Annotated in this window: 52 protein-coding genes; 29 read left to right on the top strand and 23 right to left on the bottom strand. The window is 54.6% G+C overall.

Going from position 1 to position 57,671, the window contains the following annotated elements:
* Positions 1-98 precede the first annotated feature (98 nt).
* The 13 genes from QT231_RS17195 to QT231_RS17135 all read left to right on the top strand — a co-directional run bounded on the left by QT231_RS17195 (position 99) and on the right by QT231_RS17135 (position 11,715).
* Positions 99-725: a LysE family translocator gene (locus QT231_RS17195; RefSeq protein WP_308338063.1), complete on the top strand. Its 627-nt coding sequence runs from the start codon at positions 99-101 to the stop codon at positions 723-725.
* Positions 726-777: 52 nt separating this feature from the next.
* Complete coding sequence (locus QT231_RS17190; protein ID WP_308338062.1) at positions 778-1,365, top strand: O-methyltransferase; 588 nt, start codon at positions 778-780, stop codon at positions 1,363-1,365.
* A 73-nt stretch (positions 1,366-1,438) separates the two neighbouring features.
* Positions 1,439-1,930 carry an arsinothricin resistance N-acetyltransferase ArsN1 family B gene (locus QT231_RS17185; RefSeq protein WP_308338061.1) on the top strand — a complete coding sequence of 164 codons (492 nt, stop codon included), beginning with the start codon at positions 1,439-1,441 and terminating at the stop codon, positions 1,928-1,930.
* A gap of 397 nt (positions 1,931-2,327) precedes the next feature.
* A complete protein-coding gene (locus QT231_RS17180; RefSeq protein ID WP_308338060.1) occupies positions 2,328-4,019 on the top strand; it encodes a methyl-accepting chemotaxis protein in 1,692 nt (563 codons plus the stop codon).
* A 316-nt stretch (positions 4,020-4,335) separates the two neighbouring features.
* Positions 4,336-5,004, top strand: coding sequence for a hypothetical protein (locus tag QT231_RS17175; protein ID WP_308338059.1), 669 nt, complete (start codon positions 4,336-4,338; stop codon positions 5,002-5,004).
* A 198-nt stretch (positions 5,005-5,202) separates the two neighbouring features.
* On the top strand, positions 5,203-6,240 hold the full coding sequence (locus QT231_RS17170) for a hypothetical protein (RefSeq protein WP_308338058.1): 1,038 nt from the start codon (positions 5,203-5,205) through the stop codon (positions 6,238-6,240).
* Positions 6,241-6,258: 18 nt separating this feature from the next.
* On the top strand, positions 6,259-7,056 hold the full coding sequence (locus QT231_RS17165) for a M48 family metallopeptidase (protein WP_308338057.1): 798 nt from the start codon (positions 6,259-6,261) through the stop codon (positions 7,054-7,056).
* A gap of 66 nt (positions 7,057-7,122) precedes the next feature.
* The gene (locus QT231_RS17160) at positions 7,123-8,328 is read left to right on the top strand and encodes a GGDEF domain-containing protein (protein WP_308338056.1); all 1,206 of its coding nucleotides are present in this window, start codon (positions 7,123-7,125) and stop codon (positions 8,326-8,328) included.
* Between the two features lie 70 nt (positions 8,329-8,398).
* Positions 8,399-8,800 (top strand): DUF2784 domain-containing protein, encoded by a 402-nt coding sequence (locus tag QT231_RS17155; RefSeq protein ID WP_308338055.1) that lies wholly within the window; start codon positions 8,399-8,401, stop codon positions 8,798-8,800.
* 168 nt (positions 8,801-8,968) lie between these two features.
* Positions 8,969-9,175: a ParD-like family protein gene (locus tag QT231_RS17150; RefSeq protein WP_308338054.1), complete on the top strand. Its 207-nt coding sequence runs from the start codon at positions 8,969-8,971 to the stop codon at positions 9,173-9,175.
* Positions 9,168-9,974, top strand: a complete 807-nt coding sequence (map, locus tag QT231_RS17145; protein ID WP_308338053.1) for a type I methionyl aminopeptidase — start codon at positions 9,168-9,170, stop codon at positions 9,972-9,974. Before QT231_RS17150 ends, map begins: the two co-directional genes overlap by 8 nt.
* A 65-nt stretch (positions 9,975-10,039) precedes the next feature.
* Positions 10,040-11,404, top strand: a complete 1,365-nt coding sequence (locus QT231_RS17140; protein WP_308338052.1) for a S8 family serine peptidase — start codon at positions 10,040-10,042, stop codon at positions 11,402-11,404.
* A gap of 71 nt (positions 11,405-11,475) precedes the next feature.
* On the top strand, positions 11,476-11,715 hold the full coding sequence (locus tag QT231_RS17135; protein WP_308338051.1) for a hypothetical protein: 240 nt from the start codon (positions 11,476-11,478) through the stop codon (positions 11,713-11,715).
* Between the two features lie 155 nt (positions 11,716-11,870).
* Here the strand turns inward: QT231_RS17135 and QT231_RS17130 are convergent, their stop codons facing one another.
* Entirely contained in the window at positions 11,871-12,008 is a 138-nt protein-coding gene (locus QT231_RS17130) for a hypothetical protein (RefSeq protein ID WP_308338050.1), read from the bottom strand.
* Positions 12,009-12,018: 10 nt separating this feature from the next.
* A complete protein-coding gene (locus tag QT231_RS17125; protein ID WP_308338049.1) occupies positions 12,019-12,699 on the bottom strand; it encodes an aminotransferase class V-fold PLP-dependent enzyme in 681 nt (226 codons plus the stop codon).
* A 295-nt stretch (positions 12,700-12,994) separates the two neighbouring features.
* Between QT231_RS17125 and QT231_RS17120 the strand changes: the two genes are divergently transcribed.
* Genes QT231_RS17120 through QT231_RS17105 form a run of 4 tightly spaced genes read left to right on the top strand, consistent with a single transcriptional unit; the run spans position 12,995 to position 16,754 of the window.
* Positions 12,995-13,591 (top strand): LemA family protein, encoded by a 597-nt coding sequence (locus QT231_RS17120; protein WP_308338048.1) that lies wholly within the window; start codon positions 12,995-12,997, stop codon positions 13,589-13,591.
* 18 nt (positions 13,592-13,609) lie between these two features.
* Complete coding sequence (locus QT231_RS17115; RefSeq protein WP_308338047.1) at positions 13,610-15,571, top strand: M48 family metallopeptidase; 1,962 nt, start codon at positions 13,610-13,612, stop codon at positions 15,569-15,571.
* Positions 15,572-15,573: 2 nt separating this feature from the next.
* On the top strand, positions 15,574-16,107 hold the full coding sequence (locus tag QT231_RS17110) for a GrpB family protein (protein WP_308338046.1): 534 nt from the start codon (positions 15,574-15,576) through the stop codon (positions 16,105-16,107).
* Positions 16,108-16,118: 11 nt separating this feature from the next.
* Entirely contained in the window at positions 16,119-16,754 is a 636-nt protein-coding gene (locus QT231_RS17105) for a LysE family translocator (RefSeq protein WP_308338045.1), read from the top strand.
* 68 nt (positions 16,755-16,822) lie between these two features.
* Here QT231_RS17105 and QT231_RS17100 read toward each other — a convergent pair whose 3' ends face one another.
* A complete protein-coding gene (locus QT231_RS17100; protein ID WP_308338044.1) occupies positions 16,823-17,524 on the bottom strand; it encodes an NAD(P)H-dependent oxidoreductase in 702 nt (233 codons plus the stop codon).
* Positions 17,525-17,643: 119 nt separating this feature from the next.
* On the opposite strand from QT231_RS17100, the gene QT231_RS17095 reads away from it, so the two are divergent.
* Both QT231_RS17095 and QT231_RS17090 read left to right on the top strand, forming a co-directional pair.
* Positions 17,644-18,549 (top strand): LysR substrate-binding domain-containing protein, encoded by a 906-nt coding sequence (locus QT231_RS17095; RefSeq protein ID WP_308338043.1) that lies wholly within the window; start codon positions 17,644-17,646, stop codon positions 18,547-18,549.
* Positions 18,550-18,726: 177 nt separating this feature from the next.
* Complete coding sequence (locus QT231_RS17090; protein WP_308338042.1) at positions 18,727-19,242, top strand: MgtC/SapB family protein; 516 nt, start codon at positions 18,727-18,729, stop codon at positions 19,240-19,242.
* A gap of 108 nt (positions 19,243-19,350) precedes the next feature.
* On the opposite strand, the gene QT231_RS17085 is transcribed toward QT231_RS17090, so the two are convergent.
* Positions 19,351-21,273, bottom strand: a complete 1,923-nt coding sequence (locus QT231_RS17085) for a DNA topoisomerase III (RefSeq protein WP_308338041.1) — start codon at positions 21,271-21,273, stop codon at positions 19,351-19,353.
* A gap of 191 nt (positions 21,274-21,464) precedes the next feature.
* Here QT231_RS17085 and QT231_RS17080 point away from each other — a divergent pair, with 191 nt between their 5' ends.
* Entirely contained in the window at positions 21,465-22,703 is a 1,239-nt protein-coding gene (locus QT231_RS17080) for an AarF/ABC1/UbiB kinase family protein (RefSeq protein WP_308338040.1), read from the top strand.
* 21 nt (positions 22,704-22,724) lie between these two features.
* Here QT231_RS17080 and QT231_RS17075 read toward each other — a convergent pair whose 3' ends face one another.
* On the bottom strand, positions 22,725-23,318 hold the full coding sequence (locus QT231_RS17075) for a GNAT family N-acetyltransferase (RefSeq protein WP_308338039.1): 594 nt from the start codon (positions 23,316-23,318) through the stop codon (positions 22,725-22,727).
* Between the two features lie 144 nt (positions 23,319-23,462).
* Between QT231_RS17075 and QT231_RS17070 the strand changes: the two genes are divergently transcribed.
* Positions 23,463-25,280, top strand: coding sequence for an SEC-C domain-containing protein (locus QT231_RS17070; RefSeq protein WP_308338038.1), 1,818 nt, complete (start codon positions 23,463-23,465; stop codon positions 25,278-25,280).
* 19 nt (positions 25,281-25,299) lie between these two features.
* Here QT231_RS17070 and QT231_RS17065 read toward each other — a convergent pair whose 3' ends face one another.
* The gene (locus QT231_RS17065) at positions 25,300-26,661 is read right to left on the bottom strand and encodes an MFS transporter (protein ID WP_308338037.1); all 1,362 of its coding nucleotides are present in this window, start codon (positions 26,659-26,661) and stop codon (positions 25,300-25,302) included.
* A gap of 123 nt (positions 26,662-26,784) precedes the next feature.
* On the opposite strand from QT231_RS17065, the gene QT231_RS17060 reads away from it, so the two are divergent.
* From QT231_RS17060 to QT231_RS17050, 3 genes are all read left to right on the top strand, one after another.
* A complete protein-coding gene (locus QT231_RS17060) occupies positions 26,785-27,303 on the top strand; it encodes a peptidylprolyl isomerase (protein WP_308338036.1) in 519 nt (172 codons plus the stop codon).
* A 142-nt stretch (positions 27,304-27,445) separates the two neighbouring features.
* Positions 27,446-27,601 (top strand): cytochrome c oxidase subunit CcoM, encoded by a 156-nt coding sequence (ccoM, locus tag QT231_RS17055; protein WP_308338035.1) that lies wholly within the window; start codon positions 27,446-27,448, stop codon positions 27,599-27,601.
* A gap of 292 nt (positions 27,602-27,893) precedes the next feature.
* On the top strand, positions 27,894-28,400 hold the full coding sequence (locus QT231_RS17050; protein WP_308338034.1) for a hypothetical protein: 507 nt from the start codon (positions 27,894-27,896) through the stop codon (positions 28,398-28,400).
* 88 nt (positions 28,401-28,488) lie between these two features.
* On the opposite strand, the gene QT231_RS17045 is transcribed toward QT231_RS17050, so the two are convergent.
* The 5 genes from QT231_RS17045 to QT231_RS17025 form a co-directional block, all read right to left on the bottom strand.
* Positions 28,489-28,965: a group 1 truncated hemoglobin gene (locus QT231_RS17045; RefSeq protein WP_308338033.1), complete on the bottom strand. Its 477-nt coding sequence runs from the start codon at positions 28,963-28,965 to the stop codon at positions 28,489-28,491.
* Positions 28,966-28,975: 10 nt separating this feature from the next.
* Positions 28,976-29,719, bottom strand: a complete 744-nt coding sequence (locus tag QT231_RS17040; protein WP_308338032.1) for a DUF3034 family protein — start codon at positions 29,717-29,719, stop codon at positions 28,976-28,978.
* Positions 29,720-29,862: 143 nt separating this feature from the next.
* On the bottom strand, positions 29,863-32,229 hold the full coding sequence (locus tag QT231_RS17035) for an EAL domain-containing protein (RefSeq protein ID WP_308338031.1): 2,367 nt from the start codon (positions 32,227-32,229) through the stop codon (positions 29,863-29,865).
* A gap of 50 nt (positions 32,230-32,279) precedes the next feature.
* Complete coding sequence (locus tag QT231_RS17030; RefSeq protein ID WP_308338030.1) at positions 32,280-32,963, bottom strand: Cupredoxin; 684 nt, start codon at positions 32,961-32,963, stop codon at positions 32,280-32,282.
* A gap of 217 nt (positions 32,964-33,180) precedes the next feature.
* Complete coding sequence (locus QT231_RS17025) at positions 33,181-34,899, bottom strand: proline--tRNA ligase (RefSeq protein WP_308338029.1); 1,719 nt, start codon at positions 34,897-34,899, stop codon at positions 33,181-33,183.
* 242 nt (positions 34,900-35,141) lie between these two features.
* Here QT231_RS17025 and QT231_RS17020 point away from each other — a divergent pair, with 242 nt between their 5' ends.
* Complete coding sequence (locus QT231_RS17020; RefSeq protein ID WP_308338028.1) at positions 35,142-35,576, top strand: hypothetical protein; 435 nt, start codon at positions 35,142-35,144, stop codon at positions 35,574-35,576.
* A gap of 69 nt (positions 35,577-35,645) precedes the next feature.
* Here QT231_RS17020 and QT231_RS17015 read toward each other — a convergent pair whose 3' ends face one another.
* From QT231_RS17015 to QT231_RS17005, 3 genes are all read right to left on the bottom strand, one after another.
* Entirely contained in the window at positions 35,646-37,061 is a 1,416-nt protein-coding gene (locus tag QT231_RS17015) for an amidase (RefSeq protein ID WP_308338027.1), read from the bottom strand.
* A gap of 104 nt (positions 37,062-37,165) precedes the next feature.
* Entirely contained in the window at positions 37,166-38,014 is an 849-nt protein-coding gene (gene nfo, locus QT231_RS17010; RefSeq protein WP_308338026.1) for a deoxyribonuclease IV, read from the bottom strand.
* A 46-nt stretch (positions 38,015-38,060) separates the two neighbouring features.
* A complete protein-coding gene (locus QT231_RS17005; RefSeq protein WP_308338025.1) occupies positions 38,061-38,816 on the bottom strand; it encodes a glycerophosphodiester phosphodiesterase family protein in 756 nt (251 codons plus the stop codon).
* Positions 38,817-39,030: 214 nt separating this feature from the next.
* Here QT231_RS17005 and QT231_RS17000 point away from each other — a divergent pair, with 214 nt between their 5' ends.
* The 4 genes from QT231_RS17000 (at position 39,031) to glpK (ending at position 44,814) form a co-directional block, all read left to right on the top strand.
* Positions 39,031-40,008: an NADPH:quinone reductase gene (locus tag QT231_RS17000; RefSeq protein ID WP_308338024.1), complete on the top strand. Its 978-nt coding sequence runs from the start codon at positions 39,031-39,033 to the stop codon at positions 40,006-40,008.
* 315 nt (positions 40,009-40,323) lie between these two features.
* On the top strand, positions 40,324-42,309 hold the full coding sequence (locus QT231_RS16995) for an SLC13 family permease (RefSeq protein WP_308338023.1): 1,986 nt from the start codon (positions 40,324-40,326) through the stop codon (positions 42,307-42,309).
* A 125-nt stretch (positions 42,310-42,434) separates the two neighbouring features.
* Complete coding sequence (locus QT231_RS16990) at positions 42,435-43,193, top strand: DeoR/GlpR family transcriptional regulator (protein ID WP_308338022.1); 759 nt, start codon at positions 42,435-42,437, stop codon at positions 43,191-43,193.
* A gap of 136 nt (positions 43,194-43,329) precedes the next feature.
* Positions 43,330-44,814, top strand: coding sequence for a glycerol kinase GlpK (gene glpK / locus QT231_RS16985; RefSeq protein ID WP_308338021.1), 1,485 nt, complete (start codon positions 43,330-43,332; stop codon positions 44,812-44,814).
* A gap of 147 nt (positions 44,815-44,961) precedes the next feature.
* Here glpK and QT231_RS16980 read toward each other — a convergent pair whose 3' ends face one another.
* From QT231_RS16980 to betA, 9 genes are all read right to left on the bottom strand, one after another.
* On the bottom strand, positions 44,962-46,602 hold the full coding sequence (locus QT231_RS16980; protein WP_308338020.1) for an FAD-dependent oxidoreductase: 1,641 nt from the start codon (positions 46,600-46,602) through the stop codon (positions 44,962-44,964).
* A gap of 127 nt (positions 46,603-46,729) precedes the next feature.
* Positions 46,730-48,493: an ABC transporter substrate-binding protein gene (locus tag QT231_RS16975; RefSeq protein ID WP_308338019.1), complete on the bottom strand. Its 1,764-nt coding sequence runs from the start codon at positions 48,491-48,493 to the stop codon at positions 46,730-46,732.
* 95 nt (positions 48,494-48,588) lie between these two features.
* Positions 48,589-48,861: a DUF2160 domain-containing protein gene (locus QT231_RS16970; RefSeq protein ID WP_035578838.1), complete on the bottom strand. Its 273-nt coding sequence runs from the start codon at positions 48,859-48,861 to the stop codon at positions 48,589-48,591.
* A 12-nt stretch (positions 48,862-48,873) separates the two neighbouring features.
* Positions 48,874-49,770, bottom strand: a complete 897-nt coding sequence (locus QT231_RS16965) for a carbohydrate ABC transporter permease (RefSeq protein WP_308338018.1) — start codon at positions 49,768-49,770, stop codon at positions 48,874-48,876.
* A gap of 1 nt (position 49,771) precedes the next feature.
* Positions 49,772-50,659, bottom strand: a complete 888-nt coding sequence (locus QT231_RS16960) for a carbohydrate ABC transporter permease (RefSeq protein WP_064233048.1) — start codon at positions 50,657-50,659, stop codon at positions 49,772-49,774.
* Complete coding sequence (locus QT231_RS16955; RefSeq protein ID WP_308338017.1) at positions 50,652-51,752, bottom strand: ABC transporter ATP-binding protein; 1,101 nt, start codon at positions 51,750-51,752, stop codon at positions 50,652-50,654. Before QT231_RS16955 ends, QT231_RS16960 begins: the two co-directional genes overlap by 8 nt.
* Positions 51,745-52,842, bottom strand: a complete 1,098-nt coding sequence (locus QT231_RS16950; protein ID WP_308338016.1) for an ABC transporter ATP-binding protein — start codon at positions 52,840-52,842, stop codon at positions 51,745-51,747. The genes QT231_RS16955 and QT231_RS16950 overlap by 8 nt, the downstream gene beginning before the upstream one ends.
* A 252-nt stretch (positions 52,843-53,094) precedes the next feature.
* Complete coding sequence (locus QT231_RS16945) at positions 53,095-55,590, bottom strand: acyl-CoA dehydrogenase (RefSeq protein WP_308338015.1); 2,496 nt, start codon at positions 55,588-55,590, stop codon at positions 53,095-53,097.
* Positions 55,591-55,813: 223 nt separating this feature from the next.
* Complete coding sequence (gene betA, locus QT231_RS16940; protein ID WP_308338014.1) at positions 55,814-57,487, bottom strand: choline dehydrogenase; 1,674 nt, start codon at positions 57,485-57,487, stop codon at positions 55,814-55,816.
* Between the last annotated feature and the right edge of the window lie 184 nt (positions 57,488-57,671).

Raw genomic sequence — 57,671 nt, 5'->3', positions numbered from 1 at the left:
TAAGCGTTTTAAAATGACGCAATAAAGCCTCACAGAGCATTCCAACCTTCGTTGAGCTTATGCTAACTTAGCATTAACAACCTGCGAGGTAGCTTTCCATGTCGATTGAAATCTGGTTTGCCTTTGCTCTTGCCTCAGTGGCTCTGCTCGCCATCCCGGGGCCAACGATTTTGACTGTGGTCAGCTACTCTATCGCTCAAGGCAGGCGCGCTAATATTCCGCTTGTCGCTGCGGTGGCGTTGGGGGATTCAACGGCGCTGCTCTTTTCACTACTGGGTCTGGGGGCGGTGTTAGCCACCTCGGCCTTTTGGTTCACCGTGATCAAATGGATCGGTGGTTTATACCTGCTCTATATGGGCATAAAGCTGCTGCGTGCCGGTATATTGTCTGTGCAGCCAGTAACACCGGCGGTATCAGGTTCGCGCTGGAAGCTGTTTACCAACACCTATCTCGTTACTGCGCTTAACCCGAAGGGCATTATCTTCTTCGTCGCCTTCTTACCGCAATTCGTTAACCCGAATGCTGATGCCGGGCAGCAGCTGTGGGTTCTAGCGACCACCTTCGTGGCGTTGGCAACGCTCAATGCCACCCTTTACGCCGTATTCGCGTCGTCGGTACGCAAAATGCTTACCTCGCGCCGTGCCCAGCGTCGCTTTAACCTCGTTGGCGGAACGTTACTCTCTTCGGCGGGTATTTGGGCGCTGCTGGCTAAGCGGCCCGCTTAAGCAGAGGCCAGTAACTTGATGACGGCAACGCTGTTCCTATCAGGAGACAAACGTGAATGAAACCTTTCAAAAGCTGCTAACGGAACTTGAGCACTTTGGTCAGCAAAACGATGCTGCCATTTCTGAGCGCCCGCGACGAATGTTGAATATCACCCGTGATACGGGGGAGTTTCTCTCCGTGCTTGTTCAAGCAACCAACGCGCAACGAGTGCTGGAAATTGGCACTTCAAATGGGTACTCCACCTTATGGCTGGCTCAGGCGACACAGAGAATTGGCGGGCATGTTGTCACGGTTGAACTTTGCGAATTAAAGCTTGAGATGGCCGCGAGAAATTTTGAGCGCGCAGGCGTTGCTGATGTCATCACCCAGCATCGTGAGGAGGCGGGTACTCTGCTAGAGAGCCTGGACGATGCCTGTTTCGATCTGCTTTTTTTAGACTCAGAACGCCCTGATTACGCGCAGTGGTGGCCGAATATCCAGCGGGTGCTTCGCAAGGGCGGACTGCTTGTGGTGGATAACGCCACTTCCCACGCCGAGGAAATGGCTGATTTTATAGCGCAGGTATCGGCAGACACCAATTTCACCACCTGCACCGTACCCGTTGGCAAAGGCGAGTTTCTGGCAACAAAGGCACTCTAGCTGACCACTAAATCGGAGAGTGAATTTTGCTGCTCGATAAACTGAAACTGTCAGAATATAAACGGAATAAACCATGATCAGAGATGCCGTAGAGGGCGATTCGGACTCAATAGCGCACATTTATAATTTCTACATTGAAAATACCGCTATTTCATTTGAAGAAAAGCCCGTGTCTGGTTCAGTCATCCAGACCAGGGTTGAGAGTGTTCAGGGGCTCGGTTTACCTTGGTTGGTGGCAGTGGAAGATGATGCGGTGGTGGGCTACGCCTATGCGACTAAATGGAAGGAAAGAAGCGCCTATCGCTTTTCAGTCGAGGTCAGCGTCTACCTTTCCAACCAGGTGCGAGGCAGGGGCTTGGGAGCAAAACTGTATGACGCTATTTTTTCCAAGCTCAAAGAGAACGGCATTCATGCGGTGATCGGCGGTATCACGCTTCCCAACCCTGCAAGCGTTGCGTTGCATGAAAAAATGGGCATGAAAAAAGTGGCCCATTTTGAAAAGGTAGGGTTTAAGTTCGATCAATGGCACGACGTTGGTTATTGGCAGCTAAACTTGGATGCCTGATGGTCACTCAACACACTAAAGACAGCTTCGAAGATAAATTTCGGCAAAGTAATTGCTTTGGTTTTTCTTTGCAAGATTTGTCTTTGTTGTTATTTATATTAATACTTTAGTTTAATGGTCTATTGCTTGTTATCCTGGCTTAGCGCACCACTAGCTCGTTAAGTAATTGATTAGTTTAAAACCGAAACCCTCGGTACCAACTGAAAATTATATTAATAAATTAACATATATTAAAAATTAAAATTAATTTTTGTGACACCTAAATATCGGAATACTGCTGCCGATAATTTATAGCACTTACCTATAACACGTTCTTTGCTTGCTTGTTATGGAGTAAAACCTCCCTCATGGCTGGGTTCATTCGGTACCGATTGATCCTCTATAGTAAGAGTAGAAAATGCATAACCTATTGAAAAACCTAACCGTAAAGGCAAGCTTAACGGCTGTTCTAGGCTTGTTTACAGCCCTGATCCTTCTTGTCGCGGCATTGGGCTACAAATCCAGCACCCTGGGGGCGAGTTCGATAGATGAACTTAACCGTATTAACGTTGAGCAACTGGGTGCGCTTAACCGTGCGCAAGTCAATATCGCTGACACTCAGCTGTTTTTTCTTAATCATCTCGACGCATTGAATGAAGGGGAGCAGGCGCTGGCAGAAGCCTATCTCGAAAAAGCAGGCCAAATGCTGCAGAGAGCCCAGCAGCGTTTAGAAGCATTTGCAGCGATACCGAAGTCTGAGCAAGGAAAACCTTTTGCAGATGCGGTAGAAGCGGCTTTTACTCAACTTGTGGCCCGCGGTTTACAACCACAATATGAGGCATTATTGCGTAATAATGAAAGTGCATTTCGCGCGGCCAAGCGTGAAGGTGACCAGCTTAATCTAGCCTATATCCAGGCTAATGAAGACTTCTCCGACTATGCCAGCACACGTGGCCAAACTCTCATGGCCGATTACCATTCCATCATGACAACATCGGGTTATTTAGGAGTGGCTGCATTGCTTCTGGTTTTCCTTTGTGTCGTCTTCGTTCGAATGGGCATGATGCGGATTGTTATTCGTCCCATCGCGGAAGCCGTGCATCATTTTGAGCGCATTGCCCAAGGTGACTTATCGCATAAAATCGCAGAGCGGGGGCGAAACGAAATTGGCCAACTGTTCGCGGCTATGCGATATATGCAGGCAGGGCTTTCACAAACCGTCTCATCCGTGCGAGATAGCAGCGGTTCCATCCATATCGGTGCGAGAGAAATTTCCGGCGGCAACGCCGATCTTTCCTCGCGTACAGAGCAGCAGGCCGCTTCACTACAAGAGACGGCTGCCAGCATGGAACAGCTCACTGCAACCGTGAAGCAAAACTCAGACAATGCGCGCCAGGGCAGCACCCTAGCGAGTGATGCGTCTACAACGGCAGCGCGCGGTGGTGAAGCCGTCGGTCAAGTGGTTGCGACAATGCATGGCATCGCGGAGAGTTCTAAAAAGATTAGCGACATCATTGGTGTCATCGACTCAATTGCCTTTCAAACCAATATTCTGGCACTTAATGCGTCTGTTGAGGCTGCCCGTGCGGGCGAGCAAGGGCGAGGTTTTGCCGTCGTGGCGACTGAAGTGCGCAATTTGGCAAGTCGCAGTGCCGATGCGTCTAAGGAGATTAGAACATTAATTGAAACATCGGCGGGACAGGTGAAGCAGGGCTCTAACCTTGTGGAAGGGGCTGGCCGAACAATGGAAGAGATAATGGCTTCCGTGAAGCGTGTTGCCGATATTATGGATGAAATCTCCGCTGCCTCTTCGGAGCAAAGTGATGGTATCGAACAGGTCAATCAAGCCGTCTCGCAGATGGATGAGGTGACGCAGCAGAACGCAGCCCTGGTACAAGAAGCGGCTACAGCAGCCGCTTCACTCGAAGAGCAAGCAGCCCATCTTGAATCGGCTGTGGCGACCTTCAAATTGGCTGATGGCGAGAATCGTGTTGCTCTGCCAATCGCTAATTCTGCACCCAAGGCAGTTCCTTCTATAAAGCAGGCTAGGCCTGCAAGTGGCAGATCTCCCAGCGCCAAAGTAGCAGAGCTGGAGTGGGAGGAGTTTTGAATAGGCGTTTATTTTAGTAATAGGTTATTGTCTAATCGCGGTGTAAACCCGGCCAAAATGGCCGGGTTTTTGCTTTCTAAACATATTAGTCTCCCAAAGGAGGGTGTTCATGGCTTGGCCAGAAAGGTTATGTAAAACAAACGTGTTGTAACGCCAATTTTTTATGAATGAACCACTCCTACTTGAATTAAAAACTTTCCTCCATATTAACAACAGGTCAGACTACAGTCCGCTGAAGTTAATGCGTTATCTACTAAATTAGCGATATCAATGAAGCGAGAGGGTTGCACCAATGACAGGGACTAATAAACCATCAATGACAGCATTGCTGAGTGATAACCGCGTAAAGGTGATCTTGATTATCGCCGTTATTGCCGTGGTCTGGGCCGTTGTGGCGCACACCATTGCAGGGTCACGGCAAGACAGTATAGAAGCATTTGAAGCGCAGCTGGCAGAAACCGAGCGTGAGCATCAGCAGATTCAGGCGCAGATGTCTGAGGTAGAAGCCGCGGAGCTGGACTTGGCGACACTGCAGCAACAGAGGAGCAACCTGGAAGTGGAGCAAGCCGAAGCGGAAGCCGCACTTGCCTCAACGCGAGCCGACATTGCAAATGCTAAAGAAGATTTGACCGCTTTACGTGGCGAGCGTGAAACCCGCGAAGAAGAAGTGAGCACCCTCAACGAACAAATAGAAGACCGGGAGAGCACCCTGGAGGAGCTGAATAAGACATACGCCGAGGTAGAAAAAGACAAACAAGAGGCCGAAGCTGCCCGCAATGCCGCTCAACAGTCTCTGCAGGAAGCAGAAGATGCACGCAGGCAAGTTGAAGCAGACCTGGAAGCGTTAAACGCAGAGATTGAAGAGGCTAATAACCAGCTTGCCGCTGTTGATGAACAGGTAAATGAGTTAGAAGAGACGCGTGATGCGCTCAACATTGAAATCACCTCGCTCAGAGTGATGCGCGACGAAGCGCAAACGCCTTAACGATTTGCACACCTTAACGAACCCCATCTCGCAGCGAGCAATCTAGATGTATCTCCCCGCAACGGAGAGATTGTTGGCGATATCTATCGCTGCGCCAACAGATGACGACCGAATAAATGGTTCTGCATATGTTCGACGCCTTCCCTAAAGCTCTAGTAAGCTGCTCTTTACTTTCAGCAGTCGGGAGGATCGACCACCATGACGCACGCGACCATTCTGCAGCAAGGCACTATCCACTGTTTTCCCGCTGGGCTGCGCGATGAGTGCGGCAAGCTGGTAAATGCCGAAGTATCTGCCGTGCTTTTCGACGGCCAGCGGCTCATTTTGGCCAGCGATAAACCGGTGCCGGGGGAAGAGCATTCGGCAATGTTTGCCATGCCGATGACTGAACAAGGCCCGGATGACAGCCAGTTGGAGTACTTCACCACGCCGCTAATTAAACAGGCGGTTAAGTACGAAGATCTCTCCCTTACGGCGGATGGCCGCCACGTGCTGGCTACTACCGGCTTCGACCGTATCGACAACGAAAGCCATGACCTGAACGATTACAACCACCTATTGATTTGGCCGCTGGGTCACCCAGAACAGGTGCAAGTGGTCGACCCCGACCCTCGGGATGGCGTGGAAGGATCGCTAGAGCTTCGCACCAAGCTGGATCAAGCGATTGGTTTCCCGTACTACAAAATCGAAGGACTGGCCGCCATTCCTGGTGAGCGCGGCGATGGACTGCTGCTGTTTGGCATTCGTGAGCAGGGGCAGTCCCATGCTGATTTCAGCTATGTCAGCAGGATCGTCGGCGCGCATTACAAGATCAGCGAAAGTGGCAACCTGGTGTTTATCGACGAAATGCGTGAGCACTTTGCCTTCGACCCTTGTAGCCACTCAGCGGTGCGTTACGACTGTGGCCTATCGAGCCTGGAGTACGACCCCTACCATGGCCGTCTGTACTTGCTGAACAGCTTTGAAGTAGAAGAAGCCGGTGAAGAGCGCATTGGCGGGTATCTGTGGGAAGTGAGCTTGGGCGGTTTTCGGGAAGGGCGCGAGCCAACGCTGGTGACCACGCCTGCAGGCTTGCCGCTGGAGTTTGAACACAAAGCCGAAGGGCTCGCCGTGCTGGATCATGACCGCCTGTTCGTCGCCTACGATAACGATCGCCACCTTGGGTTGGGAAGCGTTGATGAACGCGACGAGCGTCACGCCTGCGAAGCGCCTTACACTCTACTGCACGTTTCTTAATCCAGGCGATACCATCCGATGCATCGGCGATCTCTGTTACCTCTTTTCCTCTTGGGGCTGCTGGCCTCTCTGACTGGCTGTGGGGAAACGCCCACCGGGCGCTCCCAATTGGCGTTAGTGCCGAACTCGTTAATGGCAGATATGGGGGAAGACGCCTTTAACCAGTTACGCGATAGCCAGCCGATTAACCTTGATGCGCAGGCGAATCAACTGGTGCAGTGTGTGGCTGAGAAAGTGGTGGCTGGCGCTGAGGCAAGCTACCCAGGGCTCGCTTTCCCCGAGCGCTGGGAAGTGGTGGTGTTTGAGGATGCTTCCCCCAATGCGTTTGCGCTGCCGGGTGGGCGCATTGGTGTGCATAGCGGCCTGCTGCGGGTGGCTGAAACCCCCGCCCAGCTAGCGGCGGTGATTGGGCACGAGGTTGGCCATGTGCTGGCGGATCATGGCAATGAGCGGCTTACCCAGCAGCTGGGTATTAAAGCCGTGTTCTTGGTGGTGGGGTTATTAGGGGAAGAGGAGTTTGGCAACCAGCAGTTAATGCAGGCCTTGGGTATCGGAGCCCAGTTGGGTATTAGCCTGCCTTTCAGCCGCACCCACGAAGAGGAGGCAGATTTGATGGGCCTTGAGATTATGGCCCGTGCGGGATTTGACCCGCAGCAAAGCGTGGCCCTGTGGCGCAACATGGCGGCTGTTGGCGGCGACCAGCCTCCAGAGTTTCTTTCTACCCACCCCGCTCATGAATCCCGCATCCGGGCATTACAGCAAGGGTTGGAAGAGACGACGGCCATTTATCGCACGGTTACCCCGGCAGAATGTTGAGGTGAGTGGTATTGCGTTGTTGATAAAATAACAAAAACGGCTTCGTGACGTCGGGAGTGTGGGGTTGTGCCATTACAGAAAAAACAGTATCAGGTGCATGGATTAACAGGGCAATTTTGCGACGCTAGCAGTGAGTTGATGTATCGGCGGAGTATCCAGGAAAGCGTGAGGCTTGAGTTCAACCTTGCCGTGAGCGTTGCGGCCTGTGTCTTTGGCATGTTCGCGATTTCGGATTACTACCTGCTGGGCCTTACCCGAGAGTTCTATCTGCTGCTTGCCATGCGAATAGTGGTGGTGAGTGTATGCCTACTGGTGGCGTTCGTGGTGCGGCACTGGGGTGGCAACGATTACCGAGCTTGGTTGCACGCTTTGCCACTCTGGGTATTTGCCACGGGCATTATATTGATTGTCCCCCTACGACCCGACAGCCTCCCCACTCAAATCACCGCGGTGGTGGTCGCTACCATGGCGTTTTATCTTCTTATTCCCAATCTGTTAGTAGTAGTGACAGCTGCCAGCCTCTATTTAAATATTGGCTTTTTAGTGGCTGCGGTGCTGTTCGCTGGGCTTGCCCCGATAGCGACACTGCTGGTCGCACTTTTGCTGATTATGGGCAACGTTGTAGGTTTTTTTTCCCTGCTGCGCCTGGAAAGCCTGCAGCGCAAGCAGTATGCAATGCTTCATGAAGAGCGTGAGCATAACCACCAATTATACAAAGAAATCGCACATCGAAAGTCACTGGAGGAGCAATTGAGGGTGGCCGCTGAGCGCGATGCGCTGACCAGCCTGAATAATCGCGGCCACTTCATAAAACTGGCTAAAGACCTGCTGCAGCGCTCGCAAACCCACAAGGAACCGTTCAGCCTGTTTATGATCGATGTGGATCACTTCAAGCAAATTAACGACACCTGGGGGCATAGCCATGGGGATTGGGTGCTGACCAAGATTGCCGAAGTCTGCGCAGAATCTCTGCGCCCAACGGATGTGATCGGACGTTTCGGTGGTGAAGAGTTTGTCGTCGCGCTGCCAGACACCAGCCCAAGCGATGCGCAGCTGGTCGCAGAGCGTTTGAAAAAGAAGGTGGCTGAGCTTTCGTTAGCAGAGGTGATGGGCAAGCTCCGCCCAAGCGTCACTGTTGGTGTGGTGGCCACAAATTCAGATGAGACCGATCTGGAGTCTTTGATTAAACGAGCGGATGAGATGCTTTATGTTGGCAAGCGTGGGGGAAGGAACCAAGTCGTCGTTTGCCGCGATGGAGTCGAAGAGGGATAACGCGAAAGAATCGGAGTGGTTATTTTGCTGTCATAGCCCTACCAAGCTTCGACAGTAGGTGCGCTCTGCTATGCCTTCCACGCTATTACTCCTCCTTGCCGACGTTATTCTCATTCTCCACGTGCTGTTTGTGGCCTTTGTGGTACTCGGCTTATTCGCAGTGTACGCAGGCTATTTCCTGAACTGGCAGTGGGTGCGTAATCGGGTTTTTCGTATCGTGCACCTATGCGCCATTGGCTATGTGGTTATTCAAGCTTGGTTAGGCGCGGTGTGCCCGTTAACCATCTGGGAAATGGCGCTAAGGGCAGAGGCGGGCGCCGCCACCTATTCAGGCTCGTTTATTCAGCACTGGCTGCATAGCCTGCTCTATTTCACTCTGCCGGAGTGGGTGTTTGTGGTGGTTTACACGCTATTCGGTAGTTTGGTGTTGGCCAGTTGGTTTGCTGTACGGCCAAATGCTCGTTTTCGTTAGTGTTTTTCAGACCCCGGTTTTTCAGACCTCGGTTTTTTCGAACTCGGCTAGCCAAGGCTCTGCATAGGTGGGGTGCCCTGCGCTAGTGACAGGTAAGCTTGTCGCTCCATTTTTGGCGGTATATGATTCGTATGCGGTTTATATGCATTCCATATATTAGGTGGTGTGATGGGTATCGTTAAGATCAATGACCAACTGCACGAGGATATTCGCAAGGCAAGCACTGTCATGGTGCGCTCAATCAATGCCCAGGCAGAGTACTGGATCAAGGTGGGTATGCTTGCCGAGGCCAATCCAGGCATGACCTTCTCTGACATTATGCGTGAGCAAATGAAGCAAGCCGACGTGGATGTCAGGAAGGTTGCCAGTGCCTAACGTTATCCTGAAAAGTGAAGAGGAACTGAGCGTGATGCGTGAGGCCGGGCGATTACTCGCCTTGGTTTTCAGTTATCTCGATAAGCGAATAGTGCCCGGCGTATCCACTATGGATATCAATAATTGGGCCGAGCGCTATATCGTTGATGACTTGCAGGCACGCCCGGCCAGTAAGGGGCAATACGATTACCAGTACGTGTTGAATGCATCAGTTAATCACGTGGTGTGTCACGGGGTTCCATCTGAAACGCGAACGCTTAAATCAGGCGATATTGTTAATGTCGATATTACCCTGGAAAAAGACGGCTTTATTGCTGACTCCAGCAAGATGTACCTGATCGGCGATGTCACGCCCTATGCAAAGCGGCTGGTGGATAAAACCTACGAGGCCCTATGGCAAGGAATATACGCGGTCAAACCCGGTGCCACGTTGGGGGATGTGGGTTATGCCATCCAGCAACATGCTGAAAAGCATGGTTACTCTGTTGTGCGGGAGTATTGCGGCCATGGAATAGGCCGGGAAATGCATGAAGAGCCCCAGGTACTGCATTACGGAAAGAAAGGCAGAGGCTTGGTTTTACAAGAAGGAATGGTGTTTACCATCGAGCCCATGATTAATCAGGGCAAAGCCAAAATTAAAACCAAACGAGATGGTTGGACGGTGGTAACCAGCGACAAGAAATTGTCTGCTCAGTGGGAGCATACGGTTGCGGTCACATCCAGCGGTTTTGAAGTGCTCACACTTAGGGATGAAGAGCTTAGTTACTCTGGATTGAATCAATCTGGCGAAGATCATTAGGTGCGTTAAGCTGAAAGCAGCAGTATTTCAATATTTCTGTCCAGCCAAACGAAAAGGGATCTACGATGGCTAAAACACCTAAAGGTAATGGCAGCGGTAGCAAGTCGCCTGGCCTGAGCGGTTCACTTAACTCGGTTTCCTGCAGCACCGAGAAACTCCTGCTGGCAGCGCTGGAGCGTGGCGGTAGCTGCCTTGAAACGGGGCGCTTTCTTATCAGCTACCGTGAGGGAAGAGTAGAAGAGGGCATCCAGGCGCTAAAGGCTCAGAACTTTCGGGTGGCCGATGCCCGAGACTTCACCGATCAGGCCGTCAGCCTGGAAGACACTGGGGATGCTGAGGCGTTGGTGTTCCCGGAGCTGGGTGTCGCGCTGGTTGGCGGTGACGCCTTAGAGCAGCACGGGATGAGTGTTTTTGACAAGATTTCAGCGGAAAGCCCGATAGAAATTATTGAGCCCGAGTATTTTGCGTTTTCTGAAAGCTCTGATTTTAAAAATCCTGATGCTAAAAACTCTGATTCTAGAAATGCCGACTACCTGCGGGGCTTTTTGCGCGCAGCGAGTACTATCGCACGCGACCTCGGTGTTGAACTTGATAGTGACGAGCGCGAAGAATCGCGTGAGACGGAAGCGCCTGAGGTGACTTGGGGGCTGGCTCAGTGCAAGGTGCCGCAAAGCCGTTGGAGTGGCGCTGGCATTAAAGTTGCCGTGCTGGATACCGGGATGGATCTTGGTCATCCGGATTTCGCTGGCAGGGAGTTTGTTACCCGCTCCTTCGTCGAGGAGCCGGTTCAGGATATCAACGGGCACGGCACGCACTGTATCGGCACGGCCTGTGGGCCCCAAACCCCCGGCGGCAACACGCCCCGATACGGGGTCGCGTACGAAGCTCAGGTCTTCGTCGGCAAGGTACTGACCAACTCGGGCAGCAGTACCGGGGCGGGTGTGCTCGCTGGCCTGAACTGGGCCATCGCCAACCGGTGCGAAGTGATCTCTATGTCCCTTGGCAGCCAGAGCCCCGTGCAGGCCGCTTACACCCATGCAGGTGAAGCCGCTCTGCGGAATGGGTGCCTCGTTATCGCTGCGTCGGGCAATGCAGCAACCATTACAGGGGCACCTGCCAACTCGCCTACTGTGATGTCGGTGGCGTCCCTAGACCCGAACCTGAAGCCCTCCAACTTTTCCAATCATGGCAAGATTGAGATTGCCGCGCCTGGGCGCGATATCTTTTCTTCCTGGCCCCGGCCCACTCGCCATAAAACGATCAGTGGCACCAGCATGGCGGCGCCACACGTGGCAGGCTGCGCGGCTCTGTGGGCACAATCAGATGCTTCATTGCGTGGAGTGAAGCTGTGGGAGCAGTTGGTGGCTTCGGTGCAAGAGCTGCCATCACCGGAATCCGGCGTGGGAGCAGGGTTGGTGCAAGCCCCCTGAGGTTGGACGACGCGCGCTGGGCAGGCGCTCCTTTCAGGCCGCCCAGTGCACTTACTATGGAGACATGCCAGATGCCAACGGTAGCGCTATGGTTGATCACTATTTCCAGCGACCAACCGATAAACGAAATGGCCACGCGCCTAAGCGCTGAAGGATTAACCATCCAGGAGGTGTTGGAGGAGATCGGCTGTATTACCGGCTCGGCAGACGATGCCACGGCGGAACGGCTGAGAAAGGTCAAAGGCGTAGTGGATATAGCGCCTGATATGCAGATCGATATGGGGCCACCGGGCGCGGATGAGACTTGGTAAGCTCATTAAGCATTTAGCTTGGCATGATGCGAATGATGCTCTCAGTGGATACGTAACAAGACAACCTTACCAATCCCGCCCTGCCATCGGTAAGCGCGCATTCGAAGCGAGCTGGCCAGTGGGGTATTTACTACGGCTACTTATCTCTTCCATGTTTATAAAGCATCTAGCACATCAAAGTGATCGCAGTTAGACATATCCACTAGTTCGACTTGGACATTGTTAGCCTTCAATGCAGCGATGAAATCGTGGGCCTGCTGGCGATAGGAGAGCTTCAGTGGTGTTTCAGTCATAACGTACCCTTTAGGTAACCGCGTCACACACGTGAAACTGTGGATCTTGGTACTCGCCGCTTTCCATTACCTCGCGGAAGTGCTGGGCTGCCAGCCAAACATCTTCAAAGCTAAGATACAGCGGGGTAAAACCAAAGCGCATTAGGCCGGGCTCTCGGTAGTCGCCGATTACGCCACGGGCAATCAACGCCTGAACGATAGCGTAGCCGTTTTGGCTGTCCACAAGTGATACCTGGCTGCCGCGTTCGCTGGCTGCTGGGGTTATATCGTCAATATTATGAGCAGTGAAAATATCGCTCAAACACTCTCGGAACAGGTTGCTCATTGCCAGGCTTTTTTCTCGCAGCGCTTGCATATCCACTTCGCTCCATAGGGCGAGCGAGGCTTCCAAGGCGGTGTAGGCTAATGCCGAATGTGTGCCAGTACGAAAGCGGGAAATATCGCCCGCTGGGGTGTAATCAGCTTCAAAAGCGAAGGGCGATGCATGGCCGTGCCAGCCAGAGAGCGGTTGCCATCCCTTGTTTTGGTAATTGCTATGCACGTATAAGAAAGCTGGCGCGCCGGGGCCGCCGTTTAGGTATTTGTAAGTACAGCCCACCGCATAGCGAGCGCCGCAGCCGTTAAGGTCGATAGGCAGTGAACCTGCAGAATGGGCCAAATCCCAAATGACTTCCGCGCCGTGTTCGTGCACCAGTTATTGACGTGTGGGCTGGTTTCTTTAAAGCTTTATCTAATAGACTGTTTTGTCCGTTAAAGCTGTTCTGGTTCTAGTCTGCTATGCCAACGCCGTTTTTTTCAAGGAGTGGAAGCGAAAGCACTTTTTTTGTAAAGCTAACGTCATTAGTGGTTGGCAGTAAGCTTGCAAAGTGACGTATTAACGTCCGATATTGAACTTGTTGGCTACTTTTTCACTGGCTAGCTTCTCGCCATCTAGCTTGCCATAAACCGGCTTTTTTACTGACGAATGCCTGCTATAAGGAAGAACCATGCTGCTCACTCTTATCATCATCGTGGCGATCATCGCCGTTGTTGTCTTTTACGTCATCGGTGTCTACAACCGTCTTGTATCGTTGAAAAATCGCTTTGAGAACGCCTTTGCCCAGATTGAAGTGCAACTTAAACGGCGGCATGACCTGATTCCTAACCTTGTCGAAACTGCTAAAGGCTATCTCAGTCATGAGCGGGAGACGCTGCAGTTGGTAATTGAGGCGCGTAATACCGCCGCCGCTGGGCTAAAAGCGGCCGCGGCAAACCCCGGCAGTGCCAAAGCGATGGCAGACCTGGGTGGCGCAGAGGGTGCGCTGACACAGGCGATGGGGCGGCTTAACGTGGTCATGGAAGCCTACCCAGATTTAAAAGCCTCGCAAAATATGCAGCAATTGTCAGAAGAGCTAACCAGCACTGAAAACAAGGTGGCCTTTGCGCGGCAGTCATATAATGATGCGGTGATGCAATACAACACCTATCGGCAGAGCTTCCCCCCGGTAGCAGTGGCTGGCATGTTCGGCCACGGTCAGGATGCTTCTTTGTTAGAGTTTGAAGACAGCGCCCAGATTCAAGTGGCGCCGAAGGTGTCGTTCTAAGCTCAGGGAAAACGCGACATGGATTTTTTTACCGCGCAGGATAACGCTCGGCGTAAAACCGGGCGTCTGGTTGTCTTGATGGTACTGGCAGTACTCGCCCTGATTGTTGTTACGACGCTGGCGATTGCCATAGCCCTTCATCTGATGGGGGAGCAATCCGCGACACAAACCAACCTTCCTACTCCGGGGTTGTGGTCGGCTCTCTCGATTGAACTGGTCATTGGCGTTGCGATTGCGGTGCTGGCTGTCGTGGTGTTGGGTGGACTATTCAAACGCAGTCAACTAAAGCGTGGTGGCCGGGTAGTGGCAGAAGCCCTGGGTGGCCGCGAAATTAATCTTAATACCCGCGATGCTGATGAGCGGCGCATTCTCAATGTGGTTGAAGAGATGGCGATTGCCTCTGGAACGCCAGTGCCCTCCGTTTATGTGCTGGAGGAGGAGAGCATCAATGCCTTCGCAGCCGGTTATCAAACCAATGATGCCGTGATCGGGATTACCCGTGGCACGATCCGTCACCTGACGCGGGATGAGCTGCAGGGCGTTGTAGCCCACGAGTTTAGCCATATTCTGCATGGCGACATGCGGCTGAATATGCGCCTGATCAGCATACTGCATGGCATCCTCATCATTGGATTATTGGGCGGTACATTGCTACGCAGTATGCGCTTTCGGCGGGTCGGCGGTGGAAAGCGCGACAACTCAGGCGCTGTTGTTTTAGCGCTGGGGGCGGTACTCATGCTGATCGGCTACGCGGGTACCTTTTTTGGCAATTTGATCAAATCGGCAGTCAGCCGGCAGCGTGAATACTTGGCGGATGCCTCTGCGGTGCAATTTACCCGCAACCCTCAGGGGATTGGCAACGCGTTGGTTAAAATCGGCTCGCACTCCCAGGGCTCTTACCTGCAAGCGACACAGGCAGCGGAATTTAGCCACCTGTTCTTCGGTCAAGGCGTGCGGCTGGGGTTTAGCCAAATGATGGCCACCCATCCACCAATTAAAGACCGTATCAAGCGGGTCATGCCCGATTGGGATGGCCGTTTCGACGCCACTTTGCCCACTCAGCAAGCCGAGAGTGACGCACCAGAACCAGAGTACGACGATGTGCGGCCAGGAACTGAACCGGGAGCAATGGCGGCTGTGTTAACCGGAGTCTCTGCACAAACGGCCATTAACACCATGGGCCAGCCGGATCAGCGCCATCTTGCCCAAGCTAGAGCGACGCTAGATGCGCTGCCTGAGCGGATAAAAACTGCCGCCCATGAGCCCTATGCCGCCCGTGCTTTGGTCTATTCGCTACTGCTCAGCCAGGATAAGACAATGCGTAAGCAACAGCTCAAGGCGTTGCAGCAAGTTGCATTGCCAGATGTTTATCGTGCGCTGATGGAGTATGGCCCTGAAATGCTGCGGCTAGATGTACAGTTACGCTTGCCACTGATTGATTTGGTGCTGCCGGCGTTACGGTCGCTCTCGATGGAGCAGGCCCAGCACTTTCGCCTCTGTATGGAACGGCTGATCGAGGCGGATGGCCAGGTCACTCTGTTTGAGTGGACGCTATATCAGCTGTTGTTGAGTAACTTAGGCCAGCATGGCAGTGGGCCCGCTAACCTTAAGTTAAACGATCTGCAGCGGGAGTGTCAGCTGCTACTGACGGTGCTGGCCACTGCGGGGCAGGATGACTCAGTTGAGGTAGGCGCCGCGCTTAACGCAGCTGAGCGTGGGCTGCCGTTCTCATTAACGGCCACTGACGATATAAGTGATATGCGTGCGCTTAGTCTGGCAGTTGAGCGTTTGCGGCGCTTAAAGCCTTTGCATAAGCCTGCCCTGTTGCAGGCAATGGCGCGCTGTATTGAGCATAGCGGACGCATTCTGCCTGCCGAAGCCGAGCTGTTTCGCGCGATGGCAGATATTCTCGATTGCCCCATGCCGCCACTGTTATCAGATGAGGCATCGGCAACAATTTGCGATACAGTAAAGCCTTAGCCATGGATGAAACGGAATCCTTAAGTCGAGCGATCCATGAAGAGGTCGCGCTATTTCCATATGATCCGGCTTGGCCAATGCTATTTGAGCAGGAGCGAGGGAGGCTGTTAGATTTATTTCCTGGTGAGTTTTTAGCCATTGAACATATCGGAAGTACCGCTGTTCCTGGTCTATCGGCCAAGCCGATCATCGATATCCTGGCCGGCGTTGACTCAATATCCCGGGCCGATGAGTTATTGGAGCCGTTGTGCCGGGCTAAATATGCCACATCCATGGAGTACAACGCTTCTTTGGTGGGGCGGCGCTGGTTAATGCGATGGGCAGAGGGGCGTAGGACGCATCATCTGCATCTTATGGTGTATGGCAGCGAGGAGTGGCACCGTAGGCTGACTTTTCGCAATAAACTGCGTGTTGATACTAAACTGGCGCAACGGTATGAGAGAAAGAAGCATCTGTGGGCAAAAGAGTTTCCGTCAGACCGAGAAGCCTACACGGCTGCGAAGGGGGATTTTATTAACGAGGCACTAAGTAATTAAGGAAAACAACAGTGTTTGACTACTCGCTATTACATTGGATGACATTTCTTTCCGCGGCGGTGCTTCTGAATCTTTCGCCAGGGCCGGATATTGCCTACATCCTGGGGCAAACATTACGTAGTGGGCGTCGGCAAGGGTTTGCCGCTATGTTTGGGATTTGGACAGGAGCGGCGCTGCATGTAGCGATGGCCGCGGTTGGTCTTTCGGCTATTCTGGCTACCTCCGCATTGGCATTTTCGATTGTTAAATGGGTAGGGGCGGCCTATCTGATATGGCTGGGCGTTAAAATGCTGCTCTCACGGGGCGATCAATTTATTGCAGCAGAAAAGCAGAGCCCCAAGCGGCTATCCTCGGTTTATTGGCAGGGCATGCTGGTGTCCGCGCTAAACCCCAAAGTGGCCGTATTCTTCCTGGCATTTTTGCCACAATTTATCGTGGAAGGCGCAGGCCCTGCCGAAGCTCAACTTTTATTGCATGGCAGCTTGATTATCGCGGTTGCCGCGGTGATAGAGCCCCCTTTGGTACTGGCTGGAGCTAAGCTGGGTGCTTTTCTGAAGAGCAAGCCCCGCGTTGGTTTATGGATGGATAGAAGCCTAGGCGCTCTGTTTGTGGCTTTAGGTGCGCGACTGGCGACTAGCGCTAAATAGTTGTGAAAGGTACGGATATCCTTCATTAGCGATCTCCGTACTTGTGGTGCTGGTTGTTCACTTAGCGTTTAGGCTGGCTCAGATATTGGAGCCTCCTGGAATGCCACCTGCAGTTCATCAATCAGAGCTTTAACTTGACTGACCGCCTCGACAACGGATGCGGCCAGTAGCTCACCACCTACTTCCTGGCCTTCGATAGCAATGTAGTGAAGGCGGGTAATACCCATAAATCCTAGTGCTGTGGCCAAGTGTGGTTCCAGATGGTTCATATGGGCCATTTCTTCGCCAGGCGACATATTTACGCCGCCTCTGGCTGCGAGCACAACGGCATGCCTTTCTCGGTCTATGAGCTTGGGTACGTAAGGGTCTATCGGGTTGGAGTCATCGAACTCCACTGTTCTGCCGGCCCGAACCACTTGATCAATCCATGCTTTAAGGGCGGCTGGCATGCCAAAGTTATATAGTGGCGTGCCGATCACCACAATATCAGCGGCAATTAACTCATCAACCAATTGATCGCTTTCTGCTAGCGCCTCCTTCATCCAGGGTTCAAGCCGTTCTTCGGGGGTAAAGGCAGACGCAATCCAGTCGTGGTTGATGATCGATGGCGGGTTTTGCCCTATGTCGCGATAGGTGACCGTATCTTGCGGGCGGCCTGATTGCCACTGACTGACAAACTGATAGGTTAGATGGCGGCTATGTGAGCCGTGGTTATCTGTTCCAGCAATGCCGGGTCGGGCACTAGCGTCTATATGCAGAATATGTGTCATGGTAGCCTCCTAATCTGAGTTGAACTCATCTATGATTAACAACAGGCTTAGCTTAGTCCGAGCCTTTCAGCCTAAACAAACGATCTTTTCTTGCAGCAATAGATGAGTAAATCTCATTCATGAACCATCGCCGATTACCCTCTCTTTCATCGCTTCGCGCTTTTGAAGCGGCTGCCCGGCATGAGAGCGCCAAGCAGGCTGCACAGGAGCTGTCGGTGACTGCCACGGCCATTAGTCACCAAATCCGAGGACTCGAAGAGGCGCTGGGCGTTTCGCTGTTTTTGCGTAAACCTCGTCAACTGGAGCTGACACCTCAAGGCCGCGAGCTGCAGCAGGTGTTGGAAACTGCCTTTGATAGCATCAGCAGTGTCGTCGAGCGACTGAGCGCTGTGCCTACTCGCCAAACCGTCACGCTTTCTACAACGCCGGCTGTCGCGGTGCGCTGGCTGCTGCCCTGGGTGTGTATGCTGCGCGATTCCCATCCCGATATTGATCTGCGTATTCATGCTTCGCATGAGTCGGTTCCGCTGGATGGGGTAACGGCAGACATCGCCATTCGTTATGGCGATGGCCGGTGGCCCGGGTTGGTAGCGGAGAAACTCTTTGATAACACCTTTATCCCGACCTGTAGCCCACACCTTGGTTTGCGTGAGGTAACGCAGCTACCATCGCATTCATTGATTCACTTCAGCAGTCAGGGGGCCATATCATCACCAATGGATTGGGCTACGTGGCAGAAAAAGGCCGAGGTGCCTGGGCTGGACGTAAGGGCCGGGCTGGTATTTTCCGACGAAACCCACGCTATTTCTGCCGCCGTAGGCGAACAGGGCGTAGCGCTGATGAGTCGTCAGTTGATTATGGATGAGTTGGAGGAGGGGCGCTTGGTGCAACCTTTCGGCCCGGAGCTTGAAGGTAAGCCGTTCTTTCTTGTTTATCCTGAACGCCGACAGTATGAAACGACGATCCAGGCTATCCGTGATTGGGTGTTGGCGGTGCCGGGAGGGCTATGTACGTTGACGAGTTGAAAACTGGGATTTTTATACCGTTATCTTGCGAACTTTAATAACGAGCTACTCTCTTGCTGACCTGGTTAACGGGGCCTCTGCTGCATGACTGGTGTTCGCCTTACTGCAAGAGAGTAATGCTGTTTCTCGACTCATGGTATTTAAGGGCTGTCGGTTTGGCAGTCATAGGAACGAACGATGGAAGTTATTATTAATACTGTAATATCCGAATTTTCGGATTTTAATGATCTGAGTGAATTCGTCATTGTGGTGGTTCGGTTGCTGTTGGCGGCTGTTCTGGGCGGTCTATTGGGGCTCGAGCGAGAGCAGAGGGGCAAGGCCGCTGGAATACGCACCCATATGCTGGTTTGCATGGGGTCTGCTGTCTTTATATTTATCCCTCAGCAAACGGGTATTTCTGATTCAGAGATGAGCCGGGTCATCCAAGGCGTTATTGCTGGCATCGGTTTTCTGTGTGCCGGCACTATCATCACCCGTAAAGATGAAAAAGGTACGTCAGGGCTTACCACGGCGGCAGGGGTTTGGTTGACGGCGGGGATTGGCATAGCCGTAGGCCTAGGACGCGAGCAGACGGCAGTTCTGTGTACGCTGCTGGCCTGGATGGTGCTTTATGTGGTGCCTTTCTTTTCCGATTCAATCAGCAAGAAAAAGTCCTCGTATTTGAGCGATGACGAAGATAATACTGATATTTGAAGAGAGCCGAATGCAAAACCTAGAGGGCATGAATGAACAGAGAGTTAAGGCCTCTGGCAGGGCCCCGCCTTTTTTTAGTCTGGCAACTACATCCAGACGGTATAATTATTATTTGTTGGAAGCCTTCTTTCTTCCACTGGGGCTTTTCCTTCTCGCATAGCTCTTTCTCGGCTTACCCGTGCGTTTCGGCGGGCTACCGGCCTCTCCCTGGGCGCTCTGCAGGCTCTGCCTGAGCTTTCCTGCATCGCTGTGGGTGAGTAATCCGCGCAGATCATCCAGCAGCGCCTGCTGAAAGGCGCCGGGGTCGTCCTGCTGTTCGGCAATCGCCCGCAGGCGCTGTTCCCATAGCGCGGTGCGTTCAGGCGTGCTCACGGCGCTGGGCAGGGCGGCGATCAGGGCGCTTCCCAGTTTGGTGGCGCGCAGGGCTTTTTGCTGGCGCACTAGATAGCCGCGCTGAACCAGGGTTTCGATAATGCCTGCGCGGGTGGCTTCGGTGCCCAGCCCATCGGTGTCGCGCAGGGTGCGGCGTACCTCTGGGTCGTCCACGTAGCGGCCGATGTTCATCATCGCCTTGATCAGGCTGGCGTCAGTGAAGGGTTCCGGCGGTCGGGTCTCTTTCTCTTCCACGCCTGCGCTTAACGCTTGGCAGGCTTCGCCTTGGGTAAGTGGCGGCAGCGGTGGGGTTTCATCGCGGGTAGTAAAAAGCGGTTTCCAGCCGGGGTCGAGAATGCTCTGGCCACGGGCGCGGAAGGCTTCATTAAGCAGGGTAAACTCGGCTTTTACCTCAAAAGTGCGCAGTGGGCGATAGAACTGCGCCATTACGTTGCGCACGATCAGCCGAAATACGTGGCCCTCGGTGTCGGAAAGCTGACCAAAATCGGCAGGTTTGCCGGTGGGCGCAATGGCGTGGTGGGCACCGACCTGCTTATCGTTCCACGCCTTGGAGCGCAGGGTAAAGTCTGCGCCATTGAGCCACTGTTGTAGCGTCTTATCGTTTTGACAGGCTCCGGTGAGGCTACGCTGGGCAAGCTGTAGATGCTCTTCGGGCAGGTAACGGCAGTCGGAACGCGGGTAGGTAATCAGCTTGTGCCGCTCGTAAAGCCGTTGGCAAATATCCAGCACCATCTGCGCCGAAAGCCCGTGGCGGCGGGCGGCGTCTACCTGAAGTGCAGAGAGCGAGTAGGGCAGCGGCGGGGCCTGGCGTTTCTCCTGCTGGTCGAGCTTGGTCAGTTGCCCGGAAGCGCCGGGTAATTGAGCCGCTAAAGCATCAGCCGGGGTGCGGTCAATTAAGCGGCCTTGGTCATCTAATGGTTGGTGCTCTTTGGGCGCCCACCAGGCGCGTAATTGGCCTTGGGCAACCTTTAAGTCGACCCATAGCGGATAAAACGGGTGGGGCACGAAATCGCGAATAGCGTTGTCGCGGCGCACGATTAAACCCAGTACCGGGGTTTGCACGCGGCCAACTGAAAGCACGCCGTCGTGGCCTGCCTGACGGCCAGTGAGCGTCCAGGCGCGGGTTAGATTAATGCCATACAGCCAGTCGGCCCGGGAGCGGGCCTGGGCTGCCTTAAACAGTGGCTGGTAGTCAGTGTTGGAGCGCAGCTTGGCCAGCGCGCGGCTTACTGCAGGCTTGTTGAGATCGCTGATCAGCAGCCGCTGCACCGGGCCGCGATACTTCATGTACTCGATCACTTCCTGCACCAGCAGTTGGCCTTCGCGGTCAGGGTCTCCCGCGTGAACCACATCAGTGGCCTGTTTGATCAGCTTGCGAATCACCGCAAGTTGGCCACGCGCCTTGGGGCGAGGCATCAGCTTCCACTGTTGCGGCACGATGGGGAGCCGGTCAAGCCGCCACTGTTTATCGGCGGGGTCGTAGGCTTCCGGTGGCGCTTGCTCTAACAGGTGCCCCAGGCACCAGGTGACCGTGGTGTCGCCACATAGCACCGCGCCCTCCTGGCGTTTGCTAGTGCCCGGTAACGCCTCGGCAATGGCTTGGGCGAGGCTGGGTTTTTCGGCAATTATCAGGCGCATAGCAGCGAAGCCTTCATCGTATCCTTTAATGGCGCCTATGGTAGCAGAGACATTGAATCTATATAGAGCAAGGCATCGCAGCGGGATGTATAGTGATGCTAAATATTTCCAAAATATTTTTACTGTATATATTTTGTATAGATAAATAGACTTTGTTAAGTGGTGAATTGAGTAACCAGGAGAGACAGCAAATGCGTGATCGCGGCAGAACAAGGCGTTTAATGGGCTTGGGCGCACGCACCGGTGGAGCGTTGCTGAAAACCCGCTTGGGCGGCCAGGCGGATTGGCGCGCCCTGGGCGAAGCCCTGTTTGAGGGGCTTTCAGAGCTGAAAGGCCCGGCCATGAAGCTTGCTCAAATTATGTCCCAGTGGGACGACCTGCTGCCGCCTGATCTCGCCGAGGAGCTTGCCCGCCTGCAGCGTCAGGCCGAGCCGATGCCGTGGCCAAAAATTCGTGAAGCGCTGGTTCAGCAGTATGGCGATATTGACCACTACTTCAGTGAAGTCGAGGAGCGCCCCTTTGCCAGCGCCTCCATGGGGCAGGTTCACCGCGCGACCACCCATGAGGGCGAAACGGTCGTGCTCAAGGTGCAGTATCCCGGCCTTGCCGAGGTGCTGGAGAGCGATTTGATCCAGGTGCGGCGCATTATGCGCTTAGGACGCTGGTTTAAAGTGCCCCAGGCGCGCTTGGACGCTCTATTTGAAGAGCTTGCCGAAAGCCTGCGTGGGGAACTGGATTACCACGCCGAAGCCGCTGCACTGGCCCGTTACCGTGAGCGCTATAAGAATGATCCACGGTTGGTGATTCCCGAGCCGCTACCAGCGCTCTCCGGCCCCCATGTGCTGGCGATGCGCTACGTGGATGGAACGCCATTGCGCGAATTAGCCGAGGCACATGACGGGACGCGCCAGGGCATTGCCCAAACGCTGGCTGACTGGATAACCCAAGAGCTGTTTACCTACGGCGAGCTCCACGCCGACCCTCATGCGGGCAATTTTGCCGCCGATGCCCAGGGGCGGCTGGTGATTTACGACTTGGGCGCGGTGATTGCCGTACCTGATACGCGCTTGAAAGCAATGATGCAACTACTTGATGCCACGCTGAAACATGATCCCATGGGGATGGATGAGGCGCTGATGCAAATGGGCGGGCGCCAGGGGCAGGGGGCGCCGCTGGCACTCTATCGAGAGTCTGCAGAATGTATAGCTCCGTTATTTGAACCGGGGGAGCAGGATTTCAGCGATGTGCGGGTGCACCGCCGTCTGCGCGAGCTAACGCCTAAAGTGTGGGCGGCGATGGATCGCCTGCAGCCCCCCGCCGACACGCTGCTGCTCTCCCGGGCGCTGAACGGCCACTACTGGAATCTGGTGCGTTTGGGCGCGCGGTTGGATATGCATGAGCGAACCCGACCACTGCTTGAGTGGGCGTAAACCCACTAAGAGAGTGATTGCCTAGCTGAGTGTCTTCAGCCAAAACACCATTGGCTTATGGCTTTCCACCTGTTCGCCAATATCTCGCCAAGCGAAAGTGGTGGCTAGCTCGCCATGGCGCTGGTAACCATGGGCGTTCCAGAAACCGTGAAGCGGCTGGTAGTCCGCAGGTTTAGCGGGATGATCTGCTGGTCGCTCTACCGCACAAAAAGCCACTATATCAAATCCCTGTCGCTTGGCGTGGGCTTCTCGTTCGGCCAAAAAGCGTTTACCCGTTCCACAGCCACGGTAGGTGTGAAGCAGCACGGATTCACCATAGTAGAAAACGCGCTCGGGATTGATGCCGTTGGCCTCAAACGGGTGGCGGAATTCGTCGACTTCATCCTGAAGAGGTTGTCCGGTGGCTGCCCCCACCAGACTTCCTCCGTCGAAGGCCAGTACGAATAGGCTATTCGGGTTTTCTGCATAGCGACCTAAATACTCCGATTCGTAGCTCAGTTCGCCATCGTAGAGGTAGGGAAAATCGCGAAATACCTGAATGCGAAGACGGGCAAGCGCTGGCAAATGGGGGGTGATCGCCGAACCTTGGCAGAGGCTAACGTTCAGTTCGCTCATTACATCGCTCCAGTCGACTTTAACACTGTGTGGTTTGCTCAAATCGCCGAACTCTAGCAGCCCTTAAAGTCGTCGCCAATCCTCTCTGCGTGAACCCTTAGGGTCATGCTAAACTATGTCGCTTTTAACACAGTGGAGACGGCAATGCTGGCGGTATGGGTCGATCAACTGCTGGGATTCGCCTCCGGGGCACTCTCGGCAATCAGGCAACAAGAACACTATCCGGATTTTATGACCTGGGTGCGCGCCAAAGGCGCGGATTCCTTTGAAGGCGATGTGGCCATGGCCCAAGCGCTGGCGCCGGTGCTGTGGTCGCAAACACCGCTGGAGCGGCTTGATTTCGCCTGTGAGCCCCTCGCCACGCCGGGGCGTAATGAACCCTGCTGGTGCGACTCTGGGCGCAAATTCAAGCAGTGCTGCTACCAGGTTGAGTTTCCCACCGAAATACCCGACCAGATGATGTGGATGCTTTCGCTACGCGAATGGAAGGGCGCCACCCTGAAAGCCGCGCTGGATAGCCAGCGGGCACCGGCTCAAGCGCTGCTCGAAGCCGGGCTGATCGCTGCTGAAAGTGGCCAGACGGGGCGCGCTATGCAGATCCTCGAGTCGCTGTTCGATGGCAGCGATTGGTCGCGGCTGCCCGAGCAGGCGGAACCCGCCTTTGAGATTCTGCTGGATATTTATCAAGAGCGAGGCTTTAGCCGGAAACGCGCCGACCTGCTTGACGATGTGATGGAGCGCGGGCCGCTGTTTTTACGCGGTGTGGCACTTGAGCGATTGTGTTTAATGCATCTGGATAACGATGACCTGGACAGTGCCCGTGGCGCCTTTGTCAAAGCCCAGCAAGCGCTGCCCGATTCGCCTACCTTGGCTTACATTGAAGCCATGCTGTTGCTGCATGAAGGCCACGAGCAGGAAGCCAAAGAACGCGCCAACTTCTGGTATCGCCGCCTGGTTCGCCAGGGGGAGCTTGATGAAGATCAGTTGGAGTTTCTCGCCGCGCTAGCGGATAACCCCGGCGCGACGCTTGCCGATCAGTTGCTCAGTGCGGAAGAGGATCTGGCCACGCCGTTGGTGGCGCTTCAGGCATTGCTGGCCGCGCTGCCGACGGCCCCTAAAATTGATGTGAGCGCCGACCCTGAAAGTGGGCGTTTGTATTATAACACCAGTGCCCGCGAGGCGACGCTGTTTGCCGCCTGGCATGAGCAGTTTCAGGTGCTGGTGGATGAAGACGTAGCGTTAGGCTTTCGTGATGACCCCTGGGGTAATGCCATTGAGTGGATGTCGGCACTCTGCGCACATCCCGAGTGGCTGGACGCTCCGCAGGTAGTGCAAGACTTGACCTTGGCGCTCACCAGCCGCTTTGGCAGCCTGCCCTGGATGGCGCCGAGCCTGCTGGAGCCACTGGCGCTGCGTCTCTCGCGCTGGTTGGAGCAAGCCCGGGCAGAAGGCAGCGGTAACCTGTGCTGGGACGATGCCAATAACGCCATGCTGCTGCGCACTGGGCTAGCCTTGGTTGTTGGTATGGAGCGTGGAGCGCGTCAGCACTCTCGGGAACTCGCCGAGGAGCTACTGCTGATCGACCAGGAAGATAGTTTGGGTCTGCGCGAATTGGTGCTGGATCAACTGCTGCGCGATGACCGCAATGAAGAAGCATTAGCGCTGGCGGAGGAGAGTGACGACGACGGCTCACTAGTGCTTGGGCTGCTAATGGGCAAAACCTTGGCGCTCTATCGATTAGAGCAGCATGAGGCCGCTGAAACCGCGCTTGTTGATGTGCTCGGCCATAACCGCTACGCATTAGAACTGATCTGTGCTGAAAATCCCCGGCCATCCATGCCACACCCGGACGGCCAGGTTGATCCCGGCTCCCGGGCGGAAGCGTGGCAGTACCGCACCTTGATGCGCGATCAGTGGCGCACGACGCCTGGGGCATTGGAGTGGTTAGAAGCCCACCGCTGACCTAAACCTTCAAGTCTGTTCAAGCAGGCTTGGGGGTCGGCACCAACTCCTTGTCTCGGCTAATCCAGATGGCTAAAACAATCGCTGGTACACCCAGCAGTGTGGCGATCACAAAAAAGCTCGGGTAGCCCTGAGCGGTGACGACCAGTCCTCCGAAGCCGCTTAAAAATTTTCCCGGTAACGTCATTAATGACGAAAACAGCGCGTACTGCGTGGCGGTGTAGGCGCGGGATGTCAGGCTGGAGAGAAAGGCGATAAACACCGCGCTGGCTAAGCCGTTGGCAAGATTATCGCCGATAATCGTCACCACCAGCATGGGCAACTGATTGCCTACCAGGGCAAGGACGGCAAACAGCAGGTTCGTTATCATCACCAGCCCCGCGCCGAAGATCAGCAGCGGGCCGATGCCGTAGCGCGCTACAAGAAGCCCGCCTAAAATCCCGCCGGTAATACTCATCGCAATGCCGAAAATATTGGTTACGCTAGCAATCTCGGCCAGCGAAAAGCCCAGGTCGATATAGAGCGGATTGGCCATTGAGGCCATGGCCAAATCGCTGATTCTGAATACCGCAATAAACACTAAAATCCACAGTGCTTTCACTCCATAGCGGCTAAAAAAGTCGGTAAACGGACAGACCAGCGCACCAATGCTCCAGGCGCCCAGGCGGCGCAACATTTTAGGTTTGCCCCGGCTGGCGCGAATAAACGACCGCACCTTGGGTTCGTGGATAAGTTGAATGGAGAGAGAGGCGCGTTTTGGCTCCGGCCGCATTAGTACGGTAATCACGCCAATGCTCATTAACGCCGCCATACTTAGATAAGCCACACCCCAAGAGGCTGACGCCGCGATATACAGCGCACCAGCACCGGCGGCAAGTAAGCCTCCTCGATAGCCTATAATATAGGTCGAGGCCATAGCGGCCTGGACATCGTCATCGGCGGACTCGATACGGTAGGCGTCAATCGCAATATCTTGAGTGGCTGAGCCAAACGCTACTAACAGTGCAAACAGGGCCACCCAGCCGAGGTTACCCACCGGGCTCAATCCGGCTAGCCCCACCAGCCCGGCAGCAATGGTCGCTTGAGCCAACAGCATCCAGCCACGTCGTTGCCCGAAAGCACGGGTCAAAACCGGCAGCGCTAAGCGATCTACTACCGGCGCCCAGAAAAACTTGATCGAGTAGAGCATGCCAATCCAGGCGAAAAAGCCTATCGCTGCGACCTCAACGCCGTCGCTGCGCAGCCAGGCAGAGAGCGTTGAAAACACCAGCAGAAATGGCAGGCCTGCGGAAAACCCCAAAAACAGCATGGTAATAACGGGCGCACGACAATAAACAGCCAGCGCAGCAAGCCAACTGCGCTGAGGGGTGGGGGTGGGCATCAAAGGCGACTCCTGAAAAGACCCAAGCAATGGTCAAGTGGTAAACTAAGACAGTGTTCTAATACAACGTTTTATCACAACGTTCTAACACAAAACCGACAGCTTACCGGAGAGGAGTTTTCCATGTCGATTACAGCGCACCAGGTCGTTACCTTGCACTATGTGCTAAGCGACGTGCTCAACGATGGCAGCAAACAGGTGTTGGATGACTCCCAGGCGCGCAATAAGCCGCTAGAGTACTTGCATGGTCACGATAATATCGTGCCAGGGTTAGAGAGCGCGTTAGCGGGTCAGTCGGTTGGCGCCGAGTTAAGCGTTCAATTGATGCCCGCTGACGCCTACGGTGTGCGCAACGAAGATCTGGTGCAAGAGGTCAGCCGCGGCTCTTTTGGTAGCGCTGAGTTGGCGCCAGGCAGCCGCTTTCAAACCGAAGGTGAAGCAGGGCCGCAAATTGTCACGGTACTGGAAGTCAATGGCGACCGCGTCACCGTTGATACCAACCACCCCCTGGCCGGGCGCACGCTAAACTATAAAGTGACGATTTTAGATGTGCGTGAAGCCACTCGGGCAGAGTTGGCCAAAGGCCATCCATTACCACCGGGTACCGAGCACAGCAAAGTCGAAGACCGCAAGGTGTTGTAACGCCAGCGCGGCCGTGAGTGAAACGTCAACAGGCCCTAATCACGCCCAAAAATTGATCGGTATCAATTTCCTGTTTATCCGCTTACCCCCGCTTTTCGTAACTTGACCCAGGTCAGCATTCTTCCGCCGTTGAGTGGCTAGTATGAACGCATACATCACGGCGGGAGGATTCACCATGTATTGGGATGAAACAATTATCTTTGGTTTAGCCACCGTCGCGTTAGTAATCGCCTTTATGGTGGGTTGGGTGGGCTTCGTGATTCGCGATCATCTACGTAAAAATGAGCGCAAGAAGTAGCTTTCCCAGTTCATGTAAACCTTGTCAGGGGAGGGGGTTTGCTAGCCTAGCTTTACTGGCATAGTAAGCCTCCTGTTGCCAGCCCATCTTGGGCTGGCTTTTTTTTGCCTGAAATATGCTGATAAGTTGAAATCCCCTAGCGTGCGTTGAGGAGCAATACGAGGCGTGCTCTGGTAGAGTTCTTGGCATAAGTTATTTGCGACAGTTCTTGCGAAAGTGCTTTGCATAAGTTCTTCGCATAAGTTCTTCGCATAAGTTCTTTGCAACAACGAACACACCAGGAAACTATGCCATGAAAGCAGTTGCTTTACACCGCAGCCCATGGGGTCGTGCACGAGATCAGTTAGCATGCGCGTTAATTGTCGTGGGCATCACACTCCCCACGGCTGCCTTCGCCCAGGCATTAAGTATCATCAACGGCGATGTCACTCAAAAGGTCGCCCTAAGTGATTTGCGTGCCATGTCTGACGAGACGTTTACGCTCTACGACCCCTATCAAGGCCGCGATGTGGAGATGCAGGGCCTAGAGTTTCGAACCTTTCTGATTGATCAGTTTGGCGAAGTGCCTCCGGCACTTCACTTTACTGCCTGGGATGACTACGAAGTTACTCTTGAGGGGTGGGATGACCCCAGCTGGTATTTAATCACCACAGAAGATGGTGACCCGCTAACCATTCGCACACGCGGCCCAGCTCGGCTAGTTGAGCGCGATTATACTAATGATAATCGCGATGTTGAGAACCTGCGAGATTTCAACGATTGGATCTGGATGATCCGCAGTATAGAGGCGAAGTGGTGACATTAGCGTCTGAAATTGTTTAGCCCATGCTGGGTTTGCCGTTATTTATAAACCGTACCTGAGCGATGTATCGATGACGGCTGGCAGGTTACTGAAGACGCATAACGTCTGCGTACATGGGGGCGAGTCTGCCCAGCAGTTCGTTACGGGCGCCAAGGGCAATGCCTTCCTCTTGCATCGCGGCATCGAGATGTTCCACTAAACGATTAAAATGCACATCTGTCAGCCCCATATGTTGATGAGCACGATCCATCGGCGGGCCTTCGTAGTTGCAGGGGCCATCGCTGACGTCACACAGCTGGCTGGCCAGGGATTCGGCAAATAAATCGATATTGGTGTTAGCAAAAAATACTACCACTTCAGGATCATCTGCAATTCGGTATAACAGGTTCTCAACCACTGCATCAATCGTGGTTTCGCCGCCCATGCGTTCGTAGAGCGTCGTTTGATTTGGCTGGTGAACACAGCCTGCGAGCGACAATGTAAGCGCGGTAAACGTAAGCGCTATTAAACAACGGCGTACATGAGTGTATTTGCATTCATAGGATTTGCGTTGATCAATCATAGCGCCCCGCTTAAAAAGCTGCCTGGAGTGAAAGATAGCCGCCTTGCTGAGAAGGTAGGCCGGCAATGTCGCCTAAACCCAACCAGGCGCCCGTCAGCGATAAGTGCTTATTGAAGAAGTAGGCAGAGTAGAGGCTTTGCCAATCGTCCTCTGTGGCTACGCTTAGGTTATCGGGTTTCTGGCGATACTCGGCGCCGACAATCCATTGTGGGGTAATAAAGATGCCCACACTTCCCTCCGCCACCCACGAGCGGCTGCCCTGGTCACCGCCAAAACCGAGCAGGCCGCCCTGGTTGGCATCGGTATTGCGTAGGGTCGCGTTGAGTAGCACATTGCGCCCCGCAACCGCACTAAACAGCAGCTTGCTGCCACTAAGGTACACATCGGTGCCGCTTGTTTCATCAGCGCCCAGGGCGGTGGGAATGGCGCCATCCACCAGTCGCTTATGTTGTATCCCAACACTCCAAATGCCCCAGGGGTGATAGAGCACATCGCCGAATATGCGTACCTTCGCGCCATAAATATCCTGGCCTAGTTCGCCACCCAGGGTTTCCAGATCAAGGGTTTGCCGGGCCACGGAGACTTCAACACGATCATAAACATTCAGGCTGGCGCCGGTCACCGTTAGCCGATAATCGTCTACCCACGCACGGGTAGCAGCGGCCGTAACGCCTATTTCCTGAGCGCTTGCGGTGCTGGCAAGCACTGCCCAAGGCGATAAGCCACCTCCCGCAGCCCCTTCAATGGCACTCACGCCGCCCGTTCCAATAATACGGCTTCCGGCTGAAGAGGGCGTGGTGGCAAGCACGAAACAGACCGCTAAGCAGGCCGCGAGACAACCGGAGAGAGAGTACCTAAAGGTTGAGTTGGGCGGTGAAAACATAGATTGAAATAACCTCATGGTTTTCTCTGGAGCGTCTTTAGTATGGAAGACACCGGGTGGGGCAGTGACAGCGGCGTAAAGTTATCCAACCATGTGGTTAGTTCATCCGCTGGCATGGGTTTAGCAATCCAATACCCTTGTAAATAGTCACAGCCAAGTTTGCTTAACAGCTCGGCACTGGCGCGATTTTCAACGCCTTCGGCCACTATGCGCAGTCCTAAACTGTGCCCCATTTCAATGGTTGAACTGACGATGGTTAAGTCATCTTTTTGCGAGTCGATGGCCAACACGAAAGACTTATCGATCTTGAGCTCATCCACGGGTAGCCGTTTGATTTGCGCCAGGGAAGAGTAGCCGGTGCCGTAGTCATCAATCGCGATACGTAGCCCCAGTTGGTTGAGTTCCATCAACGTGGACATAGCGGCATCAACGTCCTGCATAACGGCACTTTCAGTGACTTCGATACTCAGGCGGGCAGGAGAAAGGCGATAGCGTTCTAGTAAACTGGCCAAATAAGTTGCTAATTGACGATCCACCACATCACTGGCGGATAGATTAACCGCTACCGATAAGTGGTAACCGTGTTGCTGCCAGGCATGCAGTTGAGCGCATACATTGGCTAACATCCAGTGACTAAGCATGCTGATACTTCCCGAGCGCTCGGCCAAGCTGATGAACTCATCGGGTGGAACAAATCCTAACGAGGGGTGACGCCAGCGCATCAGTGCTTCGCACTGCTCGACACGGCCGTTACGTGTGTCTACTTTGGGCTGGTAGGCCATCCACAGTTCGCCGTTGCCCACCGCGTCCTGTAGATCGCGAATCAAGGTGAGCTGACGCAGGTGGTGTTCATCCTGACCCTCCAGATAGCGCTGATGAGAGTGCCGGTGACGTCGCGCCATATCCAACGCTATATCGGATCGCCGCAGCAACAGTTGTGGGCTGTCGCCATGGTCGGGGTAGTTGGTTTCTCCCGCCGAAAGTGAGGGCGTGATGGGGGATTTATCAAGATCGATGGGGTGGTGGAGAGTAGTGAAAAGGCGTGTGCGCCAGGCAAAGTCACTTCTCGACTGCTTCACCAGTAGTAGCAGCTCATCCCCATCAAGCCGGTAGGCCGTGCTCTCAGCGTCAAAGTGCTGTAAACGCTTGGCCAGGGTGACCAGCACATGATCTCCCAGTGCATAGCCGAAGGTGTCGTTAATATCGCGAAAGTTATTAATCGCCAGGCGCAGGAGGGTAAACGGCTCACCGCGTTTGATCAAAAGGCTAATATCTTCTTGGGCACTGATGCGATTGGGCAGGTCAGTGAGTAAATCGTGGCGAGATTGGTGATGAAGTGTCGCTTCGCGCTGAGCGATACCCTCCTGCATGGCGAGTAGTGTTGATGCCAATAGCCCGGTTTCGCTCCGCTCAGTACCAATCGGTAACTCGGTGAAGCGCTCGCCGCGCCCAATGCGCTGAGCCGCCTGCGCCAATTCCATTAACGGTTTGCTCATGCTCCGCGCGCTCCACATGGCAATCAGCACGGTAAATAGCAGGATCAGGGCAATGATTCCCAGCAGTTGCCACTGTAATGAACGGTAAGCGCCAAGCAGCTCGTTGCGGGAGAGTTGCAGCAGCGCATAGGTGTGATTAGCGTCGTCGGAATAGAGCTGGCTCGCATAGGAGAGGTACTCAGCATCCGGCGTCATCTGGCTGTGTAAGGTGTACTCGCCTTCGATGAGCTCACTACCACGCCCGCTGATTAACTGCTGGGCTAAGTGCTCGTCGTGAGTACTTGCCAGGTAGCTGATCTCACGGTTATCGAGGAAGTTAACCACGCTAATGTCCAACCCGGTTAACGCATTAATCTCTTCCGTCACTGCTTCATTGATTAAAAAGCCCATGCCCACCCAGCCAATCAGGTTGGGGGCGCGTACGGGGAGCAGGGCAAATTCGTAAGGCTGACCCTCGGCGATGACGACGCTAACAGCTTGACCCTCTTGGCGAGCCCGTTCGAACAGCTGCGGGAAAGGCATCGGGCTATTTTGCGCGTGATGGCTGCTGGCTAAAATATGTCCATCTAGATCGCTGAGCAACACGATATCGGCCTTGGCACGCTCGCCGTGGTTGGCCAGCACAGAGTAGAGCGTCTCGGTATCTCGAGTGGAAACGGCGCTTTTAAAGCCGAAGTCATCGGCGAGGATGGCGACGTTGTTGGCTAACTGCTCCCCACGCGCGTCCAACAGTTGTGCCAACACATTGGCGCCCACTTCTAAACGTTGGGACCCTTTGGCAATGACGTCGTTTTGGGTCGCGCGAAGAAACGCTACTCCGGTGGCGAGCTGCGAGACAATCACCACGGTCAGTAGCACGAGCATCAGGCGCGTTCTAAAGCGCATAGCAACCTCACTAAGTGGCGGATCGCCATCTCCTGAAAACTAATAGCGGCTTAAGTGGCATCTTTAAATCGCTGCTGAAGGGGAGAGAGTATTGGCGCTGGAGGTGGCAGCGCGTTGAGTTCCAAACTGACTTCCAACTGGTCAGTATCGGTAATTATGCCTTCCCACCAAACTTGCTGGCTGTCATCGAGCCGCGGGTGCCATACGCGCACACGATGCTCTCCAGCTGGCAGCGTGGGCAGGGCAAGCATGCCTTCGGCCCCGGTTAGCGCCGCGTAGGGGGCGTCGCTGACCACAATAAAAGCCTGCATATGGTCGTGAATATTACACCCCAAAACGACAACGCCGGATTGGTCGAAGTGAACCGGCGGCGGCGTTTCTTGCAGATAGAGATTTAAATCAAAGGTTTTAGCCGGTGAAAAAGAGTAGACGTGGTGTCGGGTTGTATCCTGGTTGGGAAATGCCACATAGCTACCGGTCGGCACAGTCAGTACCTTGGGGTGAAAGGCGGCATCGCGCTGATAGATGTTCTCTTCTTGAGGTGGATTGCCTGCCGCTGTGTCGTAGTAAACTTCAACGACGGCGTCCTCAAGCGGCTGGCCGTCAGCACTGTGAACCGTTATCTGCGCGGCGTTAGCGGTGGCGCCAAGCAGGGGGATCATCGCTACTGCCAATAACGGGGTTGCGTATGCGCTGATAAAGCCCATAACTGGGCGATGTTGGTGTAGTGGCATTGCGACGTATCCCTTATTAAGCTAGCGCGTAGTTAGCTTGCACTGTGTTGAACTTAATAGTGAATGGATTAGGCAGGAAAGTCATGCGTTTGGCTTAACGGTAAGCCAACTGTTCAACGCAGGGTGGGTTAGGGATTGGGATAACGGCTGAGCCGCCACCGGGCTTGTGGCTACAAGCCCGGTGCAGCTCAGCAGCACCCCGCTAAGCGTTACTACCTTAGCTAGCTTTCTCACGCAAAAAGTTGATGATTTGATCCGCAGGCACCATGGTGGCTTCGCTATCACGGCGTCCTTTATATTCCAGTTCACCGTTGTCCAGGCCGCGGTCGCCGATCACTAGGCGATGGGGGACACCCATCAGTTCCAAATCGGCAAATTTAACGCCGGGTCGGGTGTCTCGGTCATCCAGCAGAACGTCTAAGCCTGCGGCGGTGAGCGCTTGGTAAAGGCGTTCAGACTCTTCGCGCACACGCTGGGATTTGTGTGCGTTCATCGGTACCAGCGCCACCTGGAAGGGCGCAATGGCGTTGGGCCAGATAATGCCGGCGTCGTCGTGGTTCTGCTCAATGGCCGCGGCGACCACGCGGGTTACGCCGATGCCGTAGCAACCCATCCATGGGTGGCTGGTTTTGCCATTGTCACCCAGCACGTTGGCGTTCATGGCCTGGGAGTACTTTTGGCCAAGCTGGAAGACGTGACCAACCTCGATGCCGCGCTTGATAGAGAGCGTACCTTGGCCGTCGGGAGAGGGGTCGCCTTCCACCACATTGCGCAGGTCGGCCACTTCTGGCAAAGCCACATCCCGCTCCCAGTTAATACCGAAGTAGTGTTTGCCTTCAATATTGGCACCCGCGCCAAAGTCGCTCATCAGGGCAACGCTGCGGTCTGCAATAATGGGCATATCAAGGTTCACCGGGCCAAGCGAGCCAAAACCTGCACCGGCTGCTGCGCGAATTTCCTCTTCACTGCCCATGGTAAGCGGAGCCGCCACTTGAGGAAGGTTCTCTGCTTTTACCTCGTTTAGCTCATGATCACCGCGCACTAATAGGGCAATCAGGCCGCCCTCGGCGGCATGTACGATCAGGGTTTTGACCGTTTTCTCGATCGGCAGATCGAACTGCTCAACCAGGGCGGCAATGGTCTTGGCGTTAGGTGTATCTACCAGATGCATCTCTTGGGTAGGCGCCTCGCGCTGAATGTCGCTACCCAGTGGAGCAGGCAGGGCCTCGGCTTTTTCCATATTGGCCGCGTAATCGGAAGAGGTGGAGAAGACGATGTCGTCTTCGCCGGAATCCGCGAGCACATGGAATTCGTGGGAGCCGGTACCCCCGATAGAGCCGTTATCAGCGATCACCGGACGGAAGTCGAGGCCAAGACGCGTGAAAATGCGCGTATAGGCGTCGTACATATCCTGGTAGGTCTGCTTTAGAGAGGCTTCATCCAGATGGAAGGAGTAAGCATCCTTCATGATGAATTCGCGAGAGCGCATCACCCCAAAACGCGGACGAATCTCGTCGCGGAACTTGGTCTGGATCTGATAGAAATTGACCGGCAACTGCTTGTAGCTGGCGATCTCTTTACGTACCAGGTCGGTAATCACTTCTTCGTGGGTCGGGCCTACGCAGTAGTCGCGGTCGTGGCGATCTTTGAGACGTAACAGCTCGGGGCCGTACTGCTCCCAGCGCCCAGACTCCTGCCACAGCTCAGCGGGTTGCACAGCGGGCATGAGAACCTCTTGAGCACCGGCGCGGTTCATCTCTTCGCGCACAATGGCTTCCACTTTGCGCAGGGTGCGCAGACCGAGCGGTAACCAAGTGTAAAGCCCAGAGGTTAAGCGGCGAATCATCCCGGCACGGAGCATTAGCTGGTGGCTAATGACTTCGGCGTCAGCCGGGGTTTCTTTTAGAGTGGCAATCAGTAATTGGCTGGCGCGCATGGGCGTTAGCATTCCTTAGATTTTGAAAACTGGATTCTTAAAAAAGTGCTTAAAAGCGTTGAATGGAAGCATTGTACGGCCTAGCGGTTGAAGCGGCAAAATAGTCCTTATCGCTAAATCATCTATGCTTCTGGATGGCTGTGCTAAACTGATCAAGTTTTATGGCGCGATAGTCGGCAAAAAAACCAAAGCGCAATACGCTATATCGGCTATCGTTACTTTTTTTGGTTGAGGGAACCTTCATGCACCAAGCAGTTCGTCGCTGGTTGACTGGCGCCGTGGTTGGCGTTTCCATCGTGTCATTGAGTGGTTGTGGTACGCTTTTTCACCCTGAGCGTAAGGGCCAATTGAGCGGTGATATTGATCCGGTTATTGCTGTCGCCAACGGGGTAGGTTTGCTGTTTTTTATCGTACCCGGAGTGATCGCCTACGCCGTGGATTTCTCTAATGGCACCATCTACCTGCCTGGCCGTAATAGTGCCTCAGTGGATGTTCACCACTTAGACGACGCTATGGATGTGGCTTCTCTGGAAAAACTGCTCTCTGAAACAGCCGGTCAGCCGGTGAGTTTAGAGAGCGAGTTGGTGATGATCGAAGAGATGAGCAGCCTGGATGAAGCATTGGCTATGGTGCGCATGTCGGGCGTGTTAGACCAAGAGAAACTCTCGGCAATGTAACGTTCCTATTGATCGCTAAAGCCCAGCCAAGCGTTATGATTGGCTGGGCTTTTTTATGCTGCACAGCTGTTAAGCATACTGGGCGGGGTTGGGCACGCTGGGAAAGCGTGGTGGGTGCGCTTCCATGTAGGCATGACAGGCGCGCAGAACCCGCACATCATCGTATTTGCCGCCCGCTAGCTGAAAGCCCACCGGTAAACCGTCGCCGGTAAAACCGCAGGGCACCGACGCGGCGGGTTGCTGACTGAGGTTAAAAGGGTAGCTAAATGGCGCCCACTCTTCCCAATCCCGCATATCACTGCCGGGGGGAACTTCCTGGTTTATTTCAAACGGCGGGATAGCCACCGAAGGTGTCATTAGCAGATGATACTCTTGATTAAAGTGCTCCAAGCGCTGGGTTAACTCCGCACGATCCGCCAAGGCACGAAACAGGTCAACGGCTTTCCAGGGCTCGGCTTCACGGGCATTGGCCACCATACCGGAGTCCAGCAGCGTGCGCTGGCGGTCATCCATTTGTGACCACTGTTCTAGCGAGGCGGTAAACCATAGTTTGCGAAAGGTATCCAGCGGTGAGGAAAAGCCGGGATGCACTTCGACCACTTCAGCGCCTAACGCCTCCATCCGGTTGGCTGCTTCGCGCACGCGTTCGGCAACTTGCGGGTCTACTTTGGCATAGCCAAGATCAGTGGAGTAGCCAATTCGCAGCCCGGTTAAGCCTTTATCTAGATCTACACCCCAGTCTTCAGGCTGTCCGCGGGTGGCGTAGGGGTCACGGTAATCGTACCTGCCCATCACGTTCAACATACTCACCGCATCTCGAACGGTGCGTGTTAACGGCCCCAGGTGCGATAAGCTGGGCTCTTTGGCTGGCGGCCATTGGGGCGTCCAGCCGAAAGTAGGTTTAAAGCCAAAGACACCGGTGAAAGCAGCGGGAATCCGGATAGAGCCACCTGAGTCGCCACCCTGGTGTAGCACCCCCATATTGAGCGCCGCAGCCGCAGCGGCACCGCCGGAAGAGCCACCGGGGGTTAACCGTGTGTCCCAGGGGTTGGCCGTGGCGCCAAAGACGCGGTTATCAGTGACTGCTTTCCAGCCAAATTCAGGCGTGTTGGTTTTGCCCAGCAGGATGGCGCCCGCTTCGCGCAGCATGCGTGCCGGTGGGGCGTCGCTGTCACATAGCGCCTCTGAAGAGGTGAGCGAACCTTCTCGGCAGGGCATGCCAGCCACTTGGGTCAGGTCTTTTAACGAAACCGGCACTCCATCGATGGGGCTAAGCGGTTTGCCTTGTCCCCAGCGCCGCGCTGAGGCTTTGGCCGCTGACTCTGCGCCTTCAGCATCCACATACACATAGGCATTAACGTCTGGGTTAAAACGCTCAATCCGCTCAAGGGCCGCGCGGGTGGCTTCTAGCGGTGAGGCCTCTCGGCTTTCAAACAAGTGAGCTAGGGCCTGGGCATCTAAACTGCCAAGATCGGTATCGCTCATTGCTCGCTCCTTACTTAGGCTGGGGCTTGAGGAAAGGAGCTTAAGCGTAGGCAAGCAACGCCGGGTGTGCAAAAACCGCTGAACGCTGGGTTATATTATTTAGCTCACGCTGTGGGTGCTTGAGTGCGCAGCCAAGCAATTTCATCGGCCCAGATATCGGGTTCGATGGTTTCCAAAATCATGGGGATGCCGCTAATCCGGGGTTCCTGCATGATGGTGGTAAAAGCGGGAAGGCCAATGTTGCCTTTACCCAGGCTATGGTGGCGATCCACGCGGCTGGCAAGGGCGCTTTTGGCATCGTTTAAATGCATACCGCACAGGTACTCAAAGCCAACAACGCTAGCTAATTCATCAAGTGTTGCTTGGGTTGTCTCTGCAGTGCGCAAATCGTAGCCCGCCGCAAAGGCGTGGCAGGTATCAATACACACTCCTACGCGGGCTTTATCGTCCACGTGGGCAATGATTTCGGCTAAATGCTCGAAGCGCCAGCCCAGGTTGGTACCTTGTCCCGCCGTATTTTCAATCACTGCCGTGACGCCTTGGGTATGCGCTAGCGCTTCGTTAACGGATTCCGCAATACGCTTTAAGCAGTCGCTTTCGCTGATTTTATTTAAGTGACTGCCGGGGTGAAAGTTAAGCAGTGTCAGCCCTAATTGCTCGCAGCGCTGCATCTCATCCAGAAAGGCATCCCGGGATTTACGTAGCCCTTCCTGCTCCGGGTGGCCAAGATTAATCAGATAGCTGTCGTGGGGCAAAATCTGCTCAGGGGCGAAGCTATGCTCGGCGCAGGCGTCGCGGAAGGCTTGAATCGCTTCATCGGTGAGCGGCTTACCTTGCCACTGGCGCTGATTTTTGGTGAATAGCGCAAAGGCATCTGCGCCGATTTCCACTGCCCGGTGCACGGCTTGGTCTGCGCCGCCAGCGGCGCTCACATGGGCTCCTAGGTACTTCACGGTGGACTCCTTGCCAGTGTGTGAATTAATAAGTTGTTAGAGCTTATCAGTGACTATCTAGAAAGCGCTTGAATGCGGCGGGTTCATCGGTGATGACACTGCCGATTCCCCACTCCCAACGACTATGAAAAGCGCTAGGGTCATTGGCGGTATAGCACAATATTTGATAGCCCTCGCGCTGCATGGCGTCGACTTGGGCGCGCTTTAAACGTGGCCAGTGAGGGTGCACGCTGAAAGCCTCAATGGCCTCGCACTGTTCGCGCCAGTTTTTTGGCACGCTGCCGAACAGCACGCCCAGGGCCAGCCGCTCTTTGCTGGCAAAGCGACGGCAGTGGCTGAGGGCGCTGGCATTGAAGGAGGAGATGATCAAACGCTCGGGTGGGAGGGTGTCCAGCATTTCCGGCAGCGCGCGATCAACCAGCGCGATGGGGTCACGGCCTTTGTTGACCTTTATTTCCATATTGACGCCCATCTCCAGCTCGTTCAACAGTGCCAACATCTCGCTAAGGCTAGGCATCTTCTCACCCGCAAAACGATCATCAAACCACCCCCCAGCGTCCAGGGTTTGCGCCTTGATCCAATCCATGGAGGCGAGCCCACCACGCCCGTTTGAACAGCGCGCGACGTCGCTGTCGTGCCAAATCACTGGTGTGCCGTCCCCCAGTAGCTGCACATCCAGTTCTACCCATGTGGCCCCCGCCTGGTGGGCAGCGCGCACCGCCGCGAGGGTGTTTTCAGGAGCGGCGGCAGAGTAGCCGCGGTGGGCAATTAGCGCGGGGAGCTGAATAGCGGGATGCGTCATGACAAATCTCTAAGCCTTAGACGATAAAGGAGAGCTAATTCTAGCATGGGTGCATGACAGCAGGATTTCATTCGATTCGTGCTCAAAGGGGAAAAAACTGAGGTGGAATAACGCTAGCGTGCTAGCTTGATTTAAACGCCGCGACGCGCTTGTATAGCAGCACCCGTTGTTATGCTTGTTATTGACAACCCAAGCAATGAATAAGGAAACCTCTATGTCTCAGCGTATTCAATTTGCCCGTACCGGTGGTTCTGAAGTGCTTGAACTGGTCGACGTTACCTCCGCTGACCCTGGGCAGGGTGAAGTGCGTATTGCCAATAAGGCTGTCGGCCTCAATTTTATCGATATCTATTTTCGCACCGGGCTCTACCCAGCCCCTTCCTTGCCTTCTGGGCTAGGCACCGAAGGTGCCGGTGTCGTCGATGCGGTGGGTGAAGGTGTTACCCATCTAAGCGTGGGCGATCGCGTGGCCTATGCCCAAGGCCCTTTGGGGGCGTATGCTGAACTGCATACGTTGCCTGCGGCTAAAGTGGTCAAGCTGCCTGACTTCGTTGATTTCGAAACCGCAGCGGCGAGCATGCTCAAGGGCTTGACCGTGCAGTATCTACTGCGCCAAACCTATGAGTTGAAAGGCGGCGAAACCATTCTGTTTCACGCCGCAGCTGGTGGGGTCGGGTCGATTGCCTGCCAGTGGGCGAAGTCACTAGGCGTTAAGCTGATCGGTACCGTGAGCTCCCAGGAAAAAGCCGATCTGGCCATAGCCAACGGTGCCTGGGCGACGATCAACTACAGCGAAGAGAATGTGGTTGAGCGGGTACGTGAGCTCACCAATGGCGACATGTGCGATGTAGTGTATGACTCGGTGGGTAAAGACACCTGGGAAATGTCGCTGGACTGCCTAAAACCCCGTGGACTGTTGGTCAGCTTTGGCAACGCCTCTGGCCCGGTGGATGGCGTTAATATCGGTATTCTTAACCAGAAGGGTGCACTCTACGTGACTCGCCCCAGCCTAAATGGATACGCCGACACCCGCGAGCGCTTGGAGATGATGTGCGAAGAGTTCTTCGCCATGCTGAAAAGCGGCAAAGTCAAAATAGATATCGCCAATCGCTACCCGTTGGCAGAAGCGGGCAAAGCGCAAGACGCGCTGCAAAGCCGTAAAACCACTGGGTCTACTATTTTGCTGCCTTAGCAAGCTTGTTTTATCTGTCGGCTTTTCTTTGAGAGGAGGAGCGGGCTCAGTCTGCAAGAGTGTTTCGATGCAGTGAAGTCCTGCAGGTCGCTGTCTATATAAGCCTATCTCTTCTCTACAGGTACTCCCTTTGCAGCTCGGCATTGCCGGGCTGCTCCGTTTTTATAGGATAGGTGTTGATAAAACTCTCCATTTGCAGGGGCTATACGTGTGTATAGTAAACGTCTAATGTGCAGTAGTTGGCCATGCTGTGAGCGTGGCGTGCATCCATCGTAGGCTGCCCCTATCAAACGGTGGCAAGGGAGTAGGTAAAGGATGTCGGCTGAGGACTTAAGTGTTGAAAGCTCAGGTGCACAGGGCTCAGGGGTTGAGAATTCAGGTGTTGAAAACGTAAGTATTGAAACGTTAGATCTTGGCTGGTTAACGCTTACCCCTAGCACACTGGTGTTTATCGTGCTGGGACTAACGCTTGCTGCGTTTATCTGGGGGCGATTCCGCTATGACTTAGTGGCACTAACAGCGTTGCTGGGTTCGGTCATGCTTGGGCTAGTCCCGGCCGGAAGTGCGTTCGCTGGTTTTGGCCATCCGGCGGTGATTACCGTGGCCGCTGTGCTGGTGCTTAGCCGGGGATTTGAGCGCTCGGGCGTGGTCGATATTATTGCCAACCAAGTGCTTAAAGTAGGTGAAAACCTGCTGCTACAGCTCTTGGTATTGGTGGGCACCATCGTACTGCTATCGGGTATTATGAATAACGTGGGTGCCCTGGCGCTGTTGCTACCGGTGGCTATGCGACTTGCCCGCGAGCACAACACGTCTCCCTCTCTACTGCTTATGCCGCTGGCGTTTGGTTCTTTGCTCGGCGGTTTGACCACCTTGATTGGCACCCCGCCCAATATCATTATTTCCAGCTATCGCCGGGAGGTTACGGATGAAGCGTTTAGCATGTTTAGCTTTTCGCCGGTCGGTATCGCGGTTGCGCTAGCAGGGTTGGCGTTTATCGTTCTGGTCGGTTGGCGTTTGACGCCCAAGCGTAGTGGCCAGGCCTCCACTGATGAAATGTTCGACACTGCCAACTATCTGGTGGAGTTGAAAGTGGGCGAAGAGTCAAAAGCCAAAGGCTTGACGCTTCAGCAGTTACGCGATGAGCTGGATGAAACCATCCCCGTGTTAGCGGTGGTGCGAGATGACAACCGTCGTGCTGGCTATAACTTCCACGGCGCCTTGGAAGAGGGCGATATACTGCTGTTGGAGGCAGGGCCCGACGAGCTGCAAATGCTGGAAGACAAAGTGGGGCTCAGCGCGATCGCTGAGCTTGAGGAAGAGCTGGAGGACGAGCCAGGGGAAGACGCACAGGCGAAAGATACCGAGCATTCAGCCAGCGACAAAGAGGCTGATAAAGCTAAAAAGAAAGATGCCGCCCAGGATCAACAGCGGGTAGATACCGAGGGCCTGCAACTCATTGAGGCCGTTGTGCGTAATGACTCTATGATGATTAACCGCAGTGTACGGCAGCTACGCTTGAACCATCAGTTTGGACTGCACCTGGTGGCCGTTGCCCGGGATGGCGGGCGCTTGAAGCAGCGGTTGCGGGATATCCGATTTAAGAACGGCGACGTTTTGCTATTGCAGGGCAGCGAAAATGAAATTTCAGACAGTCTCGCCTCACTAGGGTGTCTGCCGCTGGCTAGCCGCGAATTGCATCTGGGGCAGCCGCGTAAGCTGGCCATGTCGGTTGCTATTTTTGCCTTGGCGATCACGGCGATGCTGTTTGATCTACTTCCGGCGGCCGTGGCCATGAGTAGCGCTGCACTGATTTCGCTGCTGATTGGCGTATTACCGTTACGCGAAGGGTATCAAGCCATTGATGGCCCCGTTATCGTGCTGTTAGCGGCGATGATACCCGTGGGTGAAGCGTTGGAAACCAGCGGCGGCGCAGATTTGATTGCCAACGTCTTGCTCAGCTTTGGCAGTGACTGGCCGGTCGTCGTCACCATGATCGGGCTGTTTTTACTCTCTATGCTGCTCTCCAATGTGGTCAACAATGCGGCGGCTGCGCTGCTGATGGCGCCTATTGCGGTGAGTTTAGCCAATGGCTTCGATGTCTCACTCGACCCGTTCTTGATGGTGGTGGCGGTTAGTGCCTCCTGTGCGTTTTTAACCCCGATCGGACACCAATCCAATACGCTGGTGCTAGGGCCTGGGGGTTACCGTTTTGGTGATTATTGGAAATTGGGCCTGCCGCTTTCATCGGTCGTTCTGGTGGTTGCGATCCCGCTAATTTTATTGGTGTGGCCACTTTAGTACGTGTTATCACCGTGCAGTCCGTCGGTGTGGTGCCCGTCGAATTGCTTGATGAAAGCTATTAGGTTTCGAAAATTTTGCTAGATTATGTTCAGATATCAATAAAAATCGAACAGGCCGGGCTTATGAATCAACAATTTCGTCAGGATGCCATTGTCGAGCTGGTTCGCCAGCAAGGCTATATGAGTATCGAACAGCTCACCGATCATTTTGCCGTGACACCGCAAACCATCCGCCGCGATTTGAATACCCTGGCCGATGAAGGGCGGGTGCGACGCGTCCATGGTGGGGTGGGAATCGAGTCAAGTACGGTGAATACCGCCTACAGCACGCGTAAGACGCTGCATCTGGAAGAGAAAGAGCGTATTGCCCGCTGTTTAGCCCAGCATATCCCTAATCACTCCTCACTGTTTATCAATATCGGTACCAGTAACGAAGTGATTGCTCAAGCGCTGTTAGAACACCAGGGCCTTGAGATTATTACCAATAACCTTAATGTTGCCGCCATCCTGCAGCATAAAGAGGATTTCACCGTGATTATCGCCGGTGGCCAGGTGCGCTCCCGGGATGGCGGCATTATCGGCGAAGCCACTATCGACTTTATCAATCAGTTTAAAGTGGATTACGGCATTATCGGTATCAGTGGTATCGACGAGGATGGCTCGCTGCTGGAGTTTGACTACCAGGAAGTGCGCGTGGCCCAGGCAATTATTGCCAATTCCCGGCGCATCTATTTGGCGGCAGACTACTCTAAATTTCACCGTAACCCGGTCGTGCGGCAGGGGAATCTGGAACAGCTGGATGCGTTATTTACTGACCGCAAGCCACCGGAAGCGATTCTGCGATTGCTCAATCAGCACGATGTGGCGCTGTACATTGCTTGATGAGATTGCTTGATGAAATTGCTTAATGAGGTAGTTTCATCCTTGAGCATTTTGGATGGCTGGAGTAGCCTTGGATGATAATAAAGCGAAAGTAAGTATACAAAATCGAAAGACAATACAACAAAGTGAACTCGATATGTCCTCTTTTATACTCGCTATTGATCAAGGTACCACCAGCTCCCGCGCCATTCTGTTTGATCGTCAAGGCCAAGTGGCCGCTGTTGCCCAGCAGGAATTCACCCAGCATTTCCCCCACGACGGCTGGATTGAGCACAACCCCGAAGATATTTGGGAGACGGTGGTAGCAACCTGTCGGGACGTCATGCACAACGCTAAGGTTTCTGCTGAGCAAATAGCCGGCATCGGTATTACCAACCAGCGGGAAACCACTATTGTTTGGGATCGGCAAACCGGTAAACCACTCTATAACGCCATCGTCTGGCAGGATCGCCGCACCTCAGATTTGTGCCAGTCGCTGCGCGATCAAGGCCACACCGATGTCGTTCAGGCGAAAACGGGTCTTTTAATTGACCCCTACTTTTCAGCTACGAAGCTTGCCTGGATATTAGATAACGTTGAGGGTGCCAGGAAGCGCGCTGAGCATGGCGAGCTGGCATTCGGTACGGTGGATAGCTTTTTAATCTGGCGGCTGACCGGTGGTCAGCAGCACGTGACTGATGCCACTAATGCTTCACGTACGGCGCTGTTTAATATCCATACCCAGGAGTGGGATGAAGAGCTGCTGACGCTGTTTAATATTCCCGCCAATTTACTGCCTGAAGTAAAAGACTCAAGCGATGATTTTGGCACTACCGAAGCGCACTGGCTGGGCGCTGCGCTGCCCATTGCTGGGGTGGCGGGGGATCAGCAGGCGGCTTTAGTGGGGCAGGCGTGCTTTCAACCGGGGATGGGCAAAAGCACCTACGGCACCGGCTGTTTTATGATTGTGAATACCGGTGAAACACCGTCGCTGTCGCGTAATCGCCTACTGACCACGATTGGCTACCGGCTTAACGGTAAGCCGACCTACGCTATGGAGGGCAGCATTTTTGTGGCCGGGGCGACGGTGCAGTGGCTGCGCGATGGCCTAAACCTGTTTGCCGACGCATCGGAAACCGAAGCTCTGGCCCAGCAGACCCGCAGTGGTCACAGCGTTTATCTGGTGCCCGCCTTTACCGGCTTAGGCGCTCCCCACTGGGATCCGAAGGCACGCGGCGCTATTTTTGGCTTAACCCGGGACACCGGCATCGCTGAAATAGTGGCCGCTGGCCTGCAAGCGGTGTGCTATCAAACCCGCGATTTACAGCACTGCATGAACGACGATATGGAGGCTCCACCAGGCACTTTGCGCGTCGATGGCGGCATGGTAAAGAATAGCTGGGTGATGCAGTTTCTTGCCGATATGCTAGGTGTTCAGGTAGATCGCCCAACTATTTTGGAGACCACCGCACTGGGCGCGGCTTACTTAGCTGGGCTGCGTCTAGGTTGGTATCAAACGTTGGAAGAGATCGAGCAGCTGTGGCGCTGTGAGAAAAGCTTTATGCCGACGATGGAAGAGACCACCCGCGAGCAGCTCTATCAGGGCTGGTTGGACGCCGTTTCACGCGTGCGCTCTACCTAGGTAGGGCCCAGTCGCCGACGCTTAATGACTGTTCTTAATAACTGTTCTGTTTACACACACTAAAGCCCCCTCATTGATATGAGGGGGCTTTTTAAGTTTATTCACTGAATATGTTTAATCACTGAATATATTTAATCAATAAAGAGGTTAAACCACAGAAGAAGTCGGCGGTAGCGCGGTATCGCGATTTTGTTCAAAGTACTGGTTAAAACGCTCGTCAGCGTCGTCGCCAAACAGCACTCGACACGCCTCCTTTAAGCCGCTGGATTGGCGTAATTGTTCATGAGGCACCACCAGTGAGACTTTCGCGCGACGGCGCAGGAAATCCTCGAGCTGGGTGATCATCTCGTGGTCGCGGGCATGCTCAATCTCACAGCGGATGTACTCTGTGCCTTCGATTAAAATTTCGCCCTGAGCGGGATCCTGACGGATTTTCTCAAGCATCGGTATGGCCTGATCGGCGTAGCGGCGCCAAAGCCGAATGGAGAGCAGCTCGGATGAGGTAGAGGCCGTCATGGCATCCAGGTTCATGCGCTTGGCTTGATCCATAAACTGCTGTTTCACGGGCTTGGGCGGTTCTCCATACCACTGAAAATTGGGGTCTGACAGGGCAACGCCCAGGCGGCCCACCGCTTCGGCAATCTCATCGCCAACGTTCAAACAGTCGGTAAGTTTACCGCCAAAGATGCTGATATGGGCGCTTTCGGCATTGGTGTCGATCACGTGCTTTCGCGATAGCTGTAGAAAGTCGCGGTCACTGCCCTGGTTATCTTTAATGGCAAGCGGTCTTACGCCGCAGCGCGTTGAGATAATGTCATCCTGGGTGAGCGGTTTATCCAAGGTGAGGCGTTTATTGATATTCTCCAGCACAAAAGCGATATCTTCGGCGGTAACGTCCACCTCAGGGTGCTCCATGTGGGTATCGGTGGTGCCGATACAGGTGCGATTGCCCATGGGAATAACAAAAAACAGCCTGCCATCGTCGGCAAAAAAAGCCAGCACTCGCTGCGAGTCGGTTAGCTGCGGAACAATGAGATGAATGCCTTTGGAGTAGAGGTGATGATGAGTGGTCTTTTGGCCGGTGAGCTCATTGTGCTGATCTACCCAAGGGCCGGCGGCGTTGATCAACACCTTGGCACGGATATCGAAAGTATTGCCATCCATCACGTTGCGCGCTTTGGTCACCCATAGATCACCTTCACGCTCGGCGCCGAGTGACTCCACGTAGTTGACGGCAGTTGCTCCATAGTTAAGCGCGTGGCGCACAAAGTTAAATACAAAGCGTGCGTCGTTATCGTGGAGGTAGGCGTCGGAGTACTCGAAGCCGCCCACGGAGTCCTTGATATCGATAATGGGCTCTTGTTGCTTGATTTTTTTCGGCGAGAGCAGGCGCGGCAGTTTCGTGAAGCCATTGCCCATTAGCCAGTACAGCCAGGTTCCCGCCCACAGGTAGCGAGGCGAGTGGCGAAAACCTTTTGAAATAGTGGTCAGGAAACGAATCTCCTGCACCGTGGAAGGGTAACTCTTAATCAAGTGATTGCGGCTTTTGCACAGCTTGCGAACCAGCGCAAAATCCTTGCTTTCCATATACTTAATGCCTCCCCACACTAGGTTGGAGGAGTGCATGCTGGTACTGCCCGCGAAGTCGCCGCGGTCAATCAGCGCGACTTTTGCGCCTTTGCCAGCCAGCGCCGCCGCCGTGGCTGCGCCGTTAATACCGCCCCCGATAATCAGGGCATCAAAGGTCTCGTGAGGTAATTTTTCAATGTTTCGATTTCGCAGTTTCATAGCGGATCCAATTAACCAATAAATAGCCCGGTTGCCGTGGGTGTTTTCTCTTGTGCTATGGCCTGCCGCCAATGAAACCCTTGACAGGGCGGGCGGTTGCCCGCCCTGCAAGCGTTACGCGTGGTGATTATTGGCGCGTACCGGCTTCCATCCAGGCTTCCATCATTTCGTCATAAGGAACGGTGGTGCCTTGCGGCATTTCATTCTCCAGCTTGGGTTTGGGTGAGCCTTCCTGATCCAGCCAGTATTGCGGATCCTGCTCTTCGTTGAGTACGGGAGCATAGCTGTCGAAGACGTTGGCCCGGGCGAGACGATGCATGGTGCTATCCATATCCGCCGCCAGTTTGTCGAGACCTTCCTGAGGCGTGACTTCACCACTCATGACGGGGGCCAGGTTCTGCCACCATAGCGGGGCCATGCGTGGGTAATCAGGCACGTTGGTACCGGTAGGCGTCCAGTTTGACTCGTTGGGGCTGCGGTAGAACTCCACCAGGCCACCCAGCTTGGGCGCCATTTCGGTCATCTGCTCAGAGAAAATGTCAGATTCACGGATCGGCGTTAAACCATGCATGAGTTTTTCTAACGACACCGTTTTAGACACGGTGAACTGGCCGAACAGCCACGCCGCGGTGCGCCGGTCTTCCGGGGTAGAGTCAAAGAATGTCCACGCCCCCACGTCTTGGTAGCCCACCTTCATACCCTCTTCCCAGTAAGGGCCGGTAGGGGAAGGCGCCATGCGCCATAGCGGATTGCCTTCGTCGTCGGTCACCGCAACCGCAGGGTCGGTCATATCGGCGGTAAAGGCGGTGTACCAGAAGATCTGCTGGGCAATATGCCCCTGTGCAGGTACCGGGCCCGCTTCACCAAAGGTCATGCCCTGCGCTTCGGGTGGAGCAAAGTCGCGTAGCCAATCAACGGCTTTTTGCATGGCAAATACCGAAGCGGGTGAGTTGGTAGCGCCGCCGCGGCTGACGCTTGCGCCTACCGGCTGGCTATCTTCATTGACGCGAATACCCCAATCATCCACTGGGTTGCCAGAAGGTACGCCGGGGCTTCCCATGCCCGCCATGGAGAGCCAGGAGTCGTGGAAGCGCCAGCCCAGCGACGGATCGCGGCGGCCATAGTCCATGTGGCCATACACTTTGGTGCCGTCTATTTCTCCTACGTGTTCGGTAAAGAACTCGGCAATATCCTCATAGGCTGTCCAGTTGGTGGGCACGCCTAAGTCGTAGCCGTAAATTTCCCGGAACTGCTCTTGCAGGTCTTCGCGTTGGAACCAGTCATAGCGGAACCAGTAGAGGTTGGCGAACTGCTGGGTAGGCAGTTGATAGAGGCTGCCATCTGGCCCGGTGCCGTACTGCAAGCCAATGAAATCATCCAGGTCGAGGGTAGGCAGCGTGTAGTCGGCCCACTCGTTCTCCATCGCCTCAGTTAGGTTGATAGTCGTGCCGTAGCGGATATGCGTGCCGATGGCGTCGGTGTCGTTGACGAAGCCGTCGTAGATACTGTTACCCGACTGCATCTGGTTCTGCATGGTGTCCACCACATCACCTTCACCGATGATGTTGTGGGTCAGATTGATGCCGGTGAGCTCGCTAAAGGCTTCCGCTAACACTTCACTTTCATAAACGTGGGTGGTGAGACCTTCGGCAACGGTTTGGATATCCATGCCCCGAAAAGGCTCGGCGGCTTTGGCAAACCACATCAGCTCTTCGATTTGCTCTTCACGGCTCAGCGTCGAGTTTTGGAAGTGCTCATCGACCAGGCGCTCAGCAATAGCGCGGGTATCCTCTTCCTGCGCTGACAGCGTACCCGATGCCAGCAGCAAGCTGGCGGCGAGGGTTGTCAGTCTGAATTTCGTGAGTTTGGATTTATTGCAGTGCTTTTGCATGTTGACCTCGTTTTGTTGTGTTCTTCCTTGATGGCTTGGCCGTCCTTGATACCGATTAAACGCTGGTGGCATTGCCCAAAAGCTAGTCCCAAGGGCTAACCCCAGCGCATTAAAACCAGCAGCCATACGGCTGATACCGCTAGTGCAATCCAAATGGAGAGTGAGGTGAAGCCAATCACCCCCAAGTGGATAAAGGCCGCTGAGAGCAGGCCGATAAACAGCCGATCCCCGCGAGTGGTGGCAATGGGTAAAAATCCTTTACGCTCGATGGTGGGCGACAAAATCTCCCATACCGTCATGCCTGCCAGCATGGCGGCAATCGATGAAAAGAATATGGCGGTGGGCACTGTCCATACCATCCAAGACATAGTGAGATCTCCTCAGGTACGGCCCAGGGCGAAGCCCTTGGCGATATGGTTGCGAACGAAGTAGACCACCAGAATGCCGGGAATAATGGTGAGTACCCCCGCAGCGGCCAGGGTGCCCCAGTCAATTCCGGAGGCTGTGGAGGTACGTGTCATGATCATGCCGATGGGTTGCGCATCAGTGGCGGTCAACGTACGTGCCAGTAGTAGTTCTACCCAGGAGAACATAAACAGGAAGAACAGCGTGACGCCGATACCGGAACGGATCATGGGGATAAAAATCTTGACGAAAAAGCGCGGAAAGCTGTAGCCGTCGATATAGGCGGTTTCGTCGATCTCTTTAGGTACGCTGCTCATAAAGCCTTCCAAAATCCAGATAGCCAGCGGGATATTGAATAGGCAGTGAGCCAGCGCGACAGCAATGTGGGTATCAAACAAGCCCACTGAGTAGTAGAGCTGGAAGTAGGGCAGCAGGAATACCGCAGGTGGCGCCATTAGGTTGGTCAGCAGCCAGAAAAACAGATGCTTGTCGCCAATAAAGGTGTAACGGCTAAAGGCGTAGGCGGCGGGTAGCGCGACGCAAATGGTGATGAGCATATTCATCGCCACGTAGAGTATCGAGTTAACGTAGCCCATGTACCAGCTTGAGTTGGTGAAGATGCCGATATAGTTATCAAAGGTCAGGTTCTGGGGCCATAGCGTCATAGAGCCGAGAATTTCGCTATTGGTCTGGAGCGACATATTGATCAGCCAGTAAATGGGCAGAATCATCAGCGCCAGATAAAGGCCAAGCAAGATACGCGAGCGCCAGTGGGCCCGGGCGGTGCGGTTACGCCGCTTGGCCGGTGACACCTTGCTAAAAATCGTGTTGTACTTTTCACCGCGCTGGGTGTTTTCGAGTTGATAGCTCATGTTAAGCACCTCCATGCGGCGGTTTGTCTTTCTGCATATTCATAATGGTGGTGTAGAACACCCAGCTCACCAGCAGAATGACCAGGAAGTAGATCAGCGAGAACGCTGCAGAAGGGCCTAAATCCTGTTGACCGACCGCCATGGTGGTCAGGGATTGGCTTAAGAAGGTGGTGGCGCTGCCTGGCCCACCACCTGTCAATACAAAGGGCTCGGCGTAGATCATAAAGGAGTGCATAAAGCGCAACAGTACGGCGATAACCAGTACGTTGGTAAGCTTGGGCAGCTGGATATAGCGGAACACCGCCCACTTCGAGGCCCGATCGATACGCGCTGCCTGATAGTAAGCTTCGGGAATCGAGCGCAGGCCGCTGTAGCACAGCATGGCCACCAGCGGGGTCCAGTGCCACACGTCCATTAAGATGATCGTTACCCAGGCATCGCCCGCATTACGAGTAATATTGTATTCGACACCTAGCTGGCGCAGGCCCCAGCCCATTAAGCCGATATCGCCGCGGGTAAAGATTTGCCAAATACTGCCTACCACGTTCCAAGGGATTAGCAGCGGCAGGGTAATGAGGATCAGCACCGCCGAGGCCTGCCAACCGCGTTTGGGCATAATCAGCGCGATACCGATTCCTAGCGGAATCTGAATGGCGAGAATAATCAGTGAAAACGATATTTGGCGAAGAAACGCCGCCTGCAGCGCGTCGTCATTGAGCATGCTTTGAAACCACTCGGTGCCGGTAAAAAAGCGTGCGTTGGGGCCGAGTACGTCCTGCACCGAGTAGTTGACTACGGTCATTAGCGGAATGATGGCGGAGAATGCCACCAATACCAGCATGGGCAGCACCAGTAGCCAGGCTCTGTTATTGGGTACTTTGTTATTCATGGCCGGCCTCCACCAGGTATTCATCGATATACAGCGCCACATGGGCAGAATCGAAGTGCGCAAACGCCGCCTTGCTCACCGGCGGGTGTCCTTCTGGCAGGCGGGCTTTAAAGGTTTGTTCGTTGAGCTTGAAAGTCAGCAGGGAGTAGGTGCCCAGGTCTTGCACGCTAACCACTTGAATCGGCACGCTATCGGCTGAAGGGCTTGAGGAGATAGCAATAAACTCAGGGCGAATGCCCAGCTTGATATTGGCCGAGCTAGCGTTGGCGACTGCGTGCTTCATCTGCCCACTAACCGGTAGCGGCTGCGAGCCGAACATGACTTGATCGTCTCTGAATTCGACGGCCATAAAGTTCATACCGGGGCTGCCAATAAAGTAACCCACAAAGGTATGCGCCGGGCGTTCGAACAGTTCTCGAGGTGTGCCGAATTGCACCACCTGGCCTTCGTACATCACGGCAATTTTATCCGCGAAGGTAGAGGCCTCCAGCTGATCGTGGGTCACGTAGATCATGGTGATGTTAAAGCGCTCGTGAATCTCCTTGAGCTTGCGGCGCAGTTTCCACTTGAGCTGCGGGTCGATCACGGTGAGCGGTTCGTCAAACAGGATGGCCGTGACGTCGTCGCGCACCAAGCCACGGCCCATGGAGACTTTCTGCTTCTCATCGGCGGTCAGGTTTTTGGCTTTGCGATCCAATAGCGGGGTTAGCTCAAGAATATCGGCGACTTCGAGCACCTTGGGTTTCACCCGGTACTCGGGGGTATTCATATTGCGCAGGGGAAAGGCGAGATTGTCGAACACCGTCATGGTGTCGTAGATCACCGGGAACTGAAACACCTGGGCAATATTGCGCTCTTCCGGGGGCAGCTCATTGACTCGCTGGCCGTCAAACAGCACGTCACCCTCTGAAGGTTCCAGCAGGCCAGAAATAATGTTCAGTAGGGTCGATTTACCGCACCCTGAAGGGCCCAGTAGTGCATAAGCGCCGCCCTTGTGCCATACGTGTTCCATCTGGCGGATGGCGTAATCCGCTGCGCCCTTGGGGGCTTTTTCGTAGGAGTGCGCCAAACCTTTTAACGTGATCTCAGCCATGGGCAGCTCCTCCCTGACGTGCAGGAATATGTACTGTGTGGCCCTGCTTGTCGAAGGCGTAAAGCTGGTGGGTAGGGAAGTACACTTTCAGGGGTTGATTAACACTAAACTGGTGTATGCCCGCTAAGTGCAGAACGAGAGGAAAGCGCTCATGGTGAACATGCAGAAACGTTTCTGAACCGCTAATCTCTGCTACATCTACATGCACATCCAGCGCCAGGTCATCGGCCTGCTGGGGTTGCAGGGTGAGGTGCGACGCCCGCACGCCAAAGTCATAATCCCCTGGCTCAAGGCGTTTTAGCTTCTCATCGCAGGGAAAGTGCAGCGATTGATCGAAGGTAATCTCGCTGTCGGTCAACTGGCCGGGAACAATATTGATGGGTGGTTCGGAGAACATCTCTGCGCTGAAACGGCCGTTGGGCTCGCGATAGACCTGCTCGGTAGGGCCGTATTGAAGCAGTTTTCCTTCGTGAAGAACCGCCGTGTTGCCGCCCAGCGCTAACGCTTCATTGGGCTCGGTGGTGGCGTATACCGCAATGCAGTTACGCGCTTTAAACAGCTCGCGTAGTTCGTCGCGCAGCTCTTCGCGGAGTTTATAGTCCAGGTTGACCAGCGGCTCATCAAACAGGATTAAGTCGGCGTCTTTGACCAGCGCCCGCCCCATGGCGGTACGCTGCTGCTGGCCTCCCGAAAGCTCCTGGGGGTAGCGATTCAGCAGGTGTTCGATATGCAGCATTTCAGCAATTTCGCCAACCCGCTTATCAATTTCGCTTTTAGGTTGCTTGGCTAATTTAAGCGGCGAGGCAATGTTGTCGTAAACGGTGAGGCTGGGGTAGTTGATAAACTGCTGGTACACCATGGAGACGTTGCGTTTGCGCACCGAAACATTTGTTACGTCTTTGCCATCCATGATGATCTTGCCTTTGGTAGGCGGTTCAAGACCTGCCATTAGGCGCATCAGGGTGGTTTTTCCGGCCAGCGTTCGACCCAACAGTACGTTGAAGGAGCCCGGCTCAAGGGCTAGGTCTATTCCGCTGATATGCGGCACACCGTTAACGATGTGGTCGATATTTTGCAAATGTAAGGACATGCCGATCTCGCTAGCGTCGTTGTTATTGGATAGGGTTGTTTAATTAGGCTGTTGGATCAGGTTGTTGGATCAGGTTGTTGGAATAGTATAGATCGTTTTCGTTTACGAAAGGCTAGTTGATCGTTTGCGAACTTGCAACGCGTTTTTGGCGCATTGGTCTACGCATTTAGGCGTAGAAAGTGAACACAAAAAAGCCGACCCCTGGTACTCAGGAGTCGGCTCGTTTACTGGTAACGCTTTGAAAAAGGGGGGTTACTTAACGTTTTCCTGCTCCTCTTTCTCCTGCCTGGACGCTGGCGCAGGCTTTTCATTATGGTCGATCAGTGTGGATTTGTTCTTGGCAAAGGCATCGTAGGCGAAATCGTCCACGGTGAGCATTTCCAGCACTTCGGCCTCGAAGGTGCGCATAAAGTCGGCATCCTCGGCACTGATCAAGCCTTTTTCCAAGCCAGCCTCGACCCGTGCTTCAGGGTGAAGCGCTGTCTGCGGCAGCTCGCCTTTGGCATAGGCCTTGTTGACGGTGCGATAGATTTTTTCGGCGCGGTCATAATCCACCAGCAGGGCGTTGTAGCGGGCCAGCGGGTTGCGCTGTTCACCGTCGTCTGCGTCCCAGGTGTTTTCCAACAGTTTCGTGCGTAGGGCGCTGTGCGTAGAAACACGCTGGGCAATATCCCGGGCCAGATCGTCGTGGGGTTTGTTCCAGCGGCGGCCAGTAGGCATCACTACAGCGTTGAGCGTTTTGCCCAGCGCACGGTTGGGTAGATTATCGAAAATCTCCACGAACGCCTGCTCAGCACGCTGGAGCAGGAAGCGGCAGCTGTAGTGCAGCAGTGCCTCTTCGCCTTCTACCTTGCTACCTGCCTGCCACTGTTTGAGCACCATGGAAGTGAGGTAGAGATTAGAGAGCACATCACCCAGCCGCGCAGAGATCATTTCACGTTTCTTCAGCGCTGAGCCCAGGCTCGCCATTGCAGCATCGGCACACAGGCCAAAACCAGCAGAGAGGCGGGCGATATCCTGGGCATAGGCTGCTGCGGGGCCATCGAAGGGTACGCTGGCTTTGCCGATGCCAAAGCCCAGAGTAAAGGCGCGGGCTGCGTTGCCGAAGATCAAGCCCGTATGGCCGAAGAAGGCTTTATCGAACGCCTTCATATCGTTGGCGTCTTTCGCCGCCAACTCGTCCAGTACGTATGGATGGCAGCGAATCGCGCCCTGGCCAAAGATCATCAGGTTGCGGGTCATGATATTGGCGCCTTCCACGGTAATCGCTACCGGGTTGGCGCTGTAGCCGATTCCCAGGTAGTTACGCGGGCCTAGGGTGACCGCCTTGCCGCCGTGAACGTCCATGGCGTCGCTAAGGATGACGCGCTGAAACTCGGTCAATTGGCTTTTCAGAATCGCCGAAGGGACGGCGGGTTTTTCGCCGTGGTCGATCATATTGGCAGTTTGATACACAGTGGCCTGGGAGATGTAGGCCAATGCCGCCATACGAGCGAGAGGCTCTTGCACCCCTTCCATCTCGGCAACCGGCACGTTGAACTGGCGACGAACGCGGGTGAAACCACCGCTCCAGCCCAGGGCGTAGCGAGCGGTGCCGGTAGCGCCTGACGGCAGGGTGATGCAGCGGCCAATCGAGAGGCACTCCACCAGCATCCGCCAGCCTTGGCCAATCATATCCGGGCCGCCAATAATGGTATCCAGCGGCACAAAGACATCTTTACCAATAATCGGGCCATTCATAAAGGGGCTGCCGATAGGGTGGTGACGACGGCCGATTTCCATGCCAGCAGTGTCGCGGGGGATCAGCGCCAGGGTAATACCACGGTCTTCTTCGTCACCGAGCAGTTTTTCCGGGTCAAACAAGCGGAAGGCCAAGCCCACTACAGTGGCGATGGGCGCCAGAGTGATCCAACGCTTCTCGAAGTTAAGGCGCAGGCCAAGTACTTCTTCGCCATTGATCGTCTTTTTGCAGACTACGCCGGTGTCTGGCAGCGAGGTAGCGTCTGAACCGGCACGGGGGCCGGTGAGGCCAAAGCAGGGAATTTCACGGCCATCTGAGAGGCGCGGAAGGTAGTGATCTTTCTGCTCTTGGGTACCGTATTTAAGCAGTAGCTCGCCAGGGCCGAGGGAGTTGGGTACACCTACGGTCACCATCAGGGTTTCGTTAGCAGAAAGCTTTTGCAGCGCCATGGACTGCGCTTTGGCCGAGAAGCCAAGGCCGCCGTACTCCTTCGGGATAATCATGCCGAAGAAGCCCTCTTTTTTCAGGTAGTCCCACAGCTGCTGGGGCAGGTCGGCGCGCTCTTGAGCAATATCCCAGGCGTTGCACATGCCAGCAGCCTTGGCGCACTGATTGGCCAGAAAGGCTTTTTCATCGTCGCGCAGGCCATCGTCTTTAAAGGCGTGCAATTTGTCCCAATTGGGCTTGCCTGAAAATAGCTCGCCATCCCAGGAGACGCTGCCCGCTTCCAGGGCCGTACGCTCTGTAGCAGACACTTTAGGTGCTACCTTTTTAAAGGTGGCGAATAGGCGCGGTGTGAGCCACTTGCGACGCAGTGCTGGCAAGCCAGCCACTGCCACGGCAGCTGCGCCAATCAGCAGCAGTACGCCAATAACTTCGGCGTCAAACAGCAGGCCAACAAGGCCCAATACGCCAAGCACCGCTATTGCCGCGGGGGCGCCTGCCTCGCGACGCATCACGACGAGCAAGCCAGTAATGGCGAGCACGATAAGAAGTAGGGTGAGCATAGTGTCTCTCTCAGTTGGTGGCCTTTATTGCTGGCCAGCTGTTGTTAGTAAAGTGTTAGTGCTGGTTAAAATGATCAATCGAACACTTGTTTGAATATTGGCAGATGGTACCCGCCTCGTGCAAGTATTTAGGCATGTTTAGCGCTGCAAATGCGATGCGCTCATCAAAAAAAACGCCATGGCGGCAGGCCATGGCGTTTGGAGTAGAAAACCGACTAAATGTTCAGGCGCGTTTGGCCGGTGCGCCGTTAGCCACATAGTAGTCTACGCTGGCGCGGGGAAGCGGTTCATGACCCTTGATACGGTCAGCGATTTTCTCCGCCAGCATAATCGTCGGCGCGTTCAGGTTGCCGGTGGGTATCACCGGGAAGAGTGAAGCATCGACCACGCGCAGACCCTCAACACCATGAACGCGGCCCTGACCGTCGGTGACCGCCATATCGTCGTTACCCATCCGGCAGCTGCCGCAGGGGTGGTAGGCAGTTTCGGCGTGCTGTTTGACGAAAGCATCGAGCTCGGCATCTGTTTGGACGCCTGGGCCGGGGGCTATTTCACGGCCACGGTACTTATCAAACGCGGGCTGGCCGATGATGTCCCGGGTGAGGCGAATGGCGTCGCGGAACTCTTGCCAATCTTTCTCTTTGGCCATGTAGTTGAACAGAATGCTGGGCGCAGCGTGTGGGTCTTTCGAGGTCAAGCGAATACGCCCGCGGCTTTCTGAGCGCATGGAGCCAACGTGAGCCTGGAAGCCGTGGGCTTGTACCGCGCTTTTGCCGTTGTAGCTGATGGCGATGGGAAGAAAGTGGTACTGCAGGTTGGGCCACTCTTCTTCATCGCGGCTGCGGATAAAACCACAGGATTCAAACTGGTTGCTGGCGCCCACGCCGGTGCCTTTGAACAGCCACTCGGCGCCAATTTTGGGCTGGTTGTACCACTTCAGCGCCGGGTAGAGGGAAATCGGCTCTTTGCACTCGTACTGGATGTACATCTCCAGGTGATCCTGGAGGTTTTCACCTACGCCGGGAAGGGCGTGAACTGTTTCGATACCGAGCTCTTTGAGCAGTTCCGGGTTACCGATGCCTGAGCGCTGAAGAATCTGTGGGGAAGCAATAGCGCCACCGCAGAGCAGCACTTCACGACGGGCGTAGGCCTGCTGTTTTTCGCCTTTCTGCTCATAGCGCACACCTACTGCACGTTTGCCTTCAAACTCAATAACGTCGGTAACGGCATGGGTTTCAATGGTGAGGTTGTGGCGCTGTTTGGCGGTATCCAGGTAGCCCCGAGCTGTGGATGCGCGGCGGCCTTTGGGCGTGACGAAGCGATCCATGGGGCCAAAGCCCTCTTGCTGGTAGCCGTTAACGTCTTCGGTTTCCGGGTAGCCAGCCTGTTTGCCCGCTTCAATAAAGATGCGATAAAGCGGGTTATTAGTATCTTTAGGTGTGGTCACGCTGACCGGGCCATCGCCGCCATGGTAGCTGTTGGCTCCAATGTCGCGGCTTTCGCACTTTTTGAAGTAGGGCAGGCAGCTAAGGTAGTCCCAATCTTCGAGGCCGGGCTGCTTGGCCCAGTTGTCGTAATCGAGTGCATTGCCACGTATATAGCACATGCCGTTTATCAGCGAGGAGCCGCCAAGGCCTTTACCGCGACCACACTCCATTCGACGACCGTCCATATGCGGTTCGGGGTCGGTTTCAAACGCCCAGTTGTAGCGCTTGCCCTGCAGCGGGTAGGCAAGGGCAGCAGGCATTTGGGTGCGGAAATCGAAACGATAGTCAGGGCCGCCCGCTTCTAACAGCAAGACGCTGACGCTGCTGTCTTCGGTGAGGCGGGTAGCGAGCACATTGCCCGCGGAGCCTGCGCCGATAATGATGTAATCAAATTCGCGTGGTTGAGACATCAGTGCTTCCCTCATCAAGATGGTAATGAGTTGGCACAGGTAGGCGTGACACGAAAACGCTGTGAACCCATATATGGTCTCCTCCCTGCTTGCAAGGCTTCGGTCATCGATGCAGGAACAGGTTGCTGCCATATATCCGGCCTGTGCATGAGGCGTCGTCTCCTGGCGCCTCTGGCCCCGATGA

Origin of the sequence: Halomonas sp. SpR1 (assembly GCF_031010175.1) — a bacterium.
In the GTDB taxonomy this organism is placed as follows: Bacteria; Pseudomonadota; Gammaproteobacteria; order Pseudomonadales; family Halomonadaceae; genus Vreelandella.
Note: the sequence above shows the minus strand (reverse complement) of the source record. Positions and strands in the feature narration are given on the sequence as shown.

Excerpts from the sequence above, each read along its gene's own strand:
- QT231_RS17195 (WP_308338063.1), top strand. The coding sequence starts at position 99 with ATGTCGATTGAAATCTGGTTTGCCTTTGCTCTTGCCTCAGTGGCTCTG.
- QT231_RS17185 (WP_308338061.1), top strand. The coding sequence starts at position 1,439 with ATGATCAGAGATGCCGTAGAGGGCGATTCGGACTCAATAGCGCACATT.
- QT231_RS17180 (WP_308338060.1), top strand. The coding sequence starts at position 2,328 with ATGCATAACCTATTGAAAAACCTAACCGTAAAGGCAAGCTTAACGGCT.
- QT231_RS17175 (WP_308338059.1), top strand. The coding sequence starts at position 4,336 with ATGACAGCATTGCTGAGTGATAACCGCGTAAAGGTGATCTTGATTATC.
- QT231_RS17170 (WP_308338058.1), top strand. The coding sequence starts at position 5,203 with ATGACGCACGCGACCATTCTGCAGCAAGGCACTATCCACTGTTTTCCC.
- QT231_RS17165 (WP_308338057.1), top strand. The coding sequence starts at position 6,259 with ATGCATCGGCGATCTCTGTTACCTCTTTTCCTCTTGGGGCTGCTGGCC.
- QT231_RS17155 (WP_308338055.1), top strand. The coding sequence starts at position 8,399 with ATGCCTTCCACGCTATTACTCCTCCTTGCCGACGTTATTCTCATTCTC.
- QT231_RS17150 (WP_308338054.1), top strand. The coding sequence starts at position 8,969 with ATGGGTATCGTTAAGATCAATGACCAACTGCACGAGGATATTCGCAAG.
- QT231_RS17140 (WP_308338052.1), top strand. The coding sequence starts at position 10,040 with ATGGCTAAAACACCTAAAGGTAATGGCAGCGGTAGCAAGTCGCCTGGC.
- QT231_RS17135 (WP_308338051.1), top strand. The coding sequence starts at position 11,476 with ATGCCAACGGTAGCGCTATGGTTGATCACTATTTCCAGCGACCAACCG.
- QT231_RS17130 (WP_308338050.1), bottom strand. The coding sequence starts at position 12,008 with ATGACTGAAACACCACTGAAGCTCTCCTATCGCCAGCAGGCCCACGAT.
- QT231_RS17120 (WP_308338048.1), top strand. The coding sequence starts at position 12,995 with ATGCTGCTCACTCTTATCATCATCGTGGCGATCATCGCCGTTGTTGTC.
- QT231_RS17115 (WP_308338047.1), top strand. The coding sequence starts at position 13,610 with ATGGATTTTTTTACCGCGCAGGATAACGCTCGGCGTAAAACCGGGCGT.
- QT231_RS17110 (WP_308338046.1), top strand. The coding sequence starts at position 15,574 with ATGGATGAAACGGAATCCTTAAGTCGAGCGATCCATGAAGAGGTCGCG.
- QT231_RS17100 (WP_308338044.1), bottom strand. The coding sequence starts at position 17,524 with ATGACACATATTCTGCATATAGACGCTAGTGCCCGACCCGGCATTGCT.
- QT231_RS17095 (WP_308338043.1), top strand. The coding sequence starts at position 17,644 with ATGAACCATCGCCGATTACCCTCTCTTTCATCGCTTCGCGCTTTTGAA.
- QT231_RS17090 (WP_308338042.1), top strand. The coding sequence starts at position 18,727 with ATGGAAGTTATTATTAATACTGTAATATCCGAATTTTCGGATTTTAAT.
- QT231_RS17085 (WP_308338041.1), bottom strand. The coding sequence starts at position 21,273 with ATGCGCCTGATAATTGCCGAAAAACCCAGCCTCGCCCAAGCCATTGCC.
- QT231_RS17080 (WP_308338040.1), top strand. The coding sequence starts at position 21,465 with ATGCGTGATCGCGGCAGAACAAGGCGTTTAATGGGCTTGGGCGCACGC.
- QT231_RS17075 (WP_308338039.1), bottom strand. The coding sequence starts at position 23,318 with ATGAGCGAACTGAACGTTAGCCTCTGCCAAGGTTCGGCGATCACCCCC.
- QT231_RS17070 (WP_308338038.1), top strand. The coding sequence starts at position 23,463 with ATGCTGGCGGTATGGGTCGATCAACTGCTGGGATTCGCCTCCGGGGCA.
- QT231_RS17065 (WP_308338037.1), bottom strand. The coding sequence starts at position 26,661 with ATGCCCACCCCCACCCCTCAGCGCAGTTGGCTTGCTGCGCTGGCTGTT.
- QT231_RS17060 (WP_308338036.1), top strand. The coding sequence starts at position 26,785 with ATGTCGATTACAGCGCACCAGGTCGTTACCTTGCACTATGTGCTAAGC.
- ccoM (WP_308338035.1), top strand. The coding sequence starts at position 27,446 with ATGAACGCATACATCACGGCGGGAGGATTCACCATGTATTGGGATGAA.
- QT231_RS17050 (WP_308338034.1), top strand. The coding sequence starts at position 27,894 with ATGAAAGCAGTTGCTTTACACCGCAGCCCATGGGGTCGTGCACGAGAT.
- QT231_RS17045 (WP_308338033.1), bottom strand. The coding sequence starts at position 28,965 with ATGATTGATCAACGCAAATCCTATGAATGCAAATACACTCATGTACGC.
- QT231_RS17035 (WP_308338031.1), bottom strand. The coding sequence starts at position 32,229 with ATGCGCTTTAGAACGCGCCTGATGCTCGTGCTACTGACCGTGGTGATT.
- QT231_RS17030 (WP_308338030.1), bottom strand. The coding sequence starts at position 32,963 with ATGCCACTACACCAACATCGCCCAGTTATGGGCTTTATCAGCGCATAC.
- QT231_RS17025 (WP_308338029.1), bottom strand. The coding sequence starts at position 34,899 with ATGCGCGCCAGCCAATTACTGATTGCCACTCTAAAAGAAACCCCGGCT.
- QT231_RS17020 (WP_308338028.1), top strand. The coding sequence starts at position 35,142 with ATGCACCAAGCAGTTCGTCGCTGGTTGACTGGCGCCGTGGTTGGCGTT.
- QT231_RS17015 (WP_308338027.1), bottom strand. The coding sequence starts at position 37,061 with ATGAGCGATACCGATCTTGGCAGTTTAGATGCCCAGGCCCTAGCTCAC.
- QT231_RS17005 (WP_308338025.1), bottom strand. The coding sequence starts at position 38,816 with ATGACGCATCCCGCTATTCAGCTCCCCGCGCTAATTGCCCACCGCGGC.
- QT231_RS17000 (WP_308338024.1), top strand. The coding sequence starts at position 39,031 with ATGTCTCAGCGTATTCAATTTGCCCGTACCGGTGGTTCTGAAGTGCTT.
- QT231_RS16995 (WP_308338023.1), top strand. The coding sequence starts at position 40,324 with ATGTCGGCTGAGGACTTAAGTGTTGAAAGCTCAGGTGCACAGGGCTCA.
- QT231_RS16990 (WP_308338022.1), top strand. The coding sequence starts at position 42,435 with ATGAATCAACAATTTCGTCAGGATGCCATTGTCGAGCTGGTTCGCCAG.
- glpK (WP_308338021.1), top strand. The coding sequence starts at position 43,330 with ATGTCCTCTTTTATACTCGCTATTGATCAAGGTACCACCAGCTCCCGC.
- QT231_RS16980 (WP_308338020.1), bottom strand. The coding sequence starts at position 46,602 with ATGAAACTGCGAAATCGAAACATTGAAAAATTACCTCACGAGACCTTT.
- QT231_RS16975 (WP_308338019.1), bottom strand. The coding sequence starts at position 48,493 with ATGCAAAAGCACTGCAATAAATCCAAACTCACGAAATTCAGACTGACA.
- QT231_RS16970 (WP_035578838.1), bottom strand. The coding sequence starts at position 48,861 with ATGTCTTGGATGGTATGGACAGTGCCCACCGCCATATTCTTTTCATCG.
- QT231_RS16965 (WP_308338018.1), bottom strand. The coding sequence starts at position 49,770 with ATGAGCTATCAACTCGAAAACACCCAGCGCGGTGAAAAGTACAACACG.
- QT231_RS16960 (WP_064233048.1), bottom strand. The coding sequence starts at position 50,659 with ATGAATAACAAAGTACCCAATAACAGAGCCTGGCTACTGGTGCTGCCC.
- QT231_RS16955 (WP_308338017.1), bottom strand. The coding sequence starts at position 51,752 with ATGGCTGAGATCACGTTAAAAGGTTTGGCGCACTCCTACGAAAAAGCC.
- QT231_RS16950 (WP_308338016.1), bottom strand. The coding sequence starts at position 52,842 with ATGTCCTTACATTTGCAAAATATCGACCACATCGTTAACGGTGTGCCG.
- QT231_RS16945 (WP_308338015.1), bottom strand. The coding sequence starts at position 55,590 with ATGCTCACCCTACTTCTTATCGTGCTCGCCATTACTGGCTTGCTCGTC.
- betA (WP_308338014.1), bottom strand. The coding sequence starts at position 57,487 with ATGTCTCAACCACGCGAATTTGATTACATCATTATCGGCGCAGGCTCC.